Annotated in this window: 51 protein-coding genes (1 of these 51 running past the window's edge); 28 read left to right on the top strand and 23 right to left on the bottom strand. The window is 64.2% G+C overall.

The annotated features are described in order from the left end of the window. Positions 1-200: 200 nt before the first annotated feature. From speD to LAD35_RS21060, 3 genes are all read right to left on the bottom strand, one after another. Entirely contained in the window at positions 201-623 is a 423-nt protein-coding gene (gene speD, locus LAD35_RS21070) for an adenosylmethionine decarboxylase (protein WP_224153184.1), read from the bottom strand. A gap of 171 nt (positions 624-794) precedes the next feature. After that, positions 795-1,499: a phosphoglycolate phosphatase gene (gene gph / locus LAD35_RS21065; protein ID WP_377780123.1), complete on the bottom strand. Its 705-nt coding sequence runs from the start codon at positions 1,497-1,499 to the stop codon at positions 795-797. Between the two features lie 111 nt (positions 1,500-1,610). After that, a complete protein-coding gene (locus LAD35_RS21060) occupies positions 1,611-2,429 on the bottom strand; it encodes a ferredoxin reductase domain-containing protein (protein WP_224153182.1) in 819 nt (272 codons plus the stop codon). A gap of 17 nt (positions 2,430-2,446) precedes the next feature. Between LAD35_RS21060 and LAD35_RS21055 the strand changes: the two genes are divergently transcribed. Continuing rightward, on the top strand, positions 2,447-3,397 hold the full coding sequence (locus LAD35_RS21055; protein ID WP_224152333.1) for an IS481 family transposase: 951 nt from the start codon (positions 2,447-2,449) through the stop codon (positions 3,395-3,397). Between the two features lie 50 nt (positions 3,398-3,447). On the opposite strand, the gene rpe is transcribed toward LAD35_RS21055, so the two are convergent. After that, positions 3,448-4,131, bottom strand: coding sequence for a ribulose-phosphate 3-epimerase (gene rpe, locus LAD35_RS21050; RefSeq protein WP_224153181.1), 684 nt, complete (start codon positions 4,129-4,131; stop codon positions 3,448-3,450). Positions 4,132-4,160: 29 nt separating this feature from the next. Between rpe and apaG the strand changes: the two genes are divergently transcribed. From apaG to LAD35_RS21015, 7 genes are all read left to right on the top strand, one after another. Beyond that, positions 4,161-4,571, top strand: a complete 411-nt coding sequence (apaG, locus tag LAD35_RS21045) for a Co2+/Mg2+ efflux protein ApaG (RefSeq protein WP_224153180.1) — start codon at positions 4,161-4,163, stop codon at positions 4,569-4,571. Continuing rightward, on the top strand, positions 4,571-6,676 hold the full coding sequence (locus LAD35_RS21040) for a site-specific recombinase (protein ID WP_224153179.1): 2,106 nt from the start codon (positions 4,571-4,573) through the stop codon (positions 6,674-6,676). Before apaG ends, LAD35_RS21040 begins: the two co-directional genes overlap by 1 nt. Positions 6,677-6,683: 7 nt before the next feature. Continuing rightward, complete coding sequence (thiL, locus tag LAD35_RS21035) at positions 6,684-7,661, top strand: thiamine-phosphate kinase (protein WP_224153209.1); 978 nt, start codon at positions 6,684-6,686, stop codon at positions 7,659-7,661. Between the two features lie 78 nt (positions 7,662-7,739). Next, positions 7,740-9,380 (top strand): DUF4139 domain-containing protein, encoded by a 1,641-nt coding sequence (locus LAD35_RS21030; protein ID WP_224153178.1) that lies wholly within the window; start codon positions 7,740-7,742, stop codon positions 9,378-9,380. Between the two features lie 32 nt (positions 9,381-9,412). Next, the gene (locus LAD35_RS21025) at positions 9,413-9,976 is read left to right on the top strand and encodes a phosphatidylglycerophosphatase A family protein (protein ID WP_377780120.1); all 564 of its coding nucleotides are present in this window, start codon (positions 9,413-9,415) and stop codon (positions 9,974-9,976) included. Beyond that, positions 9,973-10,506 (top strand): CinA family protein, encoded by a 534-nt coding sequence (locus LAD35_RS21020; protein WP_224153177.1) that lies wholly within the window; start codon positions 9,973-9,975, stop codon positions 10,504-10,506. The genes LAD35_RS21025 and LAD35_RS21020 overlap by 4 nt, the downstream gene beginning before the upstream one ends. Before the next feature lie 133 nt (positions 10,507-10,639). Then, positions 10,640-10,873, top strand: coding sequence for a glycine zipper domain-containing protein (locus LAD35_RS21015; RefSeq protein ID WP_224153176.1), 234 nt, complete (start codon positions 10,640-10,642; stop codon positions 10,871-10,873). A 79-nt stretch (positions 10,874-10,952) separates the two neighbouring features. Here the strand turns inward: LAD35_RS21015 and LAD35_RS21010 are convergent, their stop codons facing one another. Together LAD35_RS21010 and LAD35_RS21005 are read right to left on the bottom strand one after the other, a co-directional pair. Continuing rightward, positions 10,953-12,041 (bottom strand): TFIIB-type zinc ribbon-containing protein, encoded by a 1,089-nt coding sequence (locus tag LAD35_RS21010; protein WP_224153207.1) that lies wholly within the window; start codon positions 12,039-12,041, stop codon positions 10,953-10,955. A gap of 291 nt (positions 12,042-12,332) precedes the next feature. Then, positions 12,333-13,433 (bottom strand): SPFH and helix-turn-helix domain-containing protein, encoded by a 1,101-nt coding sequence (locus tag LAD35_RS21005; RefSeq protein WP_224153175.1) that lies wholly within the window; start codon positions 13,431-13,433, stop codon positions 12,333-12,335. 328 nt (positions 13,434-13,761) lie between these two features. Here LAD35_RS21005 and LAD35_RS21000 point away from each other — a divergent pair, with 328 nt between their 5' ends. The 3 genes from LAD35_RS21000 to LAD35_RS20990 all read left to right on the top strand — a co-directional run bounded on the left by LAD35_RS21000 (position 13,762) and on the right by LAD35_RS20990 (position 16,489). Beyond that, positions 13,762-15,360: a flavin monoamine oxidase family protein gene (locus LAD35_RS21000; RefSeq protein WP_224153174.1), complete on the top strand. Its 1,599-nt coding sequence runs from the start codon at positions 13,762-13,764 to the stop codon at positions 15,358-15,360. 43 nt (positions 15,361-15,403) lie between these two features. Continuing rightward, the gene (locus LAD35_RS20995; RefSeq protein WP_317986751.1) at positions 15,404-15,880 is read left to right on the top strand and encodes a c-type cytochrome; all 477 of its coding nucleotides are present in this window, start codon (positions 15,404-15,406) and stop codon (positions 15,878-15,880) included. Positions 15,881-16,030: 150 nt separating this feature from the next. Beyond that, on the top strand, positions 16,031-16,489 hold the full coding sequence (locus LAD35_RS20990; RefSeq protein WP_224153206.1) for a RidA family protein: 459 nt from the start codon (positions 16,031-16,033) through the stop codon (positions 16,487-16,489). Between the two features lie 99 nt (positions 16,490-16,588). Here the strand turns inward: LAD35_RS20990 and LAD35_RS20985 are convergent, their stop codons facing one another. Beyond that, complete coding sequence (locus tag LAD35_RS20985) at positions 16,589-17,398, bottom strand: UPF0149 family protein (protein WP_224153173.1); 810 nt, start codon at positions 17,396-17,398, stop codon at positions 16,589-16,591. Between the two features lie 190 nt (positions 17,399-17,588). Between LAD35_RS20985 and LAD35_RS20980 the strand changes: the two genes are divergently transcribed. Together LAD35_RS20980 and LAD35_RS20975 are read left to right on the top strand one after the other, a co-directional pair. Continuing rightward, entirely contained in the window at positions 17,589-19,310 is a 1,722-nt protein-coding gene (locus tag LAD35_RS20980; RefSeq protein ID WP_224153172.1) for an FMN-binding glutamate synthase family protein, read from the top strand. Positions 19,311-19,413: 103 nt separating this feature from the next. Then, the gene (locus tag LAD35_RS20975; RefSeq protein WP_224153171.1) at positions 19,414-20,262 is read left to right on the top strand and encodes a BUD32 family EKC/KEOPS complex subunit; all 849 of its coding nucleotides are present in this window, start codon (positions 19,414-19,416) and stop codon (positions 20,260-20,262) included. A 146-nt stretch (positions 20,263-20,408) separates the two neighbouring features. Here the strand turns inward: LAD35_RS20975 and LAD35_RS20970 are convergent, their stop codons facing one another. Further along, positions 20,409-21,740, bottom strand: a complete 1,332-nt coding sequence (locus LAD35_RS20970; RefSeq protein WP_224153170.1) for a dicarboxylate/amino acid:cation symporter — start codon at positions 21,738-21,740, stop codon at positions 20,409-20,411. Positions 21,741-21,921: 181 nt separating this feature from the next. Between LAD35_RS20970 and LAD35_RS20965 the strand changes: the two genes are divergently transcribed. Together LAD35_RS20965 and otnI are read left to right on the top strand one after the other, a co-directional pair. After that, complete coding sequence (locus tag LAD35_RS20965; protein ID WP_224153169.1) at positions 21,922-24,636, top strand: PAS-domain containing protein; 2,715 nt, start codon at positions 21,922-21,924, stop codon at positions 24,634-24,636. Between the two features lie 61 nt (positions 24,637-24,697). Further along, positions 24,698-25,510: a 2-oxo-tetronate isomerase gene (gene otnI / locus LAD35_RS20960; RefSeq protein WP_224153168.1), complete on the top strand. Its 813-nt coding sequence runs from the start codon at positions 24,698-24,700 to the stop codon at positions 25,508-25,510. A 12-nt stretch (positions 25,511-25,522) separates the two neighbouring features. Here the strand turns inward: otnI and LAD35_RS20955 are convergent, their stop codons facing one another. From LAD35_RS20955 to LAD35_RS20940, 4 genes are all read right to left on the bottom strand, one after another. Continuing rightward, on the bottom strand, positions 25,523-26,161 hold the full coding sequence (locus LAD35_RS20955) for a response regulator (protein WP_224153167.1): 639 nt from the start codon (positions 26,159-26,161) through the stop codon (positions 25,523-25,525). Between the two features lie 45 nt (positions 26,162-26,206). After that, positions 26,207-27,214, bottom strand: a complete 1,008-nt coding sequence (locus LAD35_RS20950; RefSeq protein WP_224153166.1) for a tripartite tricarboxylate transporter substrate binding protein — start codon at positions 27,212-27,214, stop codon at positions 26,207-26,209. Positions 27,215-27,278: 64 nt separating this feature from the next. Next, positions 27,279-28,421: an acyl-CoA dehydrogenase family protein gene (locus LAD35_RS20945; RefSeq protein ID WP_224153165.1), complete on the bottom strand. Its 1,143-nt coding sequence runs from the start codon at positions 28,419-28,421 to the stop codon at positions 27,279-27,281. 63 nt (positions 28,422-28,484) lie between these two features. Next, positions 28,485-30,059: an AMP-binding protein gene (locus tag LAD35_RS20940; RefSeq protein ID WP_224153164.1), complete on the bottom strand. Its 1,575-nt coding sequence runs from the start codon at positions 30,057-30,059 to the stop codon at positions 28,485-28,487. A 210-nt stretch (positions 30,060-30,269) separates the two neighbouring features. Between LAD35_RS20940 and LAD35_RS20935 the strand changes: the two genes are divergently transcribed. The 5 genes from LAD35_RS20935 (at position 30,270) to LAD35_RS20915 (ending at position 35,185) form a co-directional block, all read left to right on the top strand. After that, entirely contained in the window at positions 30,270-31,454 is a 1,185-nt protein-coding gene (locus tag LAD35_RS20935) for a thiolase family protein (protein WP_224153163.1), read from the top strand. Between the two features lie 151 nt (positions 31,455-31,605). Then, positions 31,606-32,373, top strand: a complete 768-nt coding sequence (locus LAD35_RS20930) for an SDR family NAD(P)-dependent oxidoreductase (protein ID WP_224153162.1) — start codon at positions 31,606-31,608, stop codon at positions 32,371-32,373. A gap of 75 nt (positions 32,374-32,448) precedes the next feature. Further along, positions 32,449-33,213, top strand: a complete 765-nt coding sequence (locus LAD35_RS20925) for a crotonase/enoyl-CoA hydratase family protein (protein ID WP_224153161.1) — start codon at positions 32,449-32,451, stop codon at positions 33,211-33,213. 97 nt (positions 33,214-33,310) lie between these two features. Next, positions 33,311-34,312: a Bug family tripartite tricarboxylate transporter substrate binding protein gene (locus LAD35_RS20920; protein WP_224153160.1), complete on the top strand. Its 1,002-nt coding sequence runs from the start codon at positions 33,311-33,313 to the stop codon at positions 34,310-34,312. A 63-nt stretch (positions 34,313-34,375) separates the two neighbouring features. Further along, positions 34,376-35,185, top strand: coding sequence for an SDR family oxidoreductase (locus LAD35_RS20915; RefSeq protein ID WP_224153159.1), 810 nt, complete (start codon positions 34,376-34,378; stop codon positions 35,183-35,185). A gap of 74 nt (positions 35,186-35,259) precedes the next feature. On the opposite strand, the gene LAD35_RS20910 is transcribed toward LAD35_RS20915, so the two are convergent. Next, positions 35,260-37,317 carry a lytic transglycosylase domain-containing protein gene (locus LAD35_RS20910; protein WP_396022797.1) on the bottom strand — a complete coding sequence of 686 codons (2,058 nt, stop codon included), beginning with the start codon at positions 37,315-37,317 and terminating at the stop codon, positions 35,260-35,262. A 454-nt stretch (positions 37,318-37,771) separates the two neighbouring features. Here LAD35_RS20910 and LAD35_RS20905 point away from each other — a divergent pair, with 454 nt between their 5' ends. From LAD35_RS20905 to LAD35_RS20890, 4 genes are all read left to right on the top strand, one after another. After that, positions 37,772-38,344, top strand: coding sequence for a 5-formyltetrahydrofolate cyclo-ligase (locus tag LAD35_RS20905; RefSeq protein WP_184705307.1), 573 nt, complete (start codon positions 37,772-37,774; stop codon positions 38,342-38,344). 175 nt (positions 38,345-38,519) lie between these two features. Further along, on the top strand, positions 38,520-39,101 hold the full coding sequence (locus LAD35_RS20900) for a MarR family winged helix-turn-helix transcriptional regulator (RefSeq protein WP_224153158.1): 582 nt from the start codon (positions 38,520-38,522) through the stop codon (positions 39,099-39,101). Next, entirely contained in the window at positions 39,098-40,669 is a 1,572-nt protein-coding gene (locus LAD35_RS20895) for an MFS transporter (RefSeq protein WP_224153157.1), read from the top strand. Before LAD35_RS20900 ends, LAD35_RS20895 begins: the two co-directional genes overlap by 4 nt. Positions 40,670-40,720: 51 nt before the next feature. Next, positions 40,721-41,404, top strand: a complete 684-nt coding sequence (locus LAD35_RS20890; protein WP_184705303.1) for a glutathione S-transferase family protein — start codon at positions 40,721-40,723, stop codon at positions 41,402-41,404. 151 nt (positions 41,405-41,555) lie between these two features. Here the strand turns inward: LAD35_RS20890 and LAD35_RS20885 are convergent, their stop codons facing one another. Next, entirely contained in the window at positions 41,556-42,458 is a 903-nt protein-coding gene (locus LAD35_RS20885; RefSeq protein WP_377779605.1) for an amino acid ABC transporter substrate-binding protein, read from the bottom strand. A 151-nt stretch (positions 42,459-42,609) separates the two neighbouring features. On the opposite strand from LAD35_RS20885, the gene LAD35_RS20880 reads away from it, so the two are divergent. The 3 genes from LAD35_RS20880 to LAD35_RS20870 are packed head-to-tail and all read left to right on the top strand — an operon-like array spanning position 42,610 to position 45,240. After that, positions 42,610-43,476: a MurR/RpiR family transcriptional regulator gene (locus tag LAD35_RS20880; RefSeq protein WP_224153203.1), complete on the top strand. Its 867-nt coding sequence runs from the start codon at positions 42,610-42,612 to the stop codon at positions 43,474-43,476. A 10-nt stretch (positions 43,477-43,486) separates the two neighbouring features. Next, on the top strand, positions 43,487-44,731 hold the full coding sequence (locus tag LAD35_RS20875; RefSeq protein WP_224153156.1) for a multifunctional CCA addition/repair protein: 1,245 nt from the start codon (positions 43,487-43,489) through the stop codon (positions 44,729-44,731). Beyond that, positions 44,731-45,240: a rod shape-determining protein gene (locus LAD35_RS20870; protein WP_224153155.1), complete on the top strand. Its 510-nt coding sequence runs from the start codon at positions 44,731-44,733 to the stop codon at positions 45,238-45,240. Before LAD35_RS20875 ends, LAD35_RS20870 begins: the two co-directional genes overlap by 1 nt. 14 nt (positions 45,241-45,254) lie before the next feature. Here LAD35_RS20870 and LAD35_RS20865 read toward each other — a convergent pair whose 3' ends face one another. The 3 genes from LAD35_RS20865 to LAD35_RS20855 all read right to left on the bottom strand — a co-directional run bounded on the left by LAD35_RS20865 (position 45,255) and on the right by LAD35_RS20855 (position 50,147). Next, the gene (locus LAD35_RS20865) at positions 45,255-46,883 is read right to left on the bottom strand and encodes a SpoVR family protein (protein WP_224153202.1); all 1,629 of its coding nucleotides are present in this window, start codon (positions 46,881-46,883) and stop codon (positions 45,255-45,257) included. Between the two features lie 11 nt (positions 46,884-46,894). Continuing rightward, positions 46,895-48,163 carry a YeaH/YhbH family protein gene (locus LAD35_RS20860; protein ID WP_224153154.1) on the bottom strand — a complete coding sequence of 423 codons (1,269 nt, stop codon included), beginning with the start codon at positions 48,161-48,163 and terminating at the stop codon, positions 46,895-46,897. 61 nt (positions 48,164-48,224) lie between these two features. Next, positions 48,225-50,147 carry a PrkA family serine protein kinase gene (locus tag LAD35_RS20855; RefSeq protein WP_224153153.1) on the bottom strand — a complete coding sequence of 641 codons (1,923 nt, stop codon included), beginning with the start codon at positions 50,145-50,147 and terminating at the stop codon, positions 48,225-48,227. A gap of 426 nt (positions 50,148-50,573) precedes the next feature. Here LAD35_RS20855 and LAD35_RS20850 point away from each other — a divergent pair, with 426 nt between their 5' ends. After that, positions 50,574-52,526: a PhoX family protein gene (locus LAD35_RS20850; protein ID WP_224153152.1), complete on the top strand. Its 1,953-nt coding sequence runs from the start codon at positions 50,574-50,576 to the stop codon at positions 52,524-52,526. Between the two features lie 134 nt (positions 52,527-52,660). Here the strand turns inward: LAD35_RS20850 and trxC are convergent, their stop codons facing one another. The 6 genes from trxC to LAD35_RS20820 all read right to left on the bottom strand — a co-directional run. Next, positions 52,661-53,098 (bottom strand): thioredoxin TrxC, encoded by a 438-nt coding sequence (gene trxC, locus LAD35_RS20845; protein WP_224153151.1) that lies wholly within the window; start codon positions 53,096-53,098, stop codon positions 52,661-52,663. 115 nt (positions 53,099-53,213) lie between these two features. Beyond that, on the bottom strand, positions 53,214-54,053 hold the full coding sequence (locus tag LAD35_RS20840) for an endonuclease/exonuclease/phosphatase family protein (protein ID WP_224153150.1): 840 nt from the start codon (positions 54,051-54,053) through the stop codon (positions 53,214-53,216). An 83-nt stretch (positions 54,054-54,136) separates the two neighbouring features. Beyond that, positions 54,137-54,529 (bottom strand): VOC family protein, encoded by a 393-nt coding sequence (locus LAD35_RS20835; protein ID WP_224153149.1) that lies wholly within the window; start codon positions 54,527-54,529, stop codon positions 54,137-54,139. Positions 54,530-54,610: 81 nt separating this feature from the next. Beyond that, positions 54,611-55,438 carry a carbohydrate ABC transporter permease gene (locus tag LAD35_RS20830; RefSeq protein WP_184705285.1) on the bottom strand — a complete coding sequence of 276 codons (828 nt, stop codon included), beginning with the start codon at positions 55,436-55,438 and terminating at the stop codon, positions 54,611-54,613. Continuing rightward, entirely contained in the window at positions 55,435-56,334 is a 900-nt protein-coding gene (locus LAD35_RS20825; protein WP_224153148.1) for a carbohydrate ABC transporter permease, read from the bottom strand. The genes LAD35_RS20830 and LAD35_RS20825 overlap by 4 nt, the downstream gene beginning before the upstream one ends. Before the next feature lie 110 nt (positions 56,335-56,444). After that, a protein-coding gene (locus LAD35_RS20820; protein ID WP_224153147.1) for an ABC transporter substrate-binding protein crosses the window boundary here: on the bottom strand, positions 56,445-56,849 show its 3' end. The gene runs 894 nt beyond the window's last position; 405 of the gene's 1,299 nt are visible here — the last part of the coding sequence; its start codon lies beyond the right edge, outside the window; the stop codon is at positions 56,445-56,447.

Genomic DNA, 56,849 nt, shown 5'->3' with positions numbered 1-56,849 from the left:
CAATCAAACAGACATGGTCGCAGGCTTACGCCAGGGCCAAGCTCCCCGGCCTGCGAGACCTGCAATGACTGCGTGATGGATGAACATGGGCTTTAGTGTAGCAAACGATTGGAGGCACCAGTGCCAATTCCCGCAAATGCCGGGTATTGGCCCCTAAAGCGGTGTGATCGTGCTGTCAGGCAGCGTTGCAGATATGCCAATCAGCGGTCACCATTGCTGCCACTGCCGGCGCCAAAGGCAACTGCCGCGCTGGCGTCCCCCCGCCGCAATTGCTGCTGGTGCACGCGGGTGGGTGCCAGTGCTTTGAGCAGGCTTTGCATGAGCGCGTGGGCCTTGACGGTGTTGTCTTCAGAGAAGTTGCAGACGTACAGATCCAGCGACACGCTGCCGCTCTCAGGCCAGGTATGGATCGCCAGGTGCGACTCGGCCAGCAACACCGTGCCAGTCACCCCTGCCGGCTGGTCGTTGACCGGCGCAAAACTGTGCCAGCGCTGCGCCACCACGGTCAGGCCCGAGCGCATGGTTTGCCCCACGCACAGCTGCGCCAGCTGCACCTGCTCGGTCAGCAGCGACGGCGCGCACTGGCATTGGTACAAATCGGCGGTCAGATGCAATCCATCCATGGGGCAAGAGTGTAGTTTGGCAAGGGTGAAGATGCGCCCAAGGCCGCCATGCAGGCGGTTGGCAATAGCGCCATCATAGCGGCAGAGGCTTGTGCGGCACAGCGGCTGTGCAGATGAAATCGACTGCCAGCGGTTTGCCTATGCGCACAACAACTCCTAAATCAATAGCAATCACCGCACCAGTTCAGCCAGCGAATCTACGTAGCCAGCTGCCTGCACCTGCCGGATCGGCTGGCCGTGGTTGTAGCCGTAGCTCACCAGCACCACGGGGCAGCCAGCGTTGTGCGCCGCCTCTGCGTCGTTGCTGCTGTCGCCCACCATCAGCGTGGTGGCGGGCTGGCTGCCCAGGGCCTGGCAGGTCTTGATGAGCGGCAACGGGTCGGGCTTTTTCCGCTCGAACGAGTCACCGCCAAAGACGCAGTCGAAATAATCACGCAGGCCCTTGGCCTTGAGCAGCGGCTCGGCAAAAGACAGCGGCTTGTTGGTCAGGCAGGCCATCTTCAGACCCAGGTTGCGCATCTGGCGCAAGCCTTGTTCGACGCCGTCATACACCCTGGAGAACCGGCCGTTGATCGCCAGGTAGTGGTGTTGGTATTGCTCCCAGGCGCGGGCGTAGTAGTTGTCGATCTCGGTAGCAGCAGGCGCGTGACCCTGCTGCGACAGCACGTGCTGGAGCACCGACCGCAGCAGATTCTCCGAGCCCTTGCCCACCATGGGCTCGATGGCTTGCGCGTCGATCGCGGGCAGTTGCAGATCCGCCAGCATGCGGTTGAGGGCCTCGGCAAAATCACCCATGGTGTCGACCATGGTGCCGTCCAGGTCGACGATCACGGCTTCGCAGCGGAGCTGGGCCAATAAAGAGGAGTTTCGAATCACTGAATGCGCTCTGCCATGTGTGCCGTACCGATCGTACGACCCGAAGTATAAAGTTTGCGCACCGCCCAAGAGCCAGACCACCCACGGCAGAGCAGCCTGCCTGTGCGTATCTCAATATACGTCACGCCGGTAGCGCCTGCGCGCCCTTAGCGCCTGCACCCCATCCTCTCCCAGAATGTCGGCCAGAGCCCTTTCGACATCGCTGCCCATTCCTGCATGGCTGCCGCAGACAAAGAGGGTGGCGTCACGAGCGATCCACTCTTTCAGGGTTGCGGCGTTCTGGCGCAGCACATCCTGCACGTAGCGCAGCGAAGGTTCCGCACCGGCGTCACGCGAGTAGGTGAAATCAACCCGCTGCAACCGGCCACCGGCCAGCCATGCGCGGACTTCCTTCTCCACGCTGTGGTCGAATGCCTGCTGCCGCTCTCCAAAAATGAACCAGTTGTCGTGGTTTCCCGCGCGCATGCGAGCCAGCAGATGCGACCGCAGGCCCGCGTAGCCCGAACCGTTGCCAATGAAAATCGCAGGCAGCCCCGGCTCCTCCACTGGCGAGAAGCCTGGATTGGCGAGAACCCGCAGCACCAGACTTGCGCCAATCTCCGCGTGCTGTGTGAGCCAGCCAGAAGCTAGGCCCAGGCGCGGCTCCCCACCGGCTTCGGCGGGCGCAATGGCCTGCCGCACCCACAGCTCGATACCCCTGTCCTCCGGCAGCGATGCCACAGAGTATCTGCGCCCGTGCAAAGCTTGCAGCCTGTCTGCAATCGATTGCGCAGAGCTTCCCGCGTGCACGGTATCGGGCAGCAGGCTCACAGCAAGGGCTTCGGCCAGCGTGTGGCGCTGCCCACGGCAAGTCACTGGCACCTGCGGATCGAAATTGTGGGATTGCAGCCATGTATGGTCCCAGATTTTAATGGTGCAATCTTCTCTCATGAATGGAAGGAAGCACTATGGGCCAGGTTCTGCACGGCAGCGCCACAACGACGGAGGCGATCCGTCGAGCGATACAACATAGTCAAGAGAGCCTGAGAGCGCTTTCTGCACGCTATGGCATCAATCAGAAGACGGTGGCGAAGTGGAAGAATCGGCCTTCGGTCACCGATCTGCCGACAGGGCCCAGGCAGCCGCGCTCCACCGTTTTGTCCGTTGAGGATGAGGCAGCGATCGTCGCCTTTCGCAGGCATACCATGCTGCCGCTGGATGACTGTCTCTACGCGCTGCAGCCGACTATCCCGCATCTGACGCGCTCGTCTCTGCACCGCTGCTTGCAGCGGCACGGTATCTCGCGGCTGCCCGAGGTGCAGGGCGATAAGCCAGCCAAGAAGCGGTTCAAGAGCTACCCCATTGGCTACTTCCATGTCGACATCGCCGAAGTGCAGACAGTCGAGGGCAAGCTCTATCTCTTCGTGGCCATCGACAGGACGTCCAAGTTCGCACTCACCGAACTCCATCCCTCGGCTGACAAGATGACTGCGGCGCAGTTCTTGCGCAATGTGATCGCAGCGGTGCCGTACACCCTCCATACGGTGCTCACCGATAACGGCATTCAGTTTGCCAACCGCAGTTCAGACCGGTACGCCTTCCAGCACATCTTTGGTCGAGTCTGCGAGGAACACGGTATCGAACATCGCCTCACAAAGGTCAAGCATCCGTGGACCAATGGGCAGGTCGAGCGAATGAACCGGACCATCAAGGAAGCCACCGTCAAGCGCTTCCACTATGACGATCACGCGCAGTTGCGGCAGCACCTCGCCAACTTCATCGATGCATACAACTTCGGCCGCAGGCTCAAGACCCTCAAAGGCCTGACACCCTACGAATTCATCTGCAAACAGTGGACATCCGAACCTGAACGGTTCAAGATAGATCCGATCCATCAAATGCCGGGACTGAACACCTAGCACGTGTTTACGATCTCCTCGCGCCGCGTTGGAGACGCGTAAATACGTTCTTAAGCCCCCAAGGCCGTGCGCATCTGGTCGATCACCGCCTTGTAGTCCGGTTTGCCGAAAATGGCGCTGCCGGCCACAAAGGTGTCTGCGCCCGCATCCGCCACCTTGCGGATATTGCTTTCCTTGATGCCGCCATCCACTTCCAGGCGAATGTCCTTGCCGCTCGCCTCGATGCGCTTACGGGCCGCCTCGATCTTGCGGAAGGTACTGTCGATGAAGCTCTGGCCGCCGAAACCGGGGTTCACGCTCATCAGCAGGATCAGGTCGATGTCCTCGATCACCCAGTCCAGAACATCCAGCGGCGCTGCCGGATTGAATACCAGACCCGCCTTACAGCCCTGTGACTTGATGGCCTGTATGCTGCGGTGGACGTGGGTCGAGGCGTCGGGGTGGAAGCTGATATAGTCAGCACCCGCCTCGGCAAAGGCGGCTGCCAGCGCATCGACGGGCTGCACCATCAGGTGCACATCGATGGGCGCAGGCTGTCCATTGGGCAGCACCGCGTGCGGCTTCAGGGCCGCGCATACCATGGGGCCAAATGTCAGATTGGGAACGTAATGGTTGTCCATCACGTCAAAGTGAATCCAGTCGGCGCCGGCAGCCAGCACGGAGCGCACCTCTTCACCCAGGCGGGCAAAGTCTGCGGACAGGATCGAGGGGGCAATTCGGTAAGGGGAGCTCATCCCGTTATTGTCGCATTTAGTATTTCCATATGCCAAAGCACCAGTTTGATGTCTCAGTGACACCGCAATACATGCCCGAGCACTCGGCACCCGAAGCCGGGGTCTACCAGTTCGCCTATACCATCACCATCCGCAACAGCGGCGCCACCGCTGCGCAGCTGATCGCGCGCCACTGGATCATCAAGGATGCCAGCGGCAAGCTGCAGGAAGTGCATGGCCTGGGCGTAGTCGGTCACCAGCCGCTGCTGCAGCCTGGTGAATCCTTCCAGTACCAGAGCCAATGCCGCCTGGCGACGCCGCAGGGCAGCATGGAGGGCACGTATTTCTGCATCACCGAAGATGCCGACACCTTTGACTGCCCGATTCCCCGCTTTGTGCTGGATGCCACGCAGTACCCCGAGCAGGATGACGATCTGGCCCAAGGACGGGTTCTGCACTGATGTTTGGCAAAAAAAAGCAAGAGCGGCTGCCTGCCCTGCTGGCCAGCCTGAACCCCAATGCACCGCTGGCCGAGCGCAACCTGTGGATCATCGAGGTGGCCGACTGGATCCGTGGCGAGCAGGTGTCGGTGGATGCGGCCGTCGCCCGCGTGGGCCTGCTGCTGGATGCCATGGAGGCCAACCCCGAGCTGCGCCGCAAGCTGCAGGCCTGGTGGGCATGCCTGCTGCAGACGGTAGATCTGACGGCACTGCTGGCCGATTTCGGTTTTGCACCGCGCACTGCCTTCTTCAATGAGTTGGCCGAGCGGCTGCGCTGGAAGCTGCTGCCCTCGACGCCCGAGACAATCGACGCCACCGTGCTGTTCTCGATGGCGCTGCACACGCCGTTTGACGCGCAGTGGCTCAAGGCACTGGATGCCAAGACACTGGAGCGCATTGCCGCCCTGCTCTCGCCCGGCTTTGCGGCGATTGAAACGCCCGTGGTGGTGCCCACCCAGATCGCACAGAGCGATGTGCATGAAGGTGTTATCGCCGGGCAGGAGCACTACGGCAACCGGCTCTCGCCCTGGCAGATGCTGGTACTCAATGCCGTCACCTACTGCGCCGGGCAGATCCTGGCCTCCGGCTTCACACCCGAGCTGCGCCTGCGCATGAGCGGCAGCGCGCAGAACACCCAACCGTTCTACACCTTGATCAGCCATGTGGAAGAGCTGCGCAAGGCCATGCTGCACCACAGCCCCAAGGCCACCGATGTTCTGGAGGCCGAGGTGAGCGTGCGCAGCAGCCTGGACGAGTGCCGTGCCGCCGTCGCATCGATCTATGGGCATTTCGAGGACAACGGCGTGTCGGTCGGTGTCGTCTTTCGCCTGCGCCAGCTGCGCATGCGTATCCTGCGGGTGCGTGAACTGCTCGACTGCCTGCTGTCCGCCAACCCCAATACCATCACCGCCAAGCTGCTGGCCCACTTGGTCGTGGTGGGGCTGGAGCGCCAGAGCGTGCGCGCGCTGATCTCGTCCAACTCCTCACTGCTGGCCTCCAAGGTGGCCGAGCGCAGCGCCGAGACGGGCGAGCACTACATCACCCGCGACAGCCGCGAGTACGCGCACATGGTGCGCAAGGCCGCAGGCGGCGGTTTCGTGATGGCGTTCACCACGCTCATCAAGTTTGCACTGCATGCGGTGGCGCTTTCGGCCTTCTGGGGCGGCTTCATTGCAGGCATCAACTACGCGATCAGCTTCGTGCTGATCCAGCTGCTGCATTTCACTGTTGCCACCAAGCAACCGGCCATGACTGCACCCGCCATGGCGGCCAAGCTCAAGGAATCGGGCAACACCGATGCTGGCATTGCGTCGTTTGTCGATGAGGTGAGCTATCTGGTGCGCTCGCAGGTGGCTGCGGTACTGGGCAATGTGCTGGTGGTGTTCCCTACGGTGCTGGTTCTGGCCCTGGCTTGGGCCTACGCCAAAGGCACGCCGTTCATCGACAAGATCTATGCCGCGCAGACGCTGCACTCCATCAGCTTGCTGGGGCCGTCGGTGCTGTATGCCGCCTTCACTGGCGTGCTGCTGTTCTCGTCGAGCATCATTGCCGGCTGGACGGAAAACTGGTTCGTGCTGCACCATATGGATTCGGCCATCCGCTACAACCCGCGCATCACCGGCTTTCTGGGCAAGGCACGCGCCGCGCGCTGGGCCCGCTTCATGCGGCGCAATGTCTCGGGGTTTGCCTCCAACATCTCGCTGGGCTTCATGCTCGGGCTGATTCCCGTAACGGCGCAGTTCTTCGGCCTGCCCATCGACATCCGCCACGTCACCCTGGCGTCGGGCCAGGCAGCGGCTGCAGCGGCGAGCATGGGCCTGCAAGCCCTGCACTACCCCGGTTTCTGGCTGGCGATTGCCGCGTTGCCCTTCATGGGGGGCTTCAACATTCTGGTGAGCTTTTACCTCGCCTTCCGCCTGGCGCTGCGCGCGCAGAACGTCAGCAACGTCGAGCGCTCACACATCTACAAGGCGCTGACCAAGCGCTTTTTCTCACGCCCGATGAGCTTCTTGCTGCCGCTGCGGCTGAACAAGGGCGCAACGGCAGAGCCCGTTGGAGGCCGCTGACATGGCGCTGGGCGAATTCGATCTGATTGCCAAATACTTCAAGCGACCGGTGCGCCGCGCCGCGCTGGGTGTTGGCGACGACTGCGCCCTGCTCGCCCCCGTTCCCGGCATGCAGCTGGCCATCTCTTGCGACATGCTGGTGCAGGGCCGCCACTTTTTCGCCGATGTGGATCCGCACGCCCTGGGCCACAAGGCGCTGGCCGTCAACCTGAGCGACCTGGCCGCCAGCGGTGCCGCGCCGCGCGCCTTCACCTTGGCGCTGGCCCTGCCGCAGGTCGAGGAGGCCTGGCTGCAGGGCTTTGCCCAAGGCCTGTTTGCACTGGCCGATGCCCACGGCTGCGAACTGATCGGCGGCGACACCACGCAAGGCCCGCTCAATATCTGCATCACGGTGTTCGGCGATGTCCCCGCCGGGCAGGCACTGCTGCGCAGCGGTGCACAGGCAGGCGATGACATCTACGTGAGCGGCAACCTGGGCGACGCACGGCTCGCACTGGAAGCCCTGCTCGGCTACATCACCCTGCCCGCGCAAGCATTGGCTGCCGCCCGCGAAAGGCTGGAGCGCCCCACGCCACGCGTGGCGCTGGGTACAGCATTGCGCGGCATTGCCAACAGCGCGCTGGATGTGAGCGACGGCCTGCTGGGCGATCTGTCGCACATCCTGCAGGCGAGCCAGGTGGGGGCCGAGATTCATCTGGAAGATGCTACCAAATTGATAGCATCAAGCGCTTTATGGGAAAGCGCCGTATCCGGTTTTGACCAAAATCTTCTGCAGCAATGCACCCTGGCCGGCGGCGATGACTACGAACTGTGCTTTACCGCTGCCGTGAGCAAGCGCGCTGCCGTGCAGGCCGCAAGTGCCACCGCGCAGACACCTGTCCACCGCATCGGCCGCATCACTGCCACGCCCGGCTTGCGCGTGCTGGATGCGCAAGGCCAGCCTGTCGCACAGCACTGGCGGTCGTTCGATCACTTCAAGTTCTGAAGGGGCCGCTTGCCTGCGGCGCGCCAGCAACCACGGCAGGCGCCAAGCCTGCTATCGTGCGACGGTACAGGAGATTTCATGCAACGCAAGCCCCGGCAATTCACCCACGCCACCCCCATCACCCTGGCCGCAGCTCTGGTTGCAGCATGCGCCCCTGCATTCGCGGCTGACCCGGGCGCGCAGGTGCTGGCGGGCGCCCAGGCGCCCATCAGCCAGGTGGTGCTCTACCCCGGCGTGGCCGCAGTCGAGCGCACGGCCCGCATCCATGCAGGCACGCGCCAGCTCACATTCGAATGCCTGCCTGCCGCCATCGATGTGACCAGCCTGCAGGTCAGCGCCGATGCCCAGGTTCGCATCGGAGACTACAAAACCCTGCTCCAGCCGCGCGATGTAGCCGGAAAAAGTTGTGCCAGCCCGCTCGATACGCAGATCCGCGCGCTGGAAGACCAGCTTGCCGCGATCAATGCCGACACCGGCGCATCAACCCTGGTGGCCAGCTATCTGCAGGGCCTCACCCAGCCCGGCAGCGAAGGCAGCAAGCCCACACCGCCCAGCCAGATTGGTGCAACCAGCGACGCCCTGCGCACCACCAGCCGCGACAACGCGCTGCGCGCCCATCAATTGCTGCGCCAGAAAGAGCTGATCGAGGAACAGCTCAAACCACTGCGCCTGGAACGCGACCGCACTGGCGCACAACGCGCCCAGGTGATGCGCGTAACGGTGCAACTGGCCACCAATGCCGACGCCACCGTGCGCCTGAATTACCAGGTGCGCGGCCCCAGTTGGCAGCCCAGCTATCGGGCGCAGCTAGATACCGCCAAAAACCAGGTGCAGCTGGAGCGCCAGGCCCTGGTAGTGCAGGCCAGCGGCGAAGACTGGAGCAATGTGCAACTGACGCTGTCCACCGGCCAGCCTGGGCGCAACACGCAGGCCCGCCTGCCCCGGCCCTGGACACTGGATGTAAGCAGGCCGCGTGTCATTGCCGCTGCAGCCCCACCTCCAGCACCCGCCCCAAGCTCAGCGCCCCTGTTTGAAGCAGTAGATGCCAAAACCAGCGCGCCGCTACCGGAGCTGGATGTCTCCAGCATCAACACCGCCTACAGCACCCAGTTTATGGTGCCCTACAAGATCACCGTGCCCGCCAGCAGCGAACGCATCACCCTGTCTCTGGGCTCCGTGAATCAGCCGGTGAGCCTGATCACGCGCAGCACACCGGCGGTGGAAGAAGCGGCCTACCTGGTTGCCACCTTGGCAGCGCCCCCCGGCGTATGGCCTGCGGGCCCGGTGGCGCTGTTCCGCGACGCAGCCTTTGTCGGCAATGGCCAGCTGGATTTTGGCAATGCCACAGCACTGGCGCACGGCTTGTCGTTTGGCCGCGATGACAGGATCAGCGTGCGCCAGCTGCCTTCCGAGCAGGACACGGGCAGCGGCGGCTTTCTGGCCAACAAGACTGCACGCAAGGTGCTGCACCGCTACGCCATTACCAACCGGCATGACAGCACCGTGCAATTGCAGGTTCTGGAAGCTGCACCGGTATCGCGCAATGACAGGATCGCCGTGGCCTCCACCTACCGGCCCGAGCCGCGCAGCCAACGCTGGCAGGACCAGGCCGGCATGGTGGAGTGGTGGCAGCCGCTGGCCGCTGGCGACACGGCAGAGTTCAGCGCGCAGCATGACATCCGTTATCCGCAGGATGTGACCGTCGAAGAGATTCAATAGTCGCCGGTGCATGCAGGCTTATCATTGGCGCCATGAGCGATACGCCAATATCCACGCCGCATGCCGCCCCGACGGAATCTGCCAGCCCCATGCAGGCCCCGCGCAAAGCCGGCTGGGCGTTCATGCTGCAGAATCCATTGCATTGGATCGCCATGGGCTTTGGCTCCGGCCTCAGCCCCAAGGCGCCTGGTACGGTGGGCACCCTGTGGGCCTGGGTGGCTTATCTGGTGCTACAGCTGTGGCTGACACCGCAGGCCATCGGCATTCTGATTGCGGTGTCCATTCCACTGGGCTGGTGGGCCTGCACGGCTACGGCCAGAAACATGGGCATTGCCGATCCGGGCAGCATCGTCTGGGATGAAGTAGTCGCCTTCTGGATCATCCTGTGGCTGGTGATGCCGGTGGGCTTCTGGGGCCAGTTCATCGCATTTGCGCTGTTCCGCTACTTTGATGCCGCCAAGCCCCAGCCCGTGCGCTGGGCCGACCGCTGCTTCAAGGGCTTTGGCTGGGGAGGCGGCTGGGGCATCATGTGGGATGATCTGGTAGCCGCGTTCTGTACGCTGCTGGTGATTGCACTGTGGAGGCATTTTGTATGAGTACCACCGCTGCCTTGCTATCCAAAGATGCGCTGCCAACGCGCGAATACGTTGCGCAACTGGCCCATGCCCTGACGCACAGGGGCTGGCTGATGGCGACCGCCGAGAGCTGCACCGGAGGCCTGATCTCCGGTGCCTGCACCGAGCGGCCCGGCTCCAGCCAGTGGCTCGATTGCGGCTTTGTCACCTATTCCAACCGCGCCAAATCGGCCATGCTGGATGTGCCCGCCGCCCTGATTGCCACCCACGGCGCCGTGAGCGAGCCTGTGGCACGCGCCATGGCCCAGGGCGCGGTGGTGCAATCGCAGGCCCAGGTGAGTGTGGCCGTGACCGGGGTTGCGGGGCCCGATGGCGGATCCGCCGCCAAACCCGTGGGCACCGTGTGGTTTGGCTGGCAGGTGGCCGGCAGGCTGCACAGCGAAGCCATGCATTTTGAGGGCGATCGCCACAGCATCCGCCAGCAGACCGTGCAGCACGCCTTGCGCCGCCTGCTGGCCCTGGTGGAAGCAGCGGACGCGCACGCCGGGTAAGTCTTGTCCCACACCACGGTTGAGTCTTGACCGATGGAAACAATGCCGTCGCCGCGCGACACTAAAGCATGACCGCATGTGTGCAACAATGCCATCCGGCATGATTGCTCGCAGCGCTTACGAGGAGTTCCGCATGAAAAAATTTGCTATCACCATTGCATCTGTTGTTCTGGCCGTATCGGGGCTGAGCGCCTGCTCCAGCAACCCTACCAATGCACAACTCGGTACCGGCATCGGCGCCGTGGCTGGCGGTGTGCTGGGTGACGCGGTATTTGGCTCCACCCTGGGCACCATTGGTGGCGCCGCAGCAGGTGCCTATTTCGGCAACCAGGTGGGTGACAACATGGACGGCAAACGCCGCCGCTAAACACACCATGCACAGACAACAAAGCCGGGCTTGCCCGGCTTTGTTGTTTTTTCCGCGCTGCCCGCCCCGGGGCCGCGCATCAGTTTTGTGACAAAGACAGAAAAATTCCGATCAGGATGATTGCGCACAGCACCGCAAACGCAATCTTCACCCAGCTGTACGGCTGCTCGCCCGCAATCTGGCCGGTGTAGCCATTGGCCACGATCTGGTAGCTTTTGGCGCCATAGGTATAGCTGACCAGCCACACCGGCACCAGCACGTGCTTGAAGGTACGGCCCTGGTAGGCGCGCTGCACCTGCAGATTGCGGTACGTATCGCCCGGCACCTGCTGCGCGCACAGCGACTGCACCTGCTGGTCCATATCGCCTTCGTTCACATCGGCAGCCCGGCGCAGATCCACCTGGTAACGCTCCACCGTCCAGCCACGCACGAACTCGGGCGAATACGGCTTCAGATCGGTGGTGGTGGGAAAAGGCTCCACCTTGTGCAGCAGCGCAGGGTGTACGCCCACCGTGCCTGCCACCAATTCGTCATCGAAGAAATGCTGCAGGCTGCCTGCCGCTGGCTCCCAGCGCACATGCTGCACCTGGCGGGTGCTGATGTTGCCATTGCTGTCGCGGTACTGCTCGGTCATGTAATAGTAGTAACCGGCATCTGCACGCCACTGGGCCTGCACACGGGCGTCGAACGTCCAGTACGGCAGGTAGATGCCCTTGAGCGTATCGGTCAGCGCCGCATTCTTGAGCTTGTTCGGCGCAAACCAGCGGCTGCCATACCACTTGCGGATCAAATCGCGCACCTGGCCGTCGCTGATCTTGAATGGCAGCAGGCTTTGCGGCGTGATGGCGTCGTTGCGCTCTTCATGCGCCTGGATCGCGGGAGAGCCGCAGAAGTCACAGCGCGCAGCCACCCGGCCATCAACAAAAACCGAAATCGCCCGGCAGTTCTGGCACTGGTACTCGCGTCGCGCGTCTCCCCAGCCGCGCCCAGTGGCGGGGTTTGCCAGCGCCGCAGCCAGGTCTTGCTCGACGATGTCGCCACCCAGCTGCTTTTGCTGCTCCTCGCTCCAGGGCACCACAGTGCCGCAGTAGGGACACTTGAGCGATTGCGCCTTGGCATCCCATTCCAGATTGCCGCCGCACTCGGGGCAGACATGCTTGGCCACCATCGTGGTCGAGGGCGGCGCAAATGGATCGGGGACGGGGGTAGATGAATTCACAGCTAATCAGGCTCTAGCGCACAACCAGTCTACGCCAATAGCCATCAAAATCATAGCAATACAACACAAATGGGCAATGCGCCTGCACTATCACAGCGCAGGTGCAGACACCAAGCAAGGGCCTACGCCGGCCGCGCCGCCCCGCAGCATGGGCTGCCCCAGCGAGGGTGTCGTCCCCCTCCACTACAGAGAGGGGGCGCCCGGCCAGGGGAAGGCGCGCAGCGCCACAGGGGGTGGCGTTTACCCACCGCGCAGGAATTCGTTCAACGACTCCTGCGAGATACGCCAGGCGCTGCCGATCTTGCGGCCCTTGAGCGCGCCCGATTCCAGCTCGGCCACCACATCCTGCACCGTCACCCCCAGCACCTGCGCGGCCTGCTCGGGGGTGAGCACCTGCACGCCGCCACCCACAGCAGGGGCTTGCGCCGCCTGGGCAGCCTGCGCTGCAGCGGGCGAGAAGGGATCGGTGGCAGCGCCGCCTGCGGGTTGCTGCATACCCTTCATCATCTCCTGCGCCATGCCAAAGCCCATGGCCATGGTGGCGGGAATGGTGGCCGCAGCCGCACCTTCGCCGCCATTGGCCATGGCCTGGCCCATCTGGTACTTCACGTAGTCGTTCAAGTTGCCGATGGCGCTCATCGACGAGCGCTTGTCGATGGCCTCTTCCACTTCAGGCGGCACCGACACGTTTTCCAGCAGGAAGCTGGTGATCTCCAGGCCATATTTTTCGGTGACGGCGGGGTTGATCAGCTGCAGCAGCGCATCGCCCAGTTCGGAATAGCGCTGCGCGACATCGAGCACCGGCACCTGGGCCTTGGCCAGGGCTTCGCTGAAGATGCTGACGATGCGCGAGCGCATGGTGTCGGCAAATTCGTCGATGCGGAAGTTCTGGTCGGTACCTGCCACTTCCTTGAGGAACTTCGCCGGATTCACGATGCGGAAATCATAGGTGCCGAAGGCGCGCATGCGCACCACACCGAAATCCTTGTCGCGCATCATCACGGGGTTGGAGGTACCCCATTTGTTGCCGGTGAAAAGGCGGGTGTTGATGTAATAGACATCGCACTTGAAGGGCGAGTTGAAGCCGTACTTCCAGCCCCGCAGCGTGGACAGGATCGGGATGTTCTGCGTCGTCAGCTGGTGGCGGCCGGGGCCGAACAGGTCGGCAAACTGGCCTTCGGAGACAAACTGCACCTGCTGCGACTCGCGCACGATCAGCTGTGCGCCATTCTTGATTTCCTTGTCTTCATCAGGCCAGCGATACGACAAGGTGTCGCGCGAATCATCGGTCCACTCGATGATCTCGATCAGTTGCTTGGTGATGATATTCATGAGGTTCATGGATGATCCTTGCTCTGTGAAAAGGAGAAAACCGGCCCATTTTAGAACGTGTTTGGCATCCCTCACCACCACATCGCAGACCAACCCGTGCGCGCTCCGGAGGGCTCGCTTTCCGGCCTCTCGCCCGGCGGGCTGCAACGGCCGCGCGGCAATGGGGGTCAGACCGATCCTACCGAGGCGCCGAGGCCTGGCCTACAGGCTGCCACATTTGTTAACTTCTATCATCAATTGGCAGAGAAAGCACGGGGCCCTCCCCCCACAACCCATAACACATGTGCCGGCTTTCCCGCTCTTGCCTGCACATCGCTCTGCGCCTGAAGGAGAGAGCATGTCTACATCGATCCCCACTTTGAGTCGCCGCCACTGGCTGTCCATGATTGGAAAGGCTGCTGGCGGCAGTGTCATGTACCAGGCCATGTCGTCGCTGGGCTACGCGCAGGAATCCAATTACCGCGGCCCGCTGGAGCTGTCCAAGGCCAAGCGTGGCGGGTCGGTGGTCATCCTTGGCGCAGGCCTGGCAGGTATGACGGCCGCCTATGAGCTGCGTGCTGCAGGCTACCGGGTGCAGGTGCTGGAGTTTCAGGAGCGATCGGGCGGCCGCTGCTGGACGGTTCGCGGCGGCGACAGCTTTACCGAACTGGGCGGCGCCAAACAGACCTGCAGCTTTGCCAAGGGCAACTACATCAACCCCGGCCCCTGGCGCGTGCCCTACCACCACTATGCCGTGCTGGATTACTGCAAGAAATTCGGTGTCAAGCTCGAACCCTTCATGCAGGTGAACTACAACGCTCTGGTGCACAACAGCAAGGCCTTTGGCGGCAAGCCGCAGAAGTTCCGCGAGGTGCAGGCCGATGCCTACGGTTATGTGGCCGAGTTGCTGGCCAAGGCCACCAACCAGGGCGCGCTGGACCAGGGCGTGACCAAGGAAGACAAGGAAAAGCTGCTTGAGAGCCTGCGCGGCTGGGGCGCGCTCGACAAGGATTTCCGCTACGTGGCAAGCCATTCAGTGAGCAACCACCGGGGCTTCCAGATCGAGCCCGCCGGCGGGCTGATGCCGGTAGCGCAGTATTCGACGCCCATCGAGATGAGCAGCCTGCTCCAATCGGGCCTGTGGAATAAGATCAACGACGGCCATCTGATGGAGTTCCAGACGGCGATCTTCGAGCCGGTGGGCGGCATGGATGCCATTGCCAAGGGTTTCGAGAAGGAGGTGGGCAGCCTCGTGCGCCACAACTGCAAGGTCACCCGCATCGAGCAGAACGACAAAGGCGTGACCGTGACCTTCAGCGACACAAAAAAGGGAGGTGCCGCGCAGCAGGTCAAGGCCGATTGGTGCGTGTGCACGATTCCAGCGTCCATCCTGGCGCAGATCGATATCCAGGTGGGCGATGCGATGAAGCAGGCCATCCAGTCGCTGCCCTATGGCGCCTCGTTCAAGGTGGGGCTGGAGTTCAAGCGCCGCTTCTGGGAAGAAGACGAGCGCATCTACGGCGGCATCAGCTACACCGATCTGCCCATTGGCCAGATCTCCTACCCCTCGACCAACTTCTTCAGCAAGGGGCCTGCCGTGCTGCTGGGGGGCTACCAGTACGAAAACGCCCATGCCTATGCTTACACCGCCATGTCGCCGGCCCAGCGCATACAGGCAGCGGTGGAGCAAGGCGCCAAACTGCATGCGCAGTACCCCAAGGAGTTCCTGAGCGGTTTTTCCGTGGGCTGGCACCGCGTGCCCTGGATCAACGGTTGCTTTGGCCTGTGGACCGATGCCCTGCGCGAGCAGCACTACAAGAATCTGTGCGAGATCGATGGCCGCATCGTGCTGGCGGGCGAGCACTGCTCGTACATCCCGGCCTGGCAAGAGGGTGCGATTCTCTCTTCGCTCGACGCCGTCAAGCGCCTGCATGACAAAGCCCAGGCCACCGCCTGATCTGCCCCGACCCAGCACCGATGACACCCACGAGGATTTCACCATGAAAACCCTTACATTCCTTCTTGCCGCAGGCGCTGCAGCCTGTGGCCTCGCCTACGCCCAAAGCAACCACGCTCCCACAGCCGAGGAAGTGAAGGCGCAATCGTCTCCCACCGGCCCGTTTGGTGGCTTCTCCGACAACAAGATCACGTTTTCGCAGCAGGGCGGCGAGAAGATCTACCAATCGCTGTGCCAGGGCTGCCATATGGTCAACGGCCAGGGTGCGCAGGGCGCGGGCTTCTACCCTGCGCTGGCCAAGAACCCCAAGCTCGCCGCAGGCGCTTATCCGGTGATCGTCGTATCGCGCGGCCTGCATGGTATGCCATCGTTTGCCAACCGGCTGACCGACGAGCAGATTGCCGATGTGGTCAACTACGTACGCACCCATTTTGGCAATGACTACAAGGACGCCGTCAAGCCCGAAGATGTGAAGCCGATGCGTCCGGACGCCGCATCCTTCAAGGATTCATGGGGTTGATCCCCCTGTTGCAACCATCCCAACCCAAGGAGACCCCTACCCATGCCCCCTTCCCATCGCACCTCTTCCCGCACCGCCTTGCGCACCTGGATGACCCTGGCAGCCGCCGCGGCCGCCATCAGCACCCTGGCGGGCTGCGCTAGCTCTTCAATGGGCGACGGCCGCTCGCAGTCCGTGGTGCGCCACGGCATTCCGGGCTCCAACTTCCCCATCTCGAATGCCGTGGAAATACCGCCTGGCGCAACAACGGTGTACCTCTCCGGCCAGGTGCCGCCGGTGGTGGATGCCTCCAAGCCTGCCAATGACCCTGCCGCCTATGGCGGCGACACACGCGCCCAGACCATTGGCGTGCTGACCACCATCGACAAGCAGCTCAAGGCCATGGGCCTGACCATGAAGGATGTAGTGAAGATGCAGGTCTTCCTGGTGGCCGACCCGGCCAAGGGCAACAAGATGGACTTTGCCGGCTTCATGCAGGGCTACACCCAGTTCTTTGGCACGGCCGAGCAGCCCAACCTGCCCTCGCGCTCCGCCTTCCAGATTGCCGCACTGGCCAACCCGGCCTGGTATGTGGAGATCGAGGTGACCGCAGTGCGCATGCCCAAGTAGGCACCGGGTCACTGCAAGCCCCAGGCAAACGTTGGCACATACAAAAAGAGGCATTGCGTGCGCAATGCCTCTTTTTTCATAGCACCAAGCGCTTACCTATCAAGCGCCACAGCACTTTTTATACTTCTTTCCGCTGCCGCAGCTGCAGGGGTCGTTGCGGCCGGGCACATCGCCTTTGATGACGGTGGCCTGGCGCGGGCCCATGCTTTTCCAGATCTGGCGCAGGTCGTACACCGCCCAGATGGCTTCGCCAAAGGTTTCCACCCGCTCCTGGCTGGTGCTGGCGGGGCCGTTTTCGTCGTACATGCAGACGGTGGGGGTGCCGGTGTCATCCTCGGTCAGTGCCACCACGGAGTCGAGCGCATCGTTGAGCCAGCGCGCGGCGTCCTTGTCGCGTGGCGCGGCCCATTCCTCGGCCCAGTTTTCCACCACAAACATGAAGCCCAGCGCCCAGACCTGGCCGAACGACGGAATGTCCTGGCCTTCCATCTCCTTGCGCTCTTCCTCGGGCAGGCTGGCAACGGCGCCGCGCATGTCCATGGCATCGGGCTGGAAGGTGTCGTCCTCTTCCAGGCTCTTCACATCGGTATCGAGCTGGGCCACCACTTCGGCCCAGCGAATGTTCCACAGCGCCAGAAAACGGTCCTGCTGGGCGCGGTCGGCAAAGGCGGGCAGCACGGGCAGGCTGCCGTCGGCGCTGCGCTCCAGCATTTCGCCATCGCCCACCAGCATGGGCAAAAACTCTTCTTCGGGCACGGCGCGGCGGGTGCAGACCAGCGCCGTCAGCACGCCATCGACAAATTCCCACTGCGGAATCTCTTCGGCGCGCTCGCGCATGTCGTCGAGCATCTGGTCGATCTCGGCCAATTGGTCGTCGTTCAGTCCGGCGGGAATCTGGGGCTTGGTCATGGTGGTTCTCTCCAATACGGGTACCGCCCGAGCGCACAGCCCCTATGATGGGGCCTGGATTCGTAACAACAGCGCAATGGCAGATGGCCGCCGGGCAAGGAAGGGCATGCAGTGTAGCGCCGCTACCGGCACTTTGCTGCAGCCCGGGTTTTGACAGGCGGCACCATGGCTCGGCGCGCGACACGCCCCCATGAACCAGCTCAACAAGATTTTCCCCGTTCGTTACACCGTCATGGTGCTGTGCATGTTTTTGCTGCTGCTGGGCGTTGCTGCCCTGGTGGCGGACGGCAGCCCCTGGTGGTGGCTGGCGGTGGCCGCCGGCACCGCGCTGACCCTGCTGGGCGTCTACGACCTGCAGCAGACGCGCCATGCCATTTTGCGCAACTACCCGGTCATCGGCCATATGCGCTTCTTCCTGGAGTTCATCCGCCCGGAAATGCGCCAGTACTTCATCGAAAGCGACACCGAGGCCCTGCCGTTTTCGCGCGCACAGCGCTCGCTGGTGTACCAGCGCGCCAAGGGTGACCCCGACAACCGCCCCTTTGGCACCCTGATGGATGTGGGTGCACGCGGCTATGAGTGGGTCAACCACTCGATGTCGCCTACCCGGCTGGATGGCCATGACTTCCGCGTCTGGATCGGAGGCTCGCCCGATGCGCCATCGCCATCGGTATCGCCCTGCACCCAGCCCTACCATGCCAGCGTGTTCAATATCTCGGCCATGAGCTTTGGCGCGCTGTCGGCCAATGCCATTCTGGCGCTGAACAAGGGCGCCAAGGTGGGCGGCTTTGCCCATGACACGGGCGAAGGCTCGATCAGCCAGCACCACCGTGTGCATGGCGGCGACCTGATCTGGGAGGTGGCCTCGGGTTACTTTGGCTGCCGCAACGACGATGGCACGTTCAGCGAAGAGAAATTCATCGCCAATGCCACACAGCCGCAGGTCAAGATGATTGAGCTCAAGCTGAGCCAGGGCGCCAAGCCTGGCCACGGCGGTGTGCTGCCCGGCGCCAAAGTCACGCCCGAAATCGCGGCGGCGCGCGGCGTTCCCGTGGGCGTGGATTGCATCTCGCCCGCCAAGCACAGCGCATTCAGCACGCCCGAGGAGATGATGCACTTCATCGCCCGGCTGCGCACCCTCTCGGGCGGCAAGCCCACAGGCTTCAAGTTCTGCCTGGGCCACCCCTGGGAATGGTTCGGCATCGTCAAGGCCATGCTCAAGACCGGCATCACGCCCGATTTCATCGTGGTCGACGGCGCCGAGGGTGGCACCGGCGCGGCGCCGGTGGAATTCACCGACCACGTCGGCGTGCCGCTGCAGGAAGGCCTGCTGCTGGTGCACAACACCTTGATTGGCGTCAATTTACGCGACCGCATCAAGCTGGGCGCCGCAGGCAAGGTGATCACCGCGTTCGACATCACCCGCATGATGGCGCTGGGCGCCGACTGGTGCAACGCGGGCCGGGGCTTCATGATGGCGCTGGGCTGCATCCAGGCCCAGACCTGCCACACCGGCAACTGCCCGACCGGCGTGACCACGCAGGACGCCGTGCGCCAACAGGCGCTGGTGGTGCCCGACAAGGCCACCCGCGTGGCCCAGTTCCACAAGAGCACGCTGCATGCCCTGCAGGAGCTGGTGCAGGCCGCCGGGCTGCACCACCCCAGCGAGCTGAACGCCCACCACATCGTGCGCCGCATCAGTGATACCGAGGTGCGCCTGCTGTCCAACCTGCTGCTGCAGGTGCGCCCCGGCGCCCTGCTGGAAGACCTGGCGCACCAGCATGACGTCTTCCGCACCTACTGGCCGCTGGCCAGCGCCGAGAGCTTCCAGCCCGTGACGGCGCCCCAGGTCAAGCCCTCTGCGCCGCGCGACCACCAGGCCATGGCACCGCAAGCGGCGGGCACGCTCTGACAGCCCATGGAAGGCAATGCGGCCAACTTGGTGATAATGCGCGGTTTGTATTCTGTTTGCGGCGCCCGGGAGGGTTTTCCGGGCGCCAGCCATTCCGCTGCGCATGACTGACTCCACCCCTTTGCCACAGGCTGCACCGCCCGCCCTTGCCAGCACCGCTAGCCGCGTGGACTACGCGCAGTTTCTGCAGCAGCACCTTTCGCAGCAAAGCTTCAATGTGGTGCGGTATGAGCTGCCGGGCGAATCGGTCTGGCTCAAGAAAGCTGGCCCACCGATTGCCGCCTGGCGCTACCGGGCGCTTGCCATTGCTGCGCGCGTGCTTGATGTGCCGGTGCTGCAACCCGTCGTCAACCCCGGTGGGCGCGAAGCCCTGGCCACCGAAGTGCGGCGCCTGCGCGACCTGCATGCCCGTGGCCTGCGCGTGCCGCAGGTGCTGGCCAGCAGCCCGGACGGTTTTCTGATGCGCCACCTGGGTATGCCGGGCCTGCCCAGCCCGTCGCTCAGCGACGAGATCGAAGCGGCGGCCCGCGAAGCGCCGCAGGAAACCCTTCTCCTGTGGCAACAGGGCTTTGCCGCCATGCAGCTGGTGCACGCCAGCGGCACCTGCCTGAGCCAGGCCTTTGCCCGCAACATGGTGCGCTGCCCCGACGGGGTGATTGGCTACATCGACTTCGAGGACGACCCGCTGGCCACCCTGCCGCCCGCGCTGTGCATCGTCAAGGACGCGCTGTGCTACGCGCACTCCACCGCTTTGTTCCTGCGCAACGCGGGCACGCTGGACGCTGCGCGCACGCAGTGGCACAGCTGGCTCGCGCAATCCGACCCTGCCGTGCAAAGCGCCATGGAGCGCACCCTGCAGCAGATGCGCTGGGTGGCCCGGCTGCCCGACAGCCGCAAGCTGGGGCGCGACGTGCTGCGGCTACGCGCCATGCACGGCTTGCTACAAAAATGAGAGCATATAGCGCTTGATGGATGTGCGCTGAAAGCCTTTTTATCTCCAACCCGGCAAAAACAGCAAGGCCCGCCATTTGAACGGCGGGCCTTGCTGTTTCATGGGTAGCGGGCCAGAGTTCTGCCCCTCATGCACCCTTCTCGGTATCAGTGTGTCGCGGCGCGAATGGGTTCGTCGTCCGGATCCACTGCATTGGGATCATTCAGCGCAGCGTTGAGCTTGTTGTAATCCAGTGCGTTTTCCCAGCGCGACACCACCACGGTAGCCACGGCGTTGCCGATGAAGTTGGTGAGCGAGCGGCATTCGGACATGAAGCGGTCCACACCCAGGATCAGCGCCATGCCGGCCACCGGCACTTCGGGCACCACGGCCAGAGTTGCCGCCAGCGTGATGAAGCCCGCACCCGTTACCCCTGCGGCCCCCTTGGACGAGAGCATCGCCACCAGAAGCAGTGCCAGCTGGTGCCCCAGGGTGAGGTGCGTATCGGTGGCCTGGGCGATGAAGAGCGCGGCCAGGGTCATATAGATGTTGGTGCCGTCCAGATTGAACGAGTAGCCGGTAGGCACCACCAGACCCACCACCGATTTGCTGCAACCGGCCCGCTCCATCTTTTCCATCAGCGCAGGCAGTGCTGATTCAGAAGACGAAGTACCCAGCACCAGCAGCAGCTCGGCCTTCAGGTAGCGGATCAGCTTGAGCACCGAAAAACCGCACAGGCGCGCCACCGCGCCCAGAATGACCAGCACGAACAGCAGCGAGGTGATGTAGAACGTAGCCACCAGCTCTGCCAAGTTGAGCAGCGAGCCCAGCCCGAACTTGCCGATGGTGAAAGCCATGGCGCCAAACGCGCCGATGGGAGCAGCCTTCATCACGATATGCACGATCTTGAACACGGGCGTGGTCAGCGCCTCGAAGAACTGCAGCACCGGCTTGCCACGGTCGCCCGCCATAGCGAGGCCAATGCCGAACAGCACCGCCACAAACAGCACCTGCAGAATGTTGTCGCCAACAAAGGGGCTGGCCAGGGTCTTGGGGATGACGTCCATCAAGAAACCGGTGACCGTCATGTCATGCGTCTTGGCCACATAGGAGTTGACCTCCTTCTGATCCAGATCAGCCACATTGATGTGCATGCCCGAGCCCGGCTGCATGGTGTTGGCCACCACCAGACCCACGATCAGCGCCAGCGTGGAGAAGAACAGGAAATACGCCATCGCCTTGCCGAACACGCGGCCCACGGCACTGAGGTGCGTCATGTTGGCGATGCCGGTGACGATGGTCAGAAAGATCACCGGCGCGATGATCATCTTGACCAGCTTGATGAAGGCGTCGCCCAGTGGCTTGAGCGCTGCCCCATACTGGGGCTCTAGGTACCCGAGCAGCACGCCCAGGACAATGGCGACGATCACCTGAAAGTACAGGCTGCGGTAGAACGGCGGGTGCGCCACAGGTGCGGCAGGCGTGGATGGGATCTGCATGGTGTCTCCAGGGAAGCTGCACCTGAGCGGTGCGCTGAGGCGGGTTTGTATCGCAGCCCATGCCAGATGCCCATTACACATTAGTATTAGGCTGCGCCGCTCCCGAGCTATTGAAAAATCCAATCAAGGGAAAACACCTAAACTTTGGCGGCTGCCATTTTGCGTTTTGCCTTCCGCGCCCATGCCTTTGCACCGACCCTTCCACCCCGCCTGGACCTTGTGCGCCGTGCTGCTGACCACGGCAGGGGCTGCCACGCTGGCCGGGCGTTGGATGCTCCAGCACAGCCTGGCCGAAGAAAACCTGCTGGCCCACCGCCAGGTGAGCCTCTATGCCCAGGCGCTCGCCCAGCGCATCGACCGCTACCGCGCCCTGCCCGACGTGCTGGCGCTGGACCCTGAACTGCGCGCCGCCCTGGTCTCGCCCCCTGCGGCGTCGGCAGTGCGACAGCTCAACCAGAAACTCGAACGCGCCAACGGTGCCAGCCAGGCCTCCACGCTCACCCTCATCAACCAGACCGGCATCGCGGTGGCCGCCAGCAACTGGCAGACCCCACACAGCAACGTCGGCGAAAACTACAGCTTCCGCCCCTATGTGCAAGAGGCGCTGCAGCAGGACAAAGGCAGTTTCTACGGCATTGGCGTCACCACGGGCGAGGCGGGCTACTTTCTCTCGCGCGGCATCCACGATGCCGGGGACCGCATCGTGGGTTTGATCGTCATCAAGATTGCCCTGCAGGAGCTGGAGCGCGAATGGATACAGACGCCCGACACCGTGTTTGCCACCGATGCCAACGGTGTCGTGTTTCTTGCCAGTGATCCGGCCTGGCGGTACCGGCTGCTGCACCCGCTCAGCCCCAGTGCCCAGCAGGCCATCGAACGCACCCAGCAATACGGCAACGAAACCCTGCACCCGCTGCAGATGCGCATTCTGCAGAGCCTGGACCAGGGCGGCGAGCTGGTGCATTGGCAAACCCCTGCGCTGGGCGACAAGCTGCTGCAGGCGGTGGATCTGCCCGAAACCCGGTGGCAGCTGCACATCATCCACGATGTGAACAGCAGCCACGCAGCGGCCTGGTGGGCCGCCTCGGCAGCGGGCGGCGCGTGGCTGGCCCTGGCGCTGCTGGTGCTGTATGTGCGCCAGCGCCAACGCCTGTCTGCCCTGCGCCAGCGCAGCCGGGAAGAGCTCGAAGCCCTGCTGCAGCAGCATGCGCAGGAGCTGCGCACCGCGCAGGACGGCATCGTGGCTGCCGCCAAGCAGGCCGATGCCGGCAAAAGCCAGAGCCTGGAGCACCTCCCCCAGGGGGTGATCGTGGTCGACGCCGCACTGAATCTGGTGGCCTGGAACTCACGCTACCGCGAGCTGTTCCGCCTGCCTGCCGGCATGCTGAAGGTGGGCATGCCAGTGGAAGAGCTGTACCGCTTCAACGCCCGGCGCGGCTTGCTGGGCCGGGGCCAGCAAAGCGGCAGCGAGCTGGACGGCGCCATCGAGCGGCGCATGCAATACCTGCGCAGCGGCCAGCCGCACGCGCGCGAAAGCGAAAAGGCCGACGGCACCGTGCTGGAGATACGCGGCAACCCCCTGCCGGGTGGCGGCTTTGTCACCAGCTACGCCGATATCACCAGCTACAAGAACGCCGCGCGCGAGCTGCGCTCGCTGGCCGACGCCCTGGAAAAGCGCATTGCCGACCGCACGCAGGACCTGGCCGAGGCCAAGCGCGAGGCCGAGCAGGCTAACCGCTCCAAATCGAAGTTCGTCGCCGCAGCGGTGCACGACCTGCTCCAGCCACTGAACGCCGCGCGCGTGTTCGTGTCCCTGCTGCGCCAGCATGTGCCGGATGGCCCAGCGCTCAAGATTGCCAGCCAGGTCGAAGGCGCGCTGGCCGCGCAGGACGATATCCTGGGCAGCCTGCTCGATCTCTCGCGCATGGAATCGGGCCAGATGGAGGTGCACTGGGCCGATTTCGCCCTGCAGCCCCTGCTGCAGCAGTTGGGCAACAACCTGGGCGTGATTGCGCAGGAGCATGGCCTTGAGCTGCATGTGGTGGCCTCTCAGGCCACCGTGCACAGCGACCCGGTGCTGCTGCGCCGCATTGTGCAGAACTTCGTCTCCAACGCCATCCGCTACACCCGGCGCGGCAAGATCGTGCTGGGCTGCCGCCGCAGCGGCGCCCACGTGCGCATCGAAGTGCATGACCAGGGGCCGGGCATACCCGAGAGCCTGCAGACCGAGATCTTCGAGGAATTCCGCCGCCTGGAAACCGGCCACCAGCACGACCGTGGCGCGGGCCTGGGCCTGTCCATCGTGCAGCGGCTGGGCCGGCTGCTGGGGCATGAGATCGGCCTGCGCTCGGAACTGGGGCGCGGCAGCGTCTTCTGGGTCAGCGTTCCGCTCGCCCAAGCCGCCCCCAGCATGGCTCCTCCGCTGCAAATACCACCGCAAAACGCGCCGCAGCATGACGCACCACTGCAGGGCGCCAGCGCCTGGTGCATTGACGAAAGCGCCGAAGCCAGCGCAGCCCTGGCCGCGCTGCTGCAGCGCTGGGGCTGCAGCGTTCCGCTGGCGGGCAATGCACAGGCTGCGCTGGCAGCCTTGGCAATTGCTGCACCGCAACAAGCGCCACAGTTGCTCCTGCTGGGTGCGCACGCTACAGCCGCCCCCGTGCAGGATCTGTACCAGCAGCTGTGCCAGGCCTGGGGCCAGCGGCCGCAGGCCATTCTGGTGGGCGACGAACACGATGCCGCGCTGCGCCGCCTGGCAGCCGACCGCGGCTGGGGGTTTCTGCGCACCCCCGTGCGGCCAGCGGCACTGCGCGCACTGGCCAGCCAGATGCTGCTGCGGCGGGGCGATGCTTCCCATACCAGCGAGAGCGGCGAGAGCGAAGCGCCTGCGCAATAACACTGAAAATACGTTGGCAGTTTGCACCCGCCAATGCCTGTAACACACCAAGACATACACCATGCCCCGCTTTGCCGCCAACCTGTCCATGCTCTACAACGATGTGGACTTTCTGGACCGCTTTGCCGCCGCCGCCCGCGATGGATTCCGGGCTGTGGAGTTTCTCTTTCCGTATGCCTACGCGCCTGCGCAGCTGGCTGCGCTGCTGCAGGCGCATGGCCTGCAGCAGGTGCTGTTCAACGCGCCGCCCGGCAACTGGGACGCGGGCGAGCGCGGCATCGCATGCATGGCGGGGCGCGAAGCGGAGTTTCGTGACGGCTTGGCCCAGGCCGTGGAATACGCTCTCGCCCTGGGCTGCCCCCGCATCCATGTGATGGCCGGCCTCGTGCCGCAGGGCGCCGATGCAGCCACGGTGCGCAGCACCTACATCGCCAATGTGCGATACGCCGCCAGGTTGGCCGCGCCGCACGGCATCCATATCCTGCTGGAGCCTATCAATGGCCGCGACATGCCCGGCTTCTTTCTGAACCGCCAGGACCAGGCCCACGCGCTGCTGGCCGAAATTGCCGAGCCCAACGCCAAGGTGCAGATGGATCTGTACCACTGCCAGATCGTCGAAGGCGACCTGGCAACAAAGATTCGCCAGTACCTGCCCACCGGCAATATCGCCCACTTCCAGATCGCGGGCGTCCCCGAGCGGCATGAGCCCGATGTGGGGGAGCTCAACTACGGCTACCTGTTCCAGCTGCTGGACAGCCTGGGCTGGGACGGCTGGATTGGCTGCGAATACCGCCCTGCGCGCGGCAACGTGCCGCATGCAACCAGCGATGGCCTGGGCTGGCTAAAGCCATGGCTGCAAGCCTGCGCAGACTGAATCAGCCGCCTGCTACCCCAGGCTTTCAGGCTCCAGGCTCTTGACGAGCACGGCCGCCTGGGTGCGGCTGTGGCATTCCAGCTTTTTCAGGATGGCCGTCACATGCACCTTGACGGTGTGCTCGGTCACGCCCATCTCCTGCGCAATCTGCTTGTTGAGCAGGCCGTCAGCCACATAGAGCAGCGTCTTGAACTGGTGCGGCGTGAGCTGGGCCAGCCGCATGGCCAGCTCGGCATCGGCCTCGGAGCGCTCGGCGTGGATCGAGGGAAACGCCGTGTCCCCGTCCAGCACCGCGCTCAAGGCCTGGGTGAGCGCATCGGCCGACGCCGATTTGGAGATGAAGCCCGAGGCCCCGAATTGCTGCGCACGGCGAATCACGCGCGGGTGGTCATTCGACGAGATGACCACCACGGGCAGTTGCGGATGCTCACCACGCACATGCAACAGCGCCGAGAAGCCGTGGGTGCCCGGCATGGTCAGATCCAGCAGCACCAGCTCGATCTGCGGGTGCTCGGCCAGCGCGGCGCTCAGCGTGCTGGCGCTGGAGGCTTCCAGAACCTCGAACGACGGAAAGCGGCTGCGGATCACCTGCACAACGGCAGCGCGCAGCAGGGGATGGTCGTCGGCAACAAGCAAGGCGGGCTGGGGCATGTGCATAGTCTGCCACGGCTGGCCCGCCCCGCTCAACCCGCCTCGTCAATCCAGCGATATCCTGGCCGCGTCGACGATGGATTTCCAGTGCGCGGCGTCGCGTTCGAGCACCGGCTTGAACTCCGCAGGCGTGGAGCCGACCGGGATCAAGCCCATGTCCACCAGGCGTTTGTTGACCTCGGGCAATTTCACGATCGCAGCCAGTTCATTGCCCAGCTTGTCCACAATCGGCTGCGGCGTGCTGGCGGGCAAAAAATAGCCAAACCAGCCATTGGCCTCAAAGCCGGGATAGCCGGATTCGCCCATGGTGGGCACCTGGGGCAAGGCGGGGTGGCGCTGTGCGCCGGTGACGGCAATGATGTTGACCTTGTCGGACTTGATGTGCGGGTAGGCCGCAGTGGCGTCGATGAAGGCCGACGCGAGCTGGCCGCCCAGCATGGCCGCAGTCTCCGGGCCCGAGCCCTGGTAGGGCACATGCACCATGTCGATACCGGCCTTGAGCTTGAGCTGCTCGCCATGCAGGTGCGACGAGGTGGCGTTGCCGTACGAGCCGTAGTTGAGCTGGCCCGGCTCTGCCTTGGCCTTGGCCACGAACTGCTGCAGGCTGGTGATGCCGGAGCTGCGCGGCACAAACACCAGATCGGCCGATTTGGCGGTTTGCGAGACCGGCGTCAGGTCGCTCAGCTTGTAGGGCACCTTCTTGTACAGCGATGGTATCTGCACCAGCGCCGTGATGCCCAGCAGAACAGTGTAGCCGTCCCCCGGCGCCTTGGCCACGATGTCGTTGCCCAGCATGCCGCTCGCACCGGGCTTGTTGTCCACAATCACCGGCTGGCCCCAGCGCTGGCTCAGCTGCGTGCCCATCAGGCGGGCAATGATGTCCGTGCCGCCCCCTGCCGGGTAGGGCACCACCAGCCGGATCGGTTTGCTCGGATAGGCATCGGCCGCGTAGGCCGTGGTGCCCCCGGCGGCCAGCGCCGCCAGCGCGGCAGCGCCCACGAGGCTGGCAATACGGTTCAGAATACGGCCCGGGGCCGAACGACGGTGGTGCATGTCTAGTCTCCTGATCATTTTTTCTTGATAACGGGCCAACCCAGGCGCGCAACGCCTGAAGGGGCTACAACCCCCTGGCGATGATTTCCTTCATGATTTCATCGCTGCCGCCGTAGATGCGGCCGATGCGCGCATCTGTCCAGGCGCGGCCCACCTGGTACTCTGTCATGTAGCCGTAGCCGCCGTGCAGCTGCAGAAATTCGTCCAGCAACCGGTTCTGCAGCGCCGTTGCGTTGAGCTTGACCATGGCGGCGCGCTCGGGCGTGAGCTTGCGCTCCAGGTGCAGCGTGATGCAGTCGTCAACAAAGACGCGCAGCATCGTCGCCTGCGCCTTGGCCTCGGCGAGCTTGAAGCGGGTGTTCTGGAACTCGAACACCGCCTGACCGAAGGCCTTGCGCTCGCGGGTGTAGTCAATGGTTTTTTGCAGAAAGGCCTCGATGGACATGGCCGCGCGCACGGCCACCACCAGCCGCTCCTGCGCCAGCTCGTGCATCAGGTACTTGAAGCCCTGGTTCTCCTCGCCCAGCAGGTGGTCCACCGGCACGCGCACATTGTCGAAGAACAGCTCGGAGGTGTCCTGCGCCATCAGGCCGATCTTCTCGAGCTTGCGGCCCTTGCTGAAACCGGGCGTGCCTTCTTCGACGACGATCAGCGACACACCCTTGGCGCCCAGCTCCGGCGCCGTCTTGCAGACGACGATGACTATCTCGGAATTGATGCCGTTGGTGATGAAGGTCTTGGCGCCGTTGATGACGTAGTGGTCGCCTTCCCGCTTGGCCGTGGTGCGCACCGATTTCAGGTCGCTGCCCGCGCCCGGCTCGGTCATGGCAATGGCGCCGATCAGCTCGCCCGCCGCCATCTTGGGCAGCCAGCGGTCTTTCTGCACCTTGCTGCCATAGGCATTGATGTAGGGCGCAACAATGTCCGAGTGCAGCGGAAAGCCCAGGCCGCTGGCGCCGGTACGCGCAATCTCCTCAATCAGCACGGCCGCGTGGCCGAAATCGCCGCCGCTGCCATAAGGCTCTGGCAGCATGGTGTTGAGCAGGCCTTCACGGCCCGCCTTGCGCCACACGTCCTTGGGAACGAGGCCGTCGCGCTCCCACTGCGCATGGAAAGGGACGATCTCCTTCTCGAAGAAGTGGTGAACCGCGTCGCGGAATTGCTCGTGGTCTTCGCGGAACACGGTGCGCTGGATCAGGTCTTGCATGGTGGTAAATGAATATTTTTGATTAAAAATGCTTGCCAGCGCACGTCCAGCAAGCGCTGATTGCTATGTTTTTTGCGCCATGGCGCTGCGCACATCGTGGCCCGCATCGGGGGTTTGCCGAAAGCGCTCCTTGAGCACACGGCGCAGCAGCTTGCCGGTCTCCAGCCGTGGCAGGCTGGCCTCGAACACAAGGCGCTGCGGCCATTTCACCTTCGACAGCTGGCCGGCGGCCTGCGCCACAATCGCACCGGCCGTCGCCGCACTCGCCTCGAACCCGGGCTTGAGCACCACCACGGCCATCGGCTGCTCGCCGAAATCCTCGTGCGGCACCCCGACCACGGCCACTTCATCCACAGCTTCGTGCCGGGCGAGCGCGGTCTCGATTTCCTGTGGATAAATATTGACCCCGCCCGACAGGATCAGATCGGCGCGCCGGTCGCTCAGGAACAGAAAGCCCTCGGCATCCACGTAGCCGATATCGCCATAGGTGGCCCAGCCGCGCTCGTTGATGGCCTCGCGCGTCTTGGCCTCGTCGTTCAGGTACTGGAACGGGCTGCCGCCCGAGAAGTACACCCGCCCCACCTCGCCCGTGCCCAGCTCCTGCCCGTCGTCGCCCACGATGTGCAGCTGGCCGGTGATGGCGCGGCCCACCGAGCCCGGCCGGGCGCGCCATTCCTCGGAGGTGATCAAGGTGGTACCGCAGCCTTCGGAGCCAGCGTAGTACTCCAGCAGAATGTCGCCCCACCAGTCCAGGATGGCCTGCTTGACCGGCACCGGGCAGGGCGCCGCGGCATGGATGGCCACCCGGTGGCTGTCCAGCCGGTAGCGGGTCTTGACGGCATCGGGCAGCTTGAGCATGCGGCTCAGCATCGTGGGCACCCACTGGCTGTGGGTGACCTGGTAGCGCTCGATCAGTGCCAGCGCTTCTTGCGGGTCAAAACGCCCCATGATGACGGCGGCGCCGCCCACATCGAGCGTGCGCAGGCTGTAGCGCAGGGGCGCTGCATGGTAGAGCGGTGCGGGCGACAGATAGACCGCGCTGCTGTCAAAGCGCATGTTGCGCATCCACGCGGCCACTTCCGGGTCTGCCTGGCTGCGGTACTGCGCGCCCAGCAGCGGCTTCTTGATGCCCTTGGGCTTGCCCGTGGTGCCGCTGGAATACAGCAGATCGCGCCCGAGCGGCCGGTCGCTCAGGTCGACGGGCGCTGCGTTGGCCGCCTCCACGGCACTGGCAAGTGCGGCCACACCGGGGGTGTCTTCATCGACCGAATAGGCCGCGACACCCAGCGCCTGCACCGCCTGCTGCGCGTTGGGCCAGGTCTTGCCAGACACCAGCAGCATCTGCGCGCCGCTGTCCTGAATGATGTAGGCCACTTCGGCGGGCGTCAGGTGCGTGCTGATGACGGCGGCATACAGACCCGCCTCGCGCGCAGCGAGCACCAGCTCGACGATCTCGCGCCGGTTCTCCAGCAGCACGGCCACGGTGTCCTGCGCCTGCAGGCCCTGCGCGGCAAACCACTGCGCCAGGCGCCGCGCGCCCCGGGCAATGTCGCCCGCTGTATGGCACTTGCCGCTGTCGGCCTGGGTCAGGACGACCCGGTCGGGCTGTGCATCGGCCCAGCTGAAAAAGTTGTGCATATCCCTGGTCTCCGCATTTCACAAGCGATCGGAATGCGCAATCACCTGCGTTACAGATCGAATTTATTTCGAATCCGTTGTCTCACATTATTTGTTTCAGAAAGCAGTATTCAGCAGAATTCACCAAATACATCGCGGGTAAACACCAGTACATCTTCACTTTTTTGAAACCTATTATTTAAATAATGATCCTCAAGTCTCATTAATCCAATGAACATTCCAGTCATCGTTGATGCCATCCGCAGCCCCATGGCAAGGGCCAAACCCGACGGCGCACTGGCCGAGTTGCACCCGGTCGATCTGCTCTCGCAGGTGCTGCAGCAGCTCATGGGCCGCAATGCCGCGCTGGACCCCGGCCAGGTCGATGACGTGATCTGCGGCTGCGTGAGCCAGGCGGGCGAGCAGGCTGGCACGCCCGGGCGCCTGGCCTGGCTGGCGGCGGGCCTGCCCACACATGTGCCCTCCACCACCATTGACCGCAAGTGCGGCTCCAGCCAGCAGGCGGTGCACTTTGCGGCGCAGGCCATCATGTCGGGCACGCAGGACATCGTGATCGCCTGCGGCGTGGAATCGATGAGCCGCGTGCCCATGGGCAGCTCGCGCATGGGCAAGAACACGACCGGCGCGCGGTTTGACGCACGTTATGCCCCCGGTCTGGTTGGCCAGGGCGTGTCTGCCGATCTGGTGGCGGCCAAATGGGGCCTCTCCCGCGCCGATCTGGACACCTACGCCGCGCGCTCGCACCAGCGTGCCCACGCGGCGCAAACCGGCGGCGGCTTCGCGCGGGAGATCGTCGGCATCAATACACCCGCAGGCCTGGTGACTGCCGACGAAACCATCCGCGCCAGCACGACGGCGGAAAAGCTCGCCGGGCTCAAGGCGGTGTTCGAGAACGAAGAGCTCTCGGCACGCTTTCCGCAAATCCAGTGGTCCACCACGGCAGGCAATGCCTCACAGATGACCGACGGCGCCAGCGCCATGCTCATCATGAGCGAGCAGCGTGCCCTGCAACTGGGCTTGAAGCCCCGCGCCCGCTTTGTCGCCTTTGACGTGGTGGGCGACGACCCGCTGCTGATGCTGACCGCCCCCATTCCCGCCACGCAGCGCGTGCTGGCCAAGGCCGGAATGAAGCTGCAAGACATTCACCACTACGAAATCAACGAGGCCTTTGCCTCGGTGCCCCTGGCCTGGCAGAAGGAGCTGGGCGCCGACGGCGAACGCCTCAACCCACGCGGCGGCGCGATCGCACTGGGCCACCCGCTGGGCGCTTCGGGCATCCGCCTCATGACAACGATGCTGCACGCGCTGGAAGACAGCGGCCAGCGTTACGGCCTGCAGTCGATGTGCGAAGCAGGCGGGATGGCCAACGCAACTATTTTGGAAATCACCCCCTGAGGCGCTGCGCGCCTTCCCCCTCTCTCTACGCGCTGCGCGCTACGGGAGGGGGACGACACCCTCGGTGCGGGGCGGCCCTTCCTCGGTGTCCGCATCTGGGCCGTGCGCGAATTAAGGCTGCGTACTGAACACTGAAAAAAGGACTTTGGAGATGCAACTGCAAAAAGGAATGACGGCCCTGGTGACCGGCGGCGTGTCGGGCCTGGGCGAGGCCAGCGCGGTGGCGCTGCTGGCGCGCGGGCTGAATGTGGTGGCCGTGGATTTGAACGAGGAGCGCGGTGCCGCGATGCAAAAGCAGTACGGCGGCCAGCTCCGGTTCGTCAAGGCCGACGTGGCCGATGGCGAGCAGATGCAGCAAGCCGTGGCGGCTGCCGAGGCGTTCGGCGAGTTTCGTGCGCTGGTGCACTGCGCTGGCATTGGTGGCCCCGTGCGCCTGATCGAGAAAGATGGCAGCGCCGGATCGCTGGAAAAATACACCAACATCATCCGTATCAACCAGATCGGCACCTTCAACACCCTGCGCCTGTCGGCCGTGGCCATGGCCAAGAACGAGCCCATCGAGGGCGAGCGCGGTGCCTGCGTGCTGACGGCATCGGTGGCGGGCTACGAAGGCCAGATCGGCCAGATACCGTACGCATCGTCCAAGGCGGGCGTGATCGGCATGACCATTGTGGCCGCACGCGACCTGGCCTCCAAGATGATCCGCGTCTGCACCATTGCGCCCGGCCTGTTCGATACGCCCATCCTCGCCAAGCTGCCCGAGAACGTACGCCAGTCGCTCGCAGCATCGGTGCCCAACCCGGCGCGCCTGGGCCGCCCGAACGAGTACGCGCTCACGGCGCTGCACATTCTGGAGAACCCCATGCTCAACGGCGAAACCATTCGCCTCGATGGCGCCATCCGCATGCAGCCGCGCTGATTGCCAGCGCCGCCTCCGCCGACGGGGCCGCGCCAGGCTCCGTCCGGCTCTCCGTCGAATTTCGAAAGGCATTCCATGACATCTCCCCTGCTGGTTGAAGTGCGCGGCAACGTGCAGATCATGACCCTGAACCGCCCCGAGGCGCGCAACGCCGCCACGCTGGAAATGTCCGAGGCCATGGTGGCGGCGCTGGATGCGCTCGACGCCGACCCGGCCCTGTCGGTCGGCATCATCACCGGCGCCGGGGGCAGCTTTTGCGCAGGCATGGACCTCAAGGGCTTTCTGCAGGGCAAGCGCCCCAGCGTGCCGGGGCGCGGCTTTTGCGGCATCACCATGCGCCCGCCCAGAAAACCCCTGATCGCCGCCGTCGAAGGCTACGCGCTCGCTGGCGGCTTTGAGGTGGTGCTTGCCTGCGACCTGATCGTTGCGGCGCGCAACGCCCAGTTCGGCTTGCCCGAGGTCAAGCGCGGTCTGGCTGCCACGGCTGGCGGCCTCATGCGGCTGCCCAAACGCCTGCCCTACCACGTGGCGATGGAATGCATTTTGACCGGCGACATGCTCGGCGCCGAGCGCGCGGCGCAGCTCGGCCTCGTCAACCGGCTCGCGGATGTGGGCGGCGCGCTCGATGCCGCGCTGCAGCTGGCCGCCGCCGTGGCGGCCAACGGGCCGCTGTCCTTGATCGCCAGCAAGCAGGTGGCGAGCGAATCGGCCGAATGGCGCCGCGATGAGATGTGGGAGCGGCAGGCCGTCATCACCACGCCCGTCTTTGAATCGCAGGACGCGCGCGAAGGCGCCGCAGCGTTTGCCGAAAAGCGCAAACCGGTGTGGAGAGGCCAGTAGACATTTCAACCAAATGGGCCGCCAGCGCAATACCAGCTTGCGCATCAACTCTCAAAAGAAGAGCAAGCCCGGCACAAAACCCCAAGGAGACAACCGCATGACCCGCGCCTCTATTCCCCGCCGCAGCGCGCTTGCCACCCTGGCGGCCAGCGCGCTGGCCCTGGGCACCGCGGCCTTCAGCCTGCCCGCCCTGGCAGATGGCAACTGGCCCTCGCGCCCCATCACCCTTGTCATTCCCGGCGCTGCGGGTGGCTCCACCGACATACCTGCGCGCATGCTGGCGCAGAAGCTGGGCGAGCGGCTGGGCCAGCCGGTGATCGTGGACAACAAACCCGGCGCCGGCGGCAGCCTGGGCACGGGCCTCGTGGCACGCGCCCAGCCCGATGGCTATACCGTGCTGGTGGGCAATACGGGCAGCAACGCCATCAACTACACGGCGTACAAGAAGCTCAGCTACAAACCCGGCGATTTTGTGGCGCTGACGGACATGATCTATTTCTCGAACGTGCTGGTCGTGCCCGCCAAATCGCCCATCCAAAGCCTGCCCGATCTGATTGCGGCAGCGAAGAAGGAGCCCGGCAAGCTGTCGTTCTCGTCTGCCGGCATGGGCCAGACCACGCACCTGATGGGCGAGTTGTTCAAGGAACGCACCGCCACCGATGTGGTGCATGTGCCCTACAAGGGCTCGGCCCCCGGCACCATGGCCATCGTGACGGGCGAGACCCAGTTCATGTTCGACAACATGACCGCCTCGCTCGCCCACATCAAGGATGGCAAGCTGCGCCCGCTGGCCGTGACCGGCGACCAGCGCGAGCCCGAGCTGCCCACGGTGCCGACCATGACCGAGCTGGGCATGAAGGATTTCAACAAGGTCGGCTGGATGGGCTTTTTCGTGCCCGCCAAGACGCCGCCCGACGTCGTCAAGAAGCTCACCGACAACCTGCAGGCCGTGCTGCACGACCCCGACATCCAGAAGCGCTACCGCGACCTGGGCGGCAACCCCGGCGGCAAGCCGCAGGCCGCGTTTGCCAGGCAGGTGGCAGATGACCAGAAGACCTGGGGCGAGCTGATCCTGAGCCAGAAACTGCAGCTCGACTGACCTCATTTCTCCATCATCCGTCGCGCACTCGAACGATGGCGCAGCGCAATGGAACCACCTCACATGACAAATCCACCCTTCTCCTTCTCCGGGCAGCATGTTTTCGTCGCAGGCGGCACCAGCGGCATCAACCTGGGCATTGCGCAGGCCTTTGCCCGCGCGGGCGCCCGCGTCAGCGTGATGAGCCGCTCCCCCGACAAGGTGCAGCAGGCCGAAGCCAGCCTGCAGACGCTGGGCGCGCAGGCCCTGGGCATCAGCGCCGATGTGCGCGACGCCGCCGCCGTGCAGGCCGCGCTCACCCAGGCGCATGCACAGTTCGGGCCCATCGATGTGCTGGTATCGGGCGCAGCGGGCAACTTCATTGCCCCGGCCAAGGACCTGTCGGCCAACGGCTTCAAGACGGTGGTCGATATCGACCTGAACGGCACTTTTCACGTGCTGCGCATGGCCTACCCGCTGCTGCGCAAGCCCGGCGCCAGCGTCATCAGCATTTCGGCGCCCCAGGGCGTCAACCCCACCATGTACCAGGTGCACGCCTGCGCCGCCAAGGCGGGTATCGACATGATGACCCGCGTGCTGGCGCTGGAATGGGGTGAGGTGGGCGTGCGCGTCAACGCCATCTCGCCCGGTCCGATTGCCGATACCGAGGGCATGCGGCGCCTTGCGCCCTCACCCGAAGCCCTCCAGCGCGCCACGGACACCGTGCCGCTGCAGCGCATGGGCAGCCTGGATGACGTGGCCCACATGGCGCTGTTCCTCTCGTCGCCGCTCGCCAGCTACGTGACGGGGGCGATCATTCCTGTGGACGGCGGCGCCGCGCTGCGCGGCGGGCGCGACATGCGCGCCTCCTACGTGCCGCGCGCCGAAGCGTAGCCGCCTATACAAAAATAGCTGATGGCGCTTTATAGAAAAGCGCCAGCAGCTATCAGAAACAGGGCAAATACAGCCTACGGCAGATCCTTGGATGGATCGGGCTCGCCTTCCGCGCGCGGCCCCACGGTGCCCAGGCGCGCGCGCAACGACTGCGGCTGGCCGGTAAGGATGGCCGCGTAGCTGGTGGTGTTGGAGAGCACTTTCTTCACGTAGTCGCGCGTCTCGGCAAAGGGCACGTTCTCGGCCCAGATTGCGCCGTCCAGCACCGGGCCGTTGCGCCAGTTGCGCGGCCGGCCGGGGCCTGCGTTGTAGCCTGCGGCAGCCATGGCCATGGAGCCGTCGAAATCATCGAGCGCCAGCTTCAGGTACGCGGTGCCCAGGGTGATGTTGGTGTCGCGGTCGTTGATGCTGCCAGGGGTGAAATCGGTCATGCCGATCTTGCGTGCCGTCCAGCGCGCCGTGGCAGGCATGATCTGCATCAAGCCGGAGGCACCCACGCCCGAGCGCGCATCCATGATGAAGCGGCTCTCCTGCCGGATCAGGCCGTAGACATAGGCGGGATCGAGCCCGATCTCGCGCGAACGGCTGACGACCGCATCCTTGAAAGGCATGGGAAAGCGCTGGCCCACGTCAACCACCGACTTGGTGCGTTCGCTGGTGTTGATGCAGCGGTCCCAGATCTGGCGCTGGCAGGCCAGCTCGGCGGCGGCGAGCAACTCCTTGTCGCCCATGCCGCCGTTTTCGTGCAGGTTGGTGGTGTAGTTCCATTCGCGCACGCCTTCGCTGCGCAAGCCCAGCTGAATGGCGTACAGCGCGCGTGCCAGCCCCGGGTTGCTGCGCACCGCCTGGCGGGCGGGCTCGTCAATCGCCACCGGTGCGGCAGTCACGCTGATCTTCTGGCCCAGGTCTTCCTGCGCCAGCTGTTCGTAAAAGCCTTGCGGGCCGGCAATGGTCTGCAGCAGTTCGCGCGCCTCGGCCGACTGCGTATCGCTCACCTTGCCGGCCTGCAGGGCCTTGGCGCGCCAGTACACCCAGGTCGGGTCACGCCGCTCTTCCTCGCTCATGGCTTCGATGCTCTTGCGCACCTGCTGCCACTGGCCGGCACGCAGCGCGGCGCGGGCCTTCCAGTTGAGCATGTCATCGTTCAGATGGCTGTCCTTGCCCACCTTGGCGAAGCTGGCCAGCGCATCGGGTGACAGGCGCGTTGCCTGGGTCTTGCCGATCACGCCCCAGATCCAATCGCGCTTGTCCTGGCTCAACAGTTCGCCCCAGCGGCTGTCCATCAGGTTGGCAGCGCCCTCGGGGTTGTCTGCTGCCATCTTGATGAGCGCCAAGGTGGCCAGCTCCTGCTGCTCCTTGGTCTGCAGCTTGGCCTTGGTGGCCAGGTATTTGGCGGGCGACTGCAGCATGGTGGAGAAGGCCTGCAGCTGCACGGGCGCGGCAATCTCCACCGCAGCGCGCGCGGCGCGGGTGCGCCCGGTCTCCATGGTCAGGCGCGCGCGGCGCCAGATGTCGTCGGCCTGCAGCTTGCCTGCCGAATACATCTCGGAGGCGGCCAGATTGCAGCCGTCTTCGGAATCACGCTGCGCGTACCAGTTGGCCTTGACGGTCTGGCCCAGTTGCTCGGTCTTTTTGCCCTTGGCCAGATCGATCACCGCCGCATAGCAGCGCAGCTCGCGGTCGTCGCCCATGCGGAAGGCCGGGTACAGGGCATCGAAATTGCCCCAGTCGCGACGCTGGCCCAGCAGGCGCAGCCAGTCGTTGCGCAGGCGGTCTTCCTGGTAAGTGCCAGCCCAGCGGGCGAGAAAGGCCTGCACCTCATCCTGCGTGGCTTCCTGCAGGCGCGCGCGCAGCTCCCAATAGGCCGCCCACGGCTCCAGCACATGGCCGCGTGTCGATGGCAGCAGCTGGCTCAGCTTGGTCTTGTCGCGCTTGCGGAAGGCCTGCTGCATGTCCACGATGACATCGTCGCTCGCCATCTGCGAAGCCGTCTGCGGCACCGCAGCGGCCGATGCCTGCACGGGCGGCTGCACCTGGACGGCGCCCTGCAAGATGGTCTGGGCGGACAACGGCAGCGCACCGGCTGCCAACAGGGCCGCCATCAGCGGCGTGAACAGAACTTTCCAACGCATGGGCTCGAACTCTCGCAAGAAGGCGGCGCCAGCACTGGCCGGACGATGGAAAGCGGACGCCGCGAAAGAATCACAAAATCATACACATCCGGGCAGGCCCGCAAAAGCGCAGGGGCCACAGTTTTGGGGGCTTGCAGGCATTCAGAGCCGCCACCACAACCCAGCAAATCGTAGATTTGCGGTTGAGACGAGGAGCCGGGCCGCGCCAGGCCGGGCCGCGTCAGGCCGGGCCGCAGGCAGTACAGACGTACGACAAGGCTCGGCGCCCCCGGCTGGGCGCCCCCGGCCAAGCAACGACGTATCAAGGGTTGTATTGGCGGCTCTTACAAGCGCTTACTTTGATAGGCAACATGCATCAAGCAGACTGGTGTTTTTACTAGCTCGTTTTTCCTGGCGGGGGGCTGCCAGGTGTCAGAATGGAACGACCGCGAGAGTTTTTGGAGGGTTCCCCGCGATGGATAAAAAAGCCGTGCGTCAGGCGCTGATCGAAAAACGCCTGAATATGCCCAACCGCCTGGAGCGCGCCGAGCAACTGCAGCAGGTGCTGCGTTTCTGGCTCACCGAGCGAGAAGATACCGTCATTGGTGCGTACTGGCCGATCAAGGGCGAGTTCGACCCGCTGCCCGCCCTGCACCGCTGGAAGGAAGACGGTGCGCTGATGGACGAGCCGCTGCTGCGCCGCATCGGCCTGCCCGTGGTCAACAAGCAGCACAAGACCCTCACCTTCCATGCCTGGTACCCCGGCTGCCCGATGGAGCTGGACGCCTACGACATTCCCAAGCCACAGAACACCGAACTGGTGGTGCCGACCTTGCTGTTCGTACCCTGCGTGGGCTATGGGCCGGGCGGCTACCGCCTGGGTTACGGCGGCGGTTTTTACGACCGCACCCTGGCTGCGCTGGAGCCTCGGCCGTTCACCGTGGGCCTGGGCTTTACCGACGGCTTTGTCGACGACTTCGAGCCCGAGCCGCATGATCTGCCGCTCGACGCGATCCTGAACGACAATGGCGTCGTCTGGCCGGTGTGACTTTCTGCGCCGCGCCTTGAAAACAAAACCATAGCAGCCCGCGCCCATCCTCTGTGCGCCAGGGCTGCCTTGGGCAAAAAACCATACGTGCAGGAGCCTAGCTGCTCCTGCGGGTGCTTGCAAATTTAATTTCAAACAATATAATTACGAATGAAATTAAATACACCAACACCCCATGAGCTTCGATTCCCGACTTGAGCGCATTCTGGCTGGCAAGCCGCAGTCCCTGGTGGACGCGGTTGCATCCACCCGGCTCCTGAAGCACACCGCCGCCCTGCTGGAGCAGCGCATGGATACCGCGCTGGCGCCGCTGGGCCTGCACATGCGCGAGTATCTGGCGCTGTACCTGCTCTCGGACAGCGCGCACGAACCCATCAGCCCCTCCACCCTCAGCATATCGCTGGACGCCACGCGCACCCAGGTCACCCGCCTGCTCGACAGCCTGGAAACCAAGGCGCTGGCCGTGCGCACCGCAGACGTGCAGGACCGCCGCGCACTGCAGCTGGCGCTGACCGAACGCGGCACCCACCTGCTGGAGCAGGCCATTCCGCTGGTACAAGCCGTGCATCTGCAGACCTGGGCCGTGCTGGGCGAGGACGGTACGGGCGCCATGCGCCAGCAATTGCGCAAGGTGCTCGCTGGCCTGGAAACCGGCATTGCCGATGATGCCCATAAGAAAAAGGCCGCCAGCGCCCGCTCTGCGCGCGCCAGCACATCAAAAAACATAGCACGCACCGACGATCCGGCAGCGCCATGACCGCCGCCCGCCAGCACGGCTGGGCGCGCAGCGTTCACTTGGCGCATTGGAAGCATTGGGAAAAGCAGCGGCTGCTGATGCTCCTGCTTGGCGGCCTGGTGGGCATGGAGTTTCTCGAAAACGGCATGTTCGTCTTCGGCTCCAGCCACATTCTGGGCGGCATCGGCGCCGCGCCGCGCGAGTTTGCCCAGGTACAGGCCGCCTACGCCGTCGGCAGCATGCTGATGATTGCGCTGCAGCAATGGCTCTCGCGCCACTTTGGCTACCGCAACTACCTGCTGCTGGCGCTGTTGCTGTTCGGCCTGGGCGATGTGGCCTCGGCCAGCGCCAATTCGCTGGCGCAGATCACCACCGCGCGCCTGGTGCAGGGCATGGGTGGCGGCGCCTTCTTCATCAGCACGCGGGTGCTGATTCCGATGATGTTCGGCGTGCAGCAACGCCCGCAGGCCACGCGCATCTACATGCTGATGATCTTTGCCGTGGGTGCCATAGCACCGCTGGGCGCCGCCTGGCTGGTGGAGAACTGGGGCTGGCGCTGGGTGTTCTGGAGCGTGCTGCCGCTGTCCACGTTGATGGCGCTGGGCGTTTACAGCCTGCTGCCTGCCGCCCTGGGAAAAAGCGAGCAGCCCGTGCGCTGGAGCATCACGCCGCTCCTGCTCTTTGTGCTGGCCATCGGCTGTGTGCAGTGGAGCTTTTCGGAGGCGCGCTATGCCCTGTTCGACCGCCCCGAGCATCTGGCGCTGCTGGTACTCGCCGGCGTGCTGCTGCTGGGCCTGTTCGGCCTGCACCAGTGGCGGCACGACGAGCCGCTTTTGCACCTGCGCGACCTCACCAGCCCCGGCTTTCTGGCGGGCCTCACGCTCTACGCGGTGTACTACTTTGTCGTCAACTTCAGCAACTACCTGTTTCCCCAGTATGCCGAGCGGGGCCTGGGCATTCCGCTGATCACCACCGGCTGGCTCAACAGCTTCTCGGCGCTCACCAGCCTGGTGGTGGCGGTGGTCTACATCCGCTACAGCGCCGCCATTGCCAACAAGCGCGCGCTGATGATGGCCGGGTGCCTGACCATGGCCGCCGCCGCGTGGTGGATGAGCCGCCTGCCGCCAGACGCGCCCGCCGCCGCGCTGTACGGCGCCCTCGCCATCAAGGGCTGCTTTGGCGTGCTGATGGTGCTGCCCGTGGCGGCGCTCACCTGGCGGGCGCTCGACGCCCGGCATTTTGCCAAGGGCTACCAGAGCAAGAACATCCTGCGCCAGATGACCGCCTCGCTGGCATCGGCCGTGGCCGCCGTTGCGCTGCAGGACAGCAAGTTCGCCCAGTATTCCGACCTTGCCAGCCGCCTCACCCCAGGCAACAGCACGGCGGTGCAGTGGCTCGACACCACGGCCAACACCCTGCAGCACCACGGCATGGTTGCCCAGCAGGCCCGGCACGCGGCGCTGGAGATGCTGGCCCAGATGGTGGACCACCAGGCCTTCTTCATGGCCTGCCAGCAGCTGTACCAGTGGCTGGCAGCGGTCGCTGCCGTCACGGCGGTTATTGTCGTGGTGCAGCGGAAGTTGCGTTGAAGGGCGGCTGCGGTATAAATCGGGTTCCCCTCACTTCTTTGCGCCCAGACCATGCTGCAGCTCTACATCGGCAACAAAAACTACTCCTCCTGGTCCATGCGCGCCTGGGTGCTGCTGCGCCAGGCGGGCATTCCCTTCGACGAGCAATACGTGCGCTTCGACAGTTTCGACAGCCAGTCCGAGTTCAAGCGCACCATGGCCACCGTCAGCCCCACGGGCACCGTGCCGCTGCTGCGCGATGGTGACGTCACCGTCTGGGACAGTCTGGCCATCGCCGAATACGTGGCCGAGCAGTTTCCAGACAAGGCACTGTGGCCCAAGGACAAGGCCGCCCGCGCCGCTGCCCGCAGCATCTGCGCCGAAATGCACGGCGGCTTCACCGCCCTGCGCGGCGCCTGCCCGATGAACATCGAAGCCGATCTGGCCGAAGTGGGCAAGATCGTCTGGCGCGACAACGCTGGCGTGCGCAAGAACGTGGAACGCCTGTGCAGCATGTGGAGCCACCTGCTGGCCCAGCATGGCGGCCCCCTGTTGTTTGACCAGTTCAGTGTTGCCGACGCCTATTTCGCGCCCGTCTGCATGCGCCTGAAAACCTACCAGCTGCCCGTGCCCGGGGAGATCGCCGCCTACGTCGAACGCGTGCACCAATTGCCCGGCGTCAAGGCATGGATCGACGGTGCCCTGGCAGAAAAGGATTTCGTGCCGATGGACGAGCCCTACCGCGCCGAGCGTTGAAAATTTTCAATAAAAACAGCTGTCAGCGCTTATCCGCAAAGCGCTGACAGCTATCAAAATTAAAGTAACCGTTGAGCGCAGCCCTTTCCTTGCCGCGAGACATGCAGGAAAAGAGCAACGGTGCAGAACGCCTCAGATTCTGACTGCGCGCTCAGATGCCTTTAGACGTTGGATGCTCGAACGCATCGCGCGTCTCCGCATTCAGCGGGTAGTTGATGTTGATGCCCTTGGGCGCAATGGGCGACATGAACCACTTGTTGTAGAGCTTTTCCATCTCGCCGGACTTCATCATGCCCGCCACGGTATCGTCCACCAGCTTCTTGAAGGCCGGGTCGTCGTTGCGCAGCATCAGCGCCTGGTTTTCGGTGCGCAGGCTCTCGCCGACGATCTCGTAGTTCTGCGGATCGCGTGCGTTGGCAATCTGGCCTGCCAGCAGAATATCGTCCAGCACAAAGGCCTGGGCCTTGCCGCCCTGCACCAGCAGGAAGGAATCGGTATGGTCCTTGCCCGGCACATTGGTGATCTCCAGGTTGCTGGCCTTGTCGGCCTGGCGCAACAAGCGGAACGAGGTCGTGCCCGTGGTGGTGGCCACCGCCTTGCCCTGCAGATCGGCAATGCCCTTGATGCCCGAATCCTTCTTCACCAGCATGCGCACGTTGTAGCGGAAGATATCCGGCGAAAACGCCACCAGCTTCTGGCGCTCCACCAGATTGGTGGTGGAGCCGCATTCCAGATCGACCGTGCCGTTCTGCACCAGCGGAATGCGGTTGCCCGAGGTCACAGCCTGGTAACCCACCTTGAGGTCGGTCAAGCCCAGCTTGGCCTTGACCGCGTCCAGAATCTTGTAGCAGATGTCCATGCTGTAGCCCACGGGCTTCAAATTCGCGTCCAGGTACGAAAAGCCGAACGACGACTCGCGGTACCCCAGGGTGATGGCTCCGGTGCTCTTGATCTTGTCCAGCGTGGGCGCGCTCTGCGCCATGGCACCGGCAGCGGCGCACGTCATCGCGGCAGCCATCGCCAGGCGTGCCACGGTGTAATTGATTTGCGTCATCGACTTTCCTTTCGCGCCCTCTTAGCGCCTCAATGCCCTATGGCGTTGCAACAGAACTAATGTTCCTATTTTTTATAAATTGGATCATATGCTCCATGAACGACAATGGCTACCCGTGATTTCCCTCAACCCCCAACAAAGCCAATCCACCATGGGCGTGATCGACCAGCTGCGCGACCGTTTTGCATCCCTGAGCCCCTCGCTGCAGCAAGTGGCCCGCTATGTGCTCGACCACCCGGGCGATGTCGTCACCCAATCGATGCGCACCGTGGGCCAGCACGCCCAGGTGCCGCCCACCACGCTGGTGCGCTTTGCCCAGACCTGCGGATTCGCGGGCTGGAACGAGTTCAAGCAGGCCTTGACGGGTGACATGGGCCTGAGCAGCGACGCTGCCAACCAATACGGCGACAAGGCGCGCAGCCTGATCGGCCGCGCACGCGACAAGCAGCTCACCGCCGAGATGTTTGCCATGCAGCGCAGCAACCTGGACACCACCGAGCAGCACAGCGCGCCGCGCCTCGCAAACGCCGCCCGCCTGCTGGAAAAAACCGCCCAGGTGCATGTGATGGGCATGCGTGCCTGCTTTCCGGTCGCGTTCTCCCTGGTCTATGTGTACCGCCTGTTCCGCCAGTCGGTGCATCTGCTCGAAGGCATGGGCGGCGTTCGTGAAATGCAGCTGCGTGCCGTGGACAAGGGCGATGTGCTGGTGGCCATCAGCTTTGCGCCGTACTCGCAGGAAACCGTGCAGGCCGTGGAGCTGGCCCGCGCGCGCGGCTGCAAGGTGCTGGCGCTGACCGACAGCCTGGCATCGCCCCTGTCGCTGGCCGCCGACGAAACCCTCTTGTTTGCCGTCAACAGCCCATCGTTCTTCCCCTCGGTCACCGCTGCACAGGCCCTGGCCGAGTCGCTGCTGGAAGTGCTGGTGAGCCGCGCCGGGCCGGAGGCCGTCGCCCGCATCGAAGCCGCCGAGGGCGAGCTGCACGACAGCGGCGTGTATGTGCAGGCGCCCCGCAGGTAAACTTGCCCGGATGAAAATCTACATGGTGGGTGGCGCTGTGCGCGACCGTTTGCTGGGCCTGCCCGTGAATGACCACGACTGGGTGGTGGTGGGCTCGACGCCCGAGGCAATGCAGGCCCAGGGCTATGTGCCCGTGGGCAAGGACTTTCCGGTGTTTCTGCATCCGCAGACCCACGAGGAATACGCGCTGGCGCGCACCGAACGCAAATGGGGCCGTGGCTACCACGGCTTTTCGATTGCCGCATCGCCCGACGTGACGCTGGAAGAAGACCTGGCGCGGCGCGACCTCACGATCAACGCCATGGCAGCCCCCGCAGACTGGACGGGCAGCGAAGCCGTGTTTGATCCCTACCACGGCCAGCAGGACCTGCAGGCCAAGGTGCTGCGCCATGTGACCCAAGCTTTTCGCGAAGACCCGGTGCGCATTCTGCGGCTGGCGCGCTTTGCCGCACGTTTTCATGATTTCTCCGTCGCCCCCGAAACCCTGGCGCTGATGCGCGAAATGGTGGCAGAGGGCGAAGTGGACGCACTGGTGCCCGAGCGCGTCTGGCAGGAGCTGGCGCGCGGCCTGATGGAAGCGCAGCCTTCGCGCATGTTCGAGGTGCTGCGCCAATGCGGCGCCCTCGCCCGCCTGCTGCCCGAGCTGGATCGCCTGTGGGGCGTGCCCCAGCGGGCCGACTACCACCCCGAGGTGGACACCGGCGTACACGTGATGATGGTGCTGGATCGCGCCGCCCAACTGAATGCCCCGCTGGCCGTGCGCTGGGCCTGCATTGCGCACGACCTGGGCAAGGGCACGACCCCGGCCGATATATTGCCGCGCCACCTCGGCCACGAGGAGCGCAGTGTGGAGCTGGCCCGTGCCGTGCAGCAGCGCCTGCGTGTGCCCAGCGAGTGCGCCGAGCTCGCCCTGCTGGTGGCGGCCGAACACGGCAACATCCACCGCAGCCCGGGCATCGCCCCCGCTGCCGTGGTGCGGCTGCTGGAGCGCTGTGACGCCTTTCGCAAACCCGCGCGCTTTGCCGACGCGCTGCTTGCCTGCCAGTGCGATGCCCAGGGGCGGCTCGGGCTGCAAGACCAACCCTACCCGCAGCGCGAACAGCTGCAGCGCCTGCTGGCAGTGGCGCAAGCCGTCAGCACCAAGCAAGTCGCGGAGCGCGCCGCCCAGCTGGGCCGAAAAGGCGCCGAGATTGGCGCGATGGTGCACGAGGCACGCTGCCACGCGGTAGCGCAGGAGATGAAGGCCGAGCAGTAATGGCTTTTGGGAACTTGCTGACGCCCACGCTGTATGTGCGCATTGCACCCAATGCGGTCCTGATCCGCAGCAGCAACAGCGACGTCGTATGGAGCGATGAGGCGTTGCTTGCCTTGCGTGCAGGCCCCCAACCCAGCGTTTTGGCCGCTGGTGCCGCCGCGCGGCTGGCAGTGGCGCAAACCCCGGGGGCCATCCTGTGCGAGCCTTTTGGCCACCCGCGCTGTCTGATCAGCGATTACACAGCAGCGGAAGCGTTTCTGAAACATGCACTGCTGTCCTATCTGAAGCTCAAGCGCGTCAATCGCTGGTTGATGCCATCGCCACACATGCTGCTGCATCCTTGCCCTGCGCCCGCCCAGGCAATTGGGGCTCTGACCGGGGTAGAGCACCGCGCCTTGCGAGAGCTGGGCCAACGCTGCGGGGCCCGCAGTGTGGAGTTGATTGCATCCACGGCCTTGAGCGAGGCACAGATTCAGGCACTGATGCAACGGGGGCCTGTTCGTGGCTAGCGCCACGAACCTCTTCACGAAGGCGGAGGCGCCACGGAGTGCAGCAGCACGGGTGCCTCTCCGTCTCCATTGACGCTTTCGAGCTGCACGCCAAAGCCCCACAGGCGCGCCGCATGCTTGAGCACCTCCTGCACATCGTCGGCCAGCGGACGGCCCTGGTACTGGGTGTGGCGCAGGGTCAGGCAACGGTCGCCGCGAAGATTCACGTTCCACACCTGGATATTGGGCTCGCGCGCGCCCAGGTCGTACTGCTGCGACAGCGTCTGGCGCAGCGTGCGGTAACCGTCTTCGTTGTGGATGGCGCTCACAAGCAGCTCCCGCTCGCTGGCGTCGTCGTGGATGGCGAACAGACGCATGTCGCGCATCAGCTTCGGGCTCAGGTACTGGCCGATGAAGCTCTCGTCCTTGTAGTTCTGCATGGCGTGGTGCAACGCAGGCAGCCACGGCGTGCCCGCCAGATCAGGGAACCAGCGCCGGTCTTCGTCGGTCGGGTGTTCGCAGATGCGCTGGATGTCGCGGTACATTGCAAAGCCCAGCGCATAGGGGTTGATGCCGCTGTAGGCGCGGTGTCCGGCAGGCGGCTGGTAAATGACATTGGTGTGCGATGAGAGCCATTCGATCATCACGCCATCGGTGAGCCACCCCTCGTCGTACAGCGTGTTGAGCAGCGTGTAATGCCAGAAGGTGGCCCAGCCCTCGTTCATCACCTGGGTCTGGCGCTGCGGGTAGAAGTACTGCGCAATCTTGCGCACGATGCGCACCACTTCACGCTGCCATGGCTCCAGCAGCGGGGCGTTCTTTTCGATGAAGTACAGCAGATTCTCTTCCGGCTCCTTGGGAAACCGCTCGTGGTGCTGCGCCGGGCTGTTCTTGTCCGGGCGCGCGGGCAGGGTGCGCCACAGCTCGTTGATCTGCTGCTGGGCGTAGGCCTCGCGCTGCTCGCGCTCGGCGCGCTCGCGCGCCAGGGTTTTCTTGGAAGGACGGCGGTAGCGGTCCACGCCCAGGTTGGCCAGGGCGTGGCATGAATCCAGCCACTGCTCCACGGTATCGAGCCCGTGCTTTTCCTCGCACTGGGCGATGAAGTCGCGGGCATAGAGCAGGTAGTCGATGATGCTGCCCGCATCCGTCCACATGCCAAACAGGTAGTTGCCCTTGAAGAAGCTGTTGTGCCCGTAGGCCGCATGGGCAATCACCAGGGCCTGCATGGCGGTGGTGTTCTCCTCCATCAGGTAGCTGATGCAGGGGTTGGAGTTGATGACGATCTCGTAGGCCAGACCCATGTGACCACGGCGGTAGCGCCGCTCGGTGGCCAGAAACTCCTTGCCATAGCTCCAGTGGCGGTAACCGACAGGCATGCCCACGCTGGCGTAGGCGTCCATCATCTGCTCGGCCGAGATCACCTCCAGCTGGTTGGGGTAGGTGTCGAGGCCATAGCGCTCGGCCGTGGCGGCAATGGCAGCGTGGTAACGCTCGATCAGCTCGAACGTCCAGTCGCTCGGATCGGGCAATGGCTGCCCCGGGCGTTTGCCCGCTGGCCGGGGCGTGGCAGGCACATCACGCTGGGAGCGGTCGCTGGAGAGTGCCAGCTTCCAGTGGTGCGAGCCCTTGCGCCGCGCCAGCACCGGGTATTGGGCAGGGTTCATGCGAGAAAGGTTCATACCGCCACCCCCTCCTTCTTGAACAGATCACGAAACACGGGGTAGATGTCGCCGGGCTCCGACACCTTGCGCATGGCGAAGTGCGGGAACAGCGGCAAGAGCTGGCTGTACTCCTCCCACAGGCTTTGCTCCTCCTGCACCACCTGCACGTAGGCAAAGTAGCGCACCAGCGGCAGAATCTTTTCGGTCAGCAGGTTGCGGCAGTTGCCGCCATCGTCGCCAAAGTTGTCGCCATCGCTGGCCTGAGCCACGTAGATGTTCCAGTCAGCCACGGGGTAGCGCGTGCGGATGATCTGGTCGAGCAGCACCAGCGCGCTGCTGACCACGGTGCCGCCGCTCTCGGTGGAATGGAAGAACTCGTCCTCGCCCACTTCGGCAGCCTGCGTGTGGTGGCGGATGAAGACGATGTCGATCTTCTCGTAGTGGCGCGTGAGAAACAGGTACAGCAGGATGAAGAAGCGTTTGGCCAGGTCCTTGCGCGCCTGGTCCATCGAGCCCGACACGTCCATCACGCAGAACATCACGGCCTGGCTGCTGGGCTCAGGCACCTTGGTGCGGCTGCGAAAGCGCAGATCCAGCGGATCGAGGAACGCCACCTTGCCCATGCGTGCCTGCAGCCCGGCAATGCGCTGCTGCAGCTCGGCCACGGCCTCGCTCGTGCCGTCATCCTGCTCCAGCAGGGACGCCAGCTCATCTTCGAGCGCCTTGAGCTCGCGGTGTGGCGCCTTGGTAAGGGCGATGCGCCGGCCCAGCGCGCCGCGCATGGTGCGCAGCACAGCCAGGTTGTGCGGCGTGCCGTCGTGGCTGTAGCCGGCGCGGCGCGTCTTGTACTGCATCGTGCTGGCAATGTGGGTGCGCAGCAGGCGCGGCAGGGCCAGATCTTCAAAGAACAGTTCCATGAACTCTTCCTTGGTCAGGGTGAAGGTGAAGTCGTCTTCGCCCTCCCCGCTGTCGCTGGCCTGCGAGCCCTGGCCGCCGCCTCCGCCCTGGGGCCGGGCGATGCGGTCACCCCGCACATGCTCGGTATTGCCCGGGTGCACGGTGTCGCGCACGCCGCCCTGGCCATGGTGAAAGACGGGTTCTCGGATGTCCTTGCGCGGGATGGTAATGTTCTCGGCCTGCTCGATATGGCGGATATCGCGCTTGGAGACGGCGCGGCGCACCGCCTCGGCGATCTGCTCCTTGTAGCGGCGCACGAAGCGCTCGCGGTTGCCCACCGACTTGTTCTTGCCTGCGAGCCTGCGGTCGATGATTTGCAATGCCATCTATGCCCCCCATGCATGGTCGGCCCGGCGCGTTCGGTACCGGCGCGCCGTTCCCGCTGCCTCAGCTGCTCTTGCGCACGCGCAGGTACCACTCGCACAGCAGGCGCACCTGTTTGGGCGTGTAGCCTTTGGCTTCCATGCGGGTGACGAAATCCTCGTGCTTGCGCGCATCCTCGGCACTGGCCTTGGCGTTGAAGCTGATGACGGGCAGCAGCTCTTCGGTGTTGGAGAACATCTTCTTCTCGATCACCAGGCGCAGCTTTTCGTAGCTGGTCCAGCTCGGGTTCTTGCCCTGGTTGTTGGCGCGCGCGCGCAGCACGAAGTTGACGATCTCGTTGCGGAAATCCTTCGCATTGGCGATGCCGGCAGGCTTTTCCACCTTCTCCAGCTCGGCATTGAGCGCATTGCGGTCGAACACCTCGCCGGTGTCGGTGTCGCGGTACTCGCTGTCCTGGATCCAGTAGTCGGCGTAGGTGACGTAGCGGTCGAAGATGTTCTGGCCGTACTCGCTGTAGCTTTCCAGATAGGCGGTCTGGATTTCCTTGCCGATGAACTCGGCGTAATGCGGCGACAGGTATTCCTTGATGTAGCTGGTGTAGCGGGTCTCCAGCTCGGCAGGGAACTGCTCGCGCTCGATCTGCTGCTCCAGCACATACATCAGGTGCACCGGGTTGGCCGCCACCTCGGTGCTGTCGTAGTTGAACACCTTGGACAAGATCTTGAAGGCAAAGCGTGTGGAGATACCCGACATGCCTTCGTCCACACCGGCGTAGTCGCGGTATTCCTGGTAGCTCTTGGCGCGCGGGTCGGTGTCCTTGAGGCTTTCACCGTCGTAGACCTGCATCTTGCTAAAGATGCTGGAGTTCTCGGGCTCCTTCAGGCGCGTGAGCACCGCAAACTGCGCCATCATCTTGAGCGTGCCGGGCGCGCAGACGGCGCTGGCCAGCGAGGATTCGCGGATGAGCTTTTCGTAGATGCGCACTTCCTCCGACACGCGCAGGCAATACGGCACCTTGACGATGTAGACCCGGTCGAGAAACGCCTCGTTGTTGCGGTTGTTGCGGAAGGCCTTCCACTCGCTCTCGTTGCTGTGGGCCAGCACCAGGCCGTCAAAGGGAATGGCGCCAAAGCCCTCCGTTCCCTTGTAGTTGCTCTCCTGGGTGGCCGTGAGCAGCGGGTGCAGCACCTTGATGGGCGCCTTGAACATTTCGACAAACTCCAGCATGCCCTGGTTGGCCAGGCACAGGCCACCCGAGTAGCTGTAGGCGTCGGTGTCGTCCTGGGCAAAGTTCTCGAGCTTGCGGATGTCGACCTTGCCCACGAGGCTCGATATATCCTGGTTGTTCTCGTCGCCCGGCTCGGTCTTGGCAATGGCCACCTGCCGGGAGATGCTGGGGTAGCGCTTGACGACCCGGAACTGGCGGATATCGCCACCGTATTCCTCCAGGCGCTTGACGGCCCAGGGCGAGAGCACGTGGTTGAGGCAGCGGCGCGGAATGCCAAACTGCTCTTCAAGCAGCGGGCCATCCTCCACCGGATCGAACAGGCCCAGCGGCGATTCGTTCACGGGAGAGCCCTTGAGTGCGTAGAACGGCACCTTCTGCATCAGGTACTTCAGGCGCTCGGCGATGGAGCTCTTGCCGCCCCCCACGGGGCCCAGCAGGTAAAGAATCTGCTTGCGCTCTTCCAGGCCCTGCGCGGCATGGCGGAAGAAGCTCACCACCTGCTCGATGGAGTCTTCCATGCCGTAGAACTCTGCAAACGCAGGGTAGCGGCGGATCACCTTGTTGGCGAACAGGCGGGAGAGGTGCGGATCATTGCGGGTATCTATCATCTCCGGCTCGCCGATGGCGGCCAGCATGCGGTGCGCAGCCCCTTCATAGACCATCGGGTCGCGCTGGCACAGAACAAGAAACTCGTCGAGCGACATTTCCTCTTCGCGCAGGCGCACGTAGCGGGCGGCAGAGTTGCTGATGACATCCATACGACCTCCGTGGCGGCACCAAAGGGGCTGACCATGCCGCAAAGTTGCAACACATTCGTTATCGTGACTTGGTTGTAGCACCTTACACCAGCTTTGACCAGTCCACCTGTCCTACACACGGATGTCCGCAATGGGGGCAGTATTTCTGGTTCCAGCGCCACCACCCGCCTGGGGCCTGTAAAGACGCCCGCACCCCTTCGGATTCGTGCGCGCCAACGCGCCTCCGACACCTCTCCAATCCCCCGCCAAAGCCCGCCACTCCTGCGTTGGGCGGCGCCCCTCCATCGTCATCAAATCGTTATGCAACTGTCATGAAGCTGCCATTTTGCGGTCGGATACTCGGTGCGCGCCACAGAGTACTTCGTCCCGCTTGTTGGGGCCTCTGTGGACTTTCCAATACACCACAAATCCCACGGAGTTACCGTTATGAGCGCAGTGTTGACATCGCGTCGTCGTCTCTTGCAACTATTGGGCGGTGCGCCCCTGCTGCCGCTCTCCGGCTCGCTGTCGGCAGCCGGTCTGCTGACCGCCTGCGGCGGCGGTGGCGATGACGACACACCCTCCGCGCCATTCAAGTCGGTCAGCTTCGTCAGCATGGCTGCTCCTACCCTGGCAGTACCTGCTGCCATGGCCACCACTACCACCAACGCGGCAATGAGCATCCTCTACGCCGACAACAGCACCCGTGAAGTCAAGCTGGCCTACCAGCCCTTCTTCGTGACCGGCGACATGGTCTCCGACGGCAAGGGCGGCAAGATCCTGGCGGGCGGCTACGTGGACATCAACAACAAGCCCATCACCGACACCACCGTCGCCGGCAGCGAGCGCCAGTTCTTCTCCGACTCGCCGGACGGCACCTCCCTGCTGACCGTGCCTGATGCCAAGGTGGACGGCGTCAAGGGCAAGCCCGTGTTTGCCGTGGTGCAGTTCGAATACACCACCTGGGCACGCGATGGCAAGACCGACATGTACGGCAAGCTGCCCTCGCCCATCGCTGTGCTGACGCTCGACCAGGACCAGGACAGCGGCAAGCTGAGCCTGGTGAAGTACCACAACGTGGACACCTCCAAGGTGCACGGCCTGTGGATCACCTGCGGCGCCAGCCTGTCGCCCTGGGGCACCCACCTGTCCAGCGAAGAATACGAGCCCGATGCGTTCACGGCTGCCAGCAACGCCCAGTTCAAGGCCTACAGCAAGAACCTGTACGGCGATGAAACCAAGGCCAACCCTTACCACTACGGCCACATGCCGGAAGTGACGGTGAACAAGGACGGCACCGCGTCGATCAAGAAGCATTTCTGCATGGGCCGCATCTCGCACGAGCTGGTGCAGGTGATGCCCGACGCGCGCACCGCACTGATGGGCGACGACGCCACCAACAGCGCCTACTTCGTGTTCGTGGCCGACAAGGCCAAGGACCTGTCCTCCGGCTCGCTGTACGCGGCCCAGGTGGGTGCGGGGTTCTCCATCGACCCTGCCACCGGCAGCGCTGCAGGCCTCACCTGGATCAAGCTCGGCTCGGCCACCAGCGCCGAAATCGAAAACCTGGCGAACACGCTCAAGCCCACCGACATCATGACCGTGGCGAGCAAGGACCCGGCAGACGCCAGCTTCACCAAGATCGTGGCCAATGGCAAGACCGAGTGGATCAAGATCAACCCCGGCATGGACAAGGCCGCCGCCTTCCTCGAAACCCACCGCTATGCCGCCTACAAGGGCGCCAGCATGGGCTTCACCAAGATGGAAGGCACCACCGTCAACGCCAAGGACAAGATCGCCTACTCTGCACTGCAGAACTGCGAAAAATCCATGGTGGCAGGTGATGCCGCCAACGTGCCAGGCAACGGCGTCTCCATCCCCAAGACCCTGAAGGCCGGAGCCGTAATGGCGCTGAACCTGCGCGGCGGCCAGAAGGACACCAGCGGCGCCGCCATCGACAGCGAATGGATGCCCATCGACACCAAGGCCCTGCTGGCAGGCGAAGACATTGCTGCAGACGCCCTGGGCAACACCGGCAACCCCAACAAGATCTGCAACCCTGACAACCTCAAGTTTTCGGAGAAGATGCGCACCCTGTTCATCGGCGAAGACAGCGGCCAGCACGTGAACAACTTCCTGTGGGCCTACAACGTCGACACCAAGCAGCTCTCGCGCATCCTGTCGATCCCTGCGGGCGGCGAATCCACCGGCCTGCATGCAGTGGACGAGATCAACGGTTGGACCTACATCATGAGCAACTTCCAGCACGCTGGCGACTGGGGCGCCATCCACAACGTGGTCAAGGAAAAGCTCGATCCGCTGATCAAGGCCAACTACAAGGACAAGTTCGGCGCTGCCGTGGGCTACCTGACCGGCGCGCCACAAGGCATCAAGCTGTAATCCCACACCCCGCCAGCCGCGCTGGAGCACCAAAAGGGCCATCCTCGGATGGCCCTTTTTTCTTTTGATCGGGATGGGGTGAAAGCCGTTGGCTCGCAGCCCTGTGCACCGGCGGCGCAGCTACCGAAAGCGCGTCAGACCACCGACTGCACCCAGCGCACGATATCGCCCGGCGGCAGGGCGCCCGAGATGCGCTGCACCTCCTGGCCCCCCTTGAACACCACCATGGTCGGAATGCTGCGGATATTGAAGGGCTGAGCCACATGCGGATAGGCCTCGGTATCGAGCTTGGCAAAGCGCACATAGGGCTCCAGCTGCTTGGCGGCCTGGGCAAAGCCGGGCGCCATCTGGCGGCAGGGCCCGCACCACGGTGCCCAGAAATCCACCACGACCGGAATCTGGTTGCGCCCCACCTGCCTGGCAAAGCTTTCTGCATCGAGCTGTACCGGCTCGCCGGTGAACAGCGGCTGGTGGCAACTGCCGCAATCGGGGTGTGCGCTCAACTGCTCGCGCTTGACGCGGTTGGTGGTGTGGCAATGGGGGCACACAATGTGCAGGCTGTCTTCATGCATCGGCTTTTCTCCTTGGCCTGCATCGTACGGGCAGGCCACAGCCTTGCAACTGAAGGCGATTGCCGCATTTTCAAGCCGCGCCACGTCAGGCCGGGCCACGTCAGGCCGGGCCGCGTCAGGCCAGGGTCAGCAGCACCGGCTGGTGGTCAGAGAGTTGCGTGGCGCCGTCGCTGCGCCAGCCCTGCACATGGCCGCGCAGACTGTCGCTGACCAGCGCAAAATCGCAGGCCACCGGTGCCGGGCCCCAGGTGTGGTCGAACACGCAGAAGGTGGCAGGCTGCGGCGCATCGCCCTGCAGCACCTGCCAGCTGTTGTGCAGGCTGGCCGCCCCAGGTGCCACAAGGGCCGCATATTCGGCATCAAGCGGGCCCATGTTGAAATCACCACACAGCACGGCATGCGGTGTGTGTACCGGCGTGGTGTAGGGCGTGGCAGCGGGCGCACTGCCGGGCGGCGCGCCGCACTGCGCCAGCGCCTCGGCGTGGATGCCTTGCAGCGCCCGCACCTGCGCCATGCGCTGCGTGGCGCTGTGGTATTCGAGGTGCGTCGTCATCACCCGCACCAGGCCCAGGTGCGGGTCGCGCACCGTCACCACCAGGCAGCCGCGCGGCATGCTCACCACGCCAGCTTCCGCCAGCCAGGGCAGCCGGTGCTGGGCCACCTCGGCTACCGCCAGGCGCGTGGCCACCAGGTTGCCAAAGCTGCGGCGCTGGCCGTGCGCATCAAAACCATCGGTGGTTGCCGCAAAAAACAGCTGCCAGCCGGGCAGCAAAGCCTGGATCTGTGCCACCTGATCGCCCGGGCCGCCTGCCAAGGCCTGGTGGCCCACTGCCACCTCCTGCAGGCACAGCACGTCGATGTCGCCCATGCCCTGCGCGTGGCGGATGATGCGCGCCGGTTCGGCAACGCCATCAAGCCCGCAGCACCATTGCACGTTCCAGGTCAGTATCTGCATGCGCCCCAATACCTCGTCGAATGAAGACCAGGCGCCCACCCATCAAGCGCCAAATGCCATAAAAACAGGAGAAAGCAACTGCACTACACAGCGTCGGCAGGCGCGCGCAGCTGAAACACATTGCCCTCGCAGTCCATGGCGTTGCAAGCCACGAAGCCGGGGCCCTGCCATTCGTCGTCAAACACCTGGCCGCCCAGCTGCGCGGCCAAGGCGCGGGCTGTTGCCATGGAATCCACGGTGGCGAAAAACTTCAGCGCCACATTGTCGCGCTTGGCGGGCGGCGTGGACACATGCACATGCTCGGCAATCGGTGCAGGAATGGCGTGAATCAGCAGCTGCAAGTGCGCCGATTGCAGCACCACGATCTCATCCCTGCGGTGCAGCTCGCGCATACCGAGGATTTGCGCGTAGAACTGCGCCAACAGGTCAAGGTTCTTGGCGTAGATCAGCACGCCAGCTGCTGCAGGTCCGGACATGGGTTGCTCCCAGAAAGATGCGCTGACTGTAACCGGCCTAGTGCCATTAACACAACCGTATTAGCGGTTATTGGAACGTGTTTACTTGATACCTGCGCGCATGAAGCTCTGCACAAACTGCCGCTGGAACAGGATGAACCCCACCAGGAGCGGCGCCGAAGTCATCAAGGTGGCGGCGGTGATGGTGGACCAGTCCACGCCCTGCTCCACGCTGGAGAACACCTGCAGCCCCACGGTCAGCGGGCGCGACTCCACGCTGTTGGTGATGATCAGCGGCCAGAGAAAGTTGTTCCAGTGAAAGCTGACGGACACCAGCGCAAACGCCGTGTACACCGGCTTGGCCAGCGGCACGTACACCCGCCACAGGATCTGCAGGGTGCTTGCGCCTTCCACGCGCGCGGCCTCGTCCAGCTCCTTGGGGATGCCCATGAAGGTCTGGCGCAGCAAGAAGATGGCAAAGGCCGACGCAAAGTACGGCAGGCCGATGGCAAACAGGGTGTCGACGAGACCCAGGCGCGCCATGGTCTGGTAGTTCTCCACCAGCAGGATGTCGGGCATGATCATCAGCTGCACCAGCACCAGTGCAAAGGCAATGTTCTTGCCGCGGAACTGGTAGCGCGCAAAGGCGAATGCTGCCAGGGTGGAGAGCACCAGTTGCGCGGCCAGGATGATGGCGACGAGCAAGGTGGTGTTCAGAAAGTAGCGCGCAAAAGGCGCCGCTTCCCAGGCGTTGCGAAAGTTCTGCAAGGTCCAGGGGGCGGTCAGATCAAACCGGATGGCGTAGTCGCTGGGGTGGAAGGCCGTCCAGAACGCGTAGGCGAGCGGCAGTATCCACAGCAGCGCCAGCAGCCAGGCGGCCAGGGTGTCGAACCAGGTGTGGCGGTAGATCACAGCAGGTGCGGCGTTCATTTGTAATGCACCTTTTTATCGAGCACGAAAAATTGGAACAGCGCAACACTCGCCAGCACCACGACCAGCACCACGGTGATCGCCGCCGCGTAGGCGGTGTCCCAGAACTTGAAACCCACCTCGTACAGGTGGTAGAGCAGCAAGGTGGTGGCATTGTCCGGGCCGCCGCGCGTCAGGATGAAGACGTGGTCCACCAGCCGGAAGGCGTTGATGACCGCGTTGACCAGCACGAACAAGGTGGTCGGCATCAGCAGCGGCCACTGCACGCGGCGGAAGAAATACCAGCGCGATGCGCCTTCAATGGCAGCCGCCTCCTTCAGGCTGGGGTTGAGCGTCTGCAGCGCGGCCAGGTAGAAGATCATGAAAAATCCCGCTTCCTTCCACACCGCCACCAGGGTGACCGCGCCCAGCGCCGTGGACGGACTGCCCAGCCAGTTGTGCGACGGCAGGCCCAGCGCCGTGGTGACCTGCTCCAGCAGGCCGTACTGCGGCGTGTAGAAAAACAGCCAGATATTGGCCACCGCGATCATCGGCAGCACCGTGGGCGTGAAATACGCCATGCGGATGAAGGTGCGGCCCGCGATGCGCTCGTTCACCCACACCGCCATCAAGAGCGCCAGACCGATGGACGCCGGAATGGTGGCCGCCGCAAACCACAGGTTGTTGCGCACCGCCTGCCAGAACACCGGGTCATCGACCATGGTTTCATAGTTTTCCAGCCCCACCCACACGGCAGCGCGCGCGCCTTTGGGGGTGGAATAGAAACTGTCGATGAAGGTGGCCACCGCTGGCCAGTGGGTGAAGGTGACCAGCAGCACCAGCGCAGGCAGGAGCAGCAGCCAGGCGTGGATGCTGCGCTGGCCCGAGCCGGCGGCGGAGGAGGAAGATGCACTCATTCCAATCGATTTCTTTTTCTACGTGGTGAAGCTATCGCACCGCACGGGCATGCACACAAACGCTGAGGCGGCAATGACGCATCAGGGCCTGCATGCACGCCCCGCGGTCATCACTGGTAGCTGCGCAGGATGCGATCCGCTTCCTTCTGCGCATCCTTCATGGCCTGCGCCGAAGTCTTGGTGCCATTGAGCGCAGCCTGCACGGCGTCGTTCAGCGCCTTGGTCACGCGCTGGTTGTCATGCGTCGAGAACTCGGCCACCGACACGGGCAGTTGATCGCGCGCCACCAGCGCCTGCGGGAACTCCTGTCCGTATTTCTTGAGGGCTGGCGTGTCGTACGCGGCAGGCGACACGGCCACGTAGCCGCTGTCCATGCTCCACTGCGCGGCGCGCTCGGGCTGGGTCACCCACTTGGCAAATTCGAACGCGGCCTGCTGCTGCTCCTTGGGCGCCTTCTTGAAGATATAGAAATTGCCGCCGCCGGTGGGCGAGCCGCCCTTGCGCACATTGCCTGC

It is taken from the genome of Comamonas odontotermitis (assembly GCF_020080045.1).
Classification (GTDB): domain Bacteria; phylum Pseudomonadota; class Gammaproteobacteria; order Burkholderiales; family Burkholderiaceae_C; genus Comamonas; species Comamonas odontotermitis.
The sequence above is the reverse complement of the archived record's forward strand: the minus strand, read 5'-3'. Positions and strand labels throughout refer to the sequence as shown.

Coding starts and splice junctions, on each gene's coding strand:
- LAD35_RS20860 (WP_224153154.1), bottom strand. CDS start 48,163: ATGGCATTGCAAATCATCGACCGCAGGCTCGCAGGCAAGAACAAGTCG.
- LAD35_RS20930 (WP_224153162.1), top strand. CDS start 31,606: ATGCAACTGCAAAAAGGAATGACGGCCCTGGTGACCGGCGGCGTGTCG.
- LAD35_RS20945 (WP_224153165.1), bottom strand. CDS start 28,421: ATGCAAGACCTGATCCAGCGCACCGTGTTCCGCGAAGACCACGAGCAA.
- LAD35_RS21010 (WP_224153207.1), bottom strand. CDS start 12,041: ATGGTGGCCAAGCATGTCTGCCCCGAGTGCGGCGGCAATCTGGAATGG.
- LAD35_RS21030 (WP_224153178.1), top strand. CDS start 7,740: ATGCAACGCAAGCCCCGGCAATTCACCCACGCCACCCCCATCACCCTG.
- LAD35_RS20840 (WP_224153150.1), bottom strand. CDS start 54,053: ATGCAGATACTGACCTGGAACGTGCAATGGTGCTGCGGGCTTGATGGC.
- trxC (WP_224153151.1), bottom strand. CDS start 53,098: ATGCATGAAGACAGCCTGCACATTGTGTGCCCCCATTGCCACACCACC.
- LAD35_RS20885 (WP_377779605.1), bottom strand. CDS start 42,458: ATGACGCAAATCAATTACACCGTGGCACGCCTGGCGATGGCTGCCGCG.
- LAD35_RS20955 (WP_224153167.1), bottom strand. CDS start 26,161: ATGCCCCAGCCCGCCTTGCTTGTTGCCGACGACCATCCCCTGCTGCGC.
- LAD35_RS21025 (WP_377780120.1), top strand. CDS start 9,413: ATGAGCGATACGCCAATATCCACGCCGCATGCCGCCCCGACGGAATCT.
- LAD35_RS20975 (WP_224153171.1), top strand. CDS start 19,414: ATGACTGACTCCACCCCTTTGCCACAGGCTGCACCGCCCGCCCTTGCC.
- LAD35_RS20830 (WP_184705285.1), bottom strand. CDS start 55,438: ATGAACGCCGCACCTGCTGTGATCTACCGCCACACCTGGTTCGACACC.
- LAD35_RS21060 (WP_224153182.1), bottom strand. CDS start 2,429: ATGAGAGAAGATTGCACCATTAAAATCTGGGACCATACATGGCTGCAA.
- LAD35_RS20920 (WP_224153160.1), top strand. CDS start 33,311: ATGACCCGCGCCTCTATTCCCCGCCGCAGCGCGCTTGCCACCCTGGCG.
- LAD35_RS20855 (WP_224153153.1), bottom strand. CDS start 50,147: ATGGATGTCATCAGCAACTCTGCCGCCCGCTACGTGCGCCTGCGCGAA.
- LAD35_RS20935 (WP_224153163.1), top strand. CDS start 30,270: ATGAACATTCCAGTCATCGTTGATGCCATCCGCAGCCCCATGGCAAGG.
- otnI (WP_224153168.1), top strand. CDS start 24,698: ATGCCCCGCTTTGCCGCCAACCTGTCCATGCTCTACAACGATGTGGAC.
- LAD35_RS20825 (WP_224153148.1), bottom strand. CDS start 56,334: ATGAGTGCATCTTCCTCCTCCGCCGCCGGCTCGGGCCAGCGCAGCATC.
- LAD35_RS20940 (WP_224153164.1), bottom strand. CDS start 30,059: ATGCACAACTTTTTCAGCTGGGCCGATGCACAGCCCGACCGGGTCGTC.
- LAD35_RS21005 (WP_224153175.1), bottom strand. CDS start 13,433: ATGAACCTCATGAATATCATCACCAAGCAACTGATCGAGATCATCGAG.
- LAD35_RS20890 (WP_184705303.1), top strand. CDS start 40,721: ATGCTGCAGCTCTACATCGGCAACAAAAACTACTCCTCCTGGTCCATG.
- LAD35_RS20965 (WP_224153169.1), top strand. CDS start 21,922: ATGCCTTTGCACCGACCCTTCCACCCCGCCTGGACCTTGTGCGCCGTG.
- LAD35_RS20875 (WP_224153156.1), top strand. CDS start 43,487: ATGAAAATCTACATGGTGGGTGGCGCTGTGCGCGACCGTTTGCTGGGC.
- LAD35_RS20925 (WP_224153161.1), top strand. CDS start 32,449: ATGACATCTCCCCTGCTGGTTGAAGTGCGCGGCAACGTGCAGATCATG.
- LAD35_RS21000 (WP_224153174.1), top strand. CDS start 13,762: ATGTCTACATCGATCCCCACTTTGAGTCGCCGCCACTGGCTGTCCATG.
- LAD35_RS20900 (WP_224153158.1), top strand. CDS start 38,520: ATGAGCTTCGATTCCCGACTTGAGCGCATTCTGGCTGGCAAGCCGCAG.
- LAD35_RS21055 (WP_224152333.1), top strand. CDS start 2,447: ATGGGCCAGGTTCTGCACGGCAGCGCCACAACGACGGAGGCGATCCGT.
- LAD35_RS20870 (WP_224153155.1), top strand. CDS start 44,731: ATGGCTTTTGGGAACTTGCTGACGCCCACGCTGTATGTGCGCATTGCA.
- LAD35_RS21020 (WP_224153177.1), top strand. CDS start 9,973: ATGAGTACCACCGCTGCCTTGCTATCCAAAGATGCGCTGCCAACGCGC.
- LAD35_RS20880 (WP_224153203.1), top strand. CDS start 42,610: ATGGGCGTGATCGACCAGCTGCGCGACCGTTTTGCATCCCTGAGCCCC.
- LAD35_RS20970 (WP_224153170.1), bottom strand. CDS start 21,740: ATGCAGATCCCATCCACGCCTGCCGCACCTGTGGCGCACCCGCCGTTC.
- LAD35_RS20835 (WP_224153149.1), bottom strand. CDS start 54,529: ATGTCCGGACCTGCAGCAGCTGGCGTGCTGATCTACGCCAAGAACCTT.
- LAD35_RS21040 (WP_224153179.1), top strand. CDS start 4,571: ATGTTTGGCAAAAAAAAGCAAGAGCGGCTGCCTGCCCTGCTGGCCAGC.
- LAD35_RS20915 (WP_224153159.1), top strand. CDS start 34,376: ATGACAAATCCACCCTTCTCCTTCTCCGGGCAGCATGTTTTCGTCGCA.
- LAD35_RS21015 (WP_224153176.1), top strand. CDS start 10,640: ATGAAAAAATTTGCTATCACCATTGCATCTGTTGTTCTGGCCGTATCG.
- LAD35_RS20865 (WP_224153202.1), bottom strand. CDS start 46,883: ATGAACCCTGCCCAATACCCGGTGCTGGCGCGGCGCAAGGGCTCGCAC.
- LAD35_RS20895 (WP_224153157.1), top strand. CDS start 39,098: ATGACCGCCGCCCGCCAGCACGGCTGGGCGCGCAGCGTTCACTTGGCG.
- LAD35_RS20985 (WP_224153173.1), bottom strand. CDS start 17,398: ATGACCAAGCCCCAGATTCCCGCCGGACTGAACGACGACCAATTGGCC.
- LAD35_RS20905 (WP_184705307.1), top strand. CDS start 37,772: ATGGATAAAAAAGCCGTGCGTCAGGCGCTGATCGAAAAACGCCTGAAT.
- LAD35_RS20950 (WP_224153166.1), bottom strand. CDS start 27,214: ATGCACCACCGTCGTTCGGCCCCGGGCCGTATTCTGAACCGTATTGCC.
- LAD35_RS20995 (WP_317986751.1), top strand. CDS start 15,404: ATGAAAACCCTTACATTCCTTCTTGCCGCAGGCGCTGCAGCCTGTGGC.
- LAD35_RS20910 (WP_396022797.1), bottom strand. CDS start 37,317: ATGCGTTGGAAAGTTCTGTTCACGCCGCTGATGGCGGCCCTGTTGGCA.
- speD (WP_224153184.1), bottom strand. CDS start 623: ATGGATGGATTGCATCTGACCGCCGATTTGTACCAATGCCAGTGCGCG.
- rpe (WP_224153181.1), bottom strand. CDS start 4,131: ATGAGCTCCCCTTACCGAATTGCCCCCTCGATCCTGTCCGCAGACTTT.
- LAD35_RS20990 (WP_224153206.1), top strand. CDS start 16,031: ATGGGCGACGGCCGCTCGCAGTCCGTGGTGCGCCACGGCATTCCGGGC.
- LAD35_RS20980 (WP_224153172.1), top strand. CDS start 17,589: ATGAACCAGCTCAACAAGATTTTCCCCGTTCGTTACACCGTCATGGTG.
- apaG (WP_224153180.1), top strand. CDS start 4,161: ATGCCAAAGCACCAGTTTGATGTCTCAGTGACACCGCAATACATGCCC.
- LAD35_RS20850 (WP_224153152.1), top strand. CDS start 50,574: ATGAGCGCAGTGTTGACATCGCGTCGTCGTCTCTTGCAACTATTGGGC.